Below are 57,671 nucleotides of genomic sequence, written 5' to 3'. Positions count from 1 at the left end.
GGTCACCACCATCCCCGTGGGTGATACCCCGGTCGACGTGGCCGTGGACGCGGGCCGTGCCCGCGCCTACGTGACCAATCGTGAGAGCGACTCGGTGTCGGTGATCAACACCAACACCAATGCCGTGGTCACCACCATCACCGTCGGCGATGCTCCGTGGGAAGTCGCGGTCGACCCGGGCCGCGCCCGCGCCTACGTGACCAACGCGGCCGACGACTCGGTGTCGGTGATCAACACCGACACCAACGCGGTGGTCGACACCATCACTGTGGGCGGCAGCCCGATCGGGGTGGCGGTAGACCCGAGCCGTGCCCGCGCCTATGTGGCAAACAGCCAGGACGACACGGTGTCGGTGATCAACACCGAGACCAACGCGGTGGTCGACACCATCACCGTCGGCGACAACCCGTTCGACGTGGCCGTCGACCCGGGCCGTGCCCGCGCCTACGTGACCAACCAGGACGGCGACTCGGTGTCGGTGATCAACACCGACACGAACGCGGTGGTCGCGACCGTCACCGTCGGCAACGGTCCGATCGGCGTAGCGGTGGACCCGGGCCGTGCCCGCGCCTACGTGACCAACTTCGAGGACGTCACGGTGACGGTGATCAACACCGAGACCAATGCGGTGGTCACCACCATCACGGTCGGCAGCGAACCGGCCCACTCGGCGGTGGACTCGGCCCGCGGTCTCGCCTACGTGACCGTCTCCGGTGACGACACGGTCGCGGTGGTCAACACCGACACCAACGCGGTGGTCGACACCATCGCCGTCGGCGACACGCCGAACGGGATTGCCCTCCTGAACGGGGCCGGCAAGGCGCCGTGAGGCATCCCTGCCGCTGACAGGCAGGACCGTTCGCAACGGAAGGGGAGTCCGGTCTGCCGGGCGCCCCTTCCGGCCGCGCCCTGAGCCCTGCGGATCAGGTGGCCAGCGGCTTGGCCATGCAGCGGCTGGAGTCGTACGCGCGGTAGTAGCCGAACTTGCGGCAGAACGCGTAGCCGGAGGAGAGGTAGAGGGCTATGGCCTCCGGCTGCTGGTCGCCGGTCTCCAGGACCATGCGGGTGCGGGCGGCCGCGCGGGCGTCGGCTTCCAGGGCCGCCAGCATGCGGCGGGCCAGGCCGAGGCCGCGGGCGCCGGGTATGACGTACATCCGCTTCAGTTCCGCGTCGCCGTCCGAGTAGCCCTCGTCGTTCTCGTCCTGGCTGCGCCAGCCGCCGCTGGCCAGCGGGGTGCCGTCGGCGTCGTAGGCGAGGAGGTAGAGGCCGTACGGCGGGGCGAACATGGCCGGGTCCAGCGGGGTCGCGTCGCCCTCGCCCTGGTACCGCTCCTGGTACTCGAGCTGTACCTGGTCGTTGAGTTTCACCGCGTCCGGATGGTCGTACGGCATGGCGCGGAGTTCGATCCCGTGAGACATCCGGACATCGTACGGAACCCTCCGGCTATGGTGCTGGGATGCTCACCGTGACCTCCGTGAACGTGAATGGGATCCGCGCTGCCGCCAAGAAGGGCTTCGTGCCGTGGCTGGCCGGGACCGATGCCGATGCGATCTGCCTGCAGGAGGTCAGGGCCGAGGAAGGTCAGATTCCGGACGAGGTGCGGGCGTCCGAGGGCTGGCACACCGTGTTCGCGCCGGCCGCCGCGAAGGGGCGGGCGGGTGTGGCGCTTTTCACCCGGCGGGAGCCGGAGCGGGTGCGGATCGGGTTCGGCAGTGACGAGTTCGACGCGAGCGGGCGGTACGTCGAGATCGACCTGCCCGGTGTGACCGTCGCCAGCCTGTACCTGCCGTCCGGTGAGGCCGGGACCGCGAGGCAGGACGAGAAGTACCGGTTCATGGCCGAGTTCCGCCTGTACCTGGAGGAGCTGAAGGCGAAGTCGGCGGCCGAGGGGCGGGAGGTGCTGGTGTGCGGTGACTGGAACATCTGCCACCGGGAGGCCGACCTCAAGAACTGGAAGACCAACCGGAAGAACGCCGGCTTCCTGCCCGAGGAGCGGGAGTGGCTCGGGAAGGTCTACGCCGAGGCCGGGTACGTGGACGTGATGCGGGAGCTGCACCCGGAGCAGGAGGGGCCGTACTCCTGGTGGTCCTACCGGGGGCGGGCCTTCGACAACGACGCCGGGTGGCGGATCGACCTCCAGGTCGCGACCCCGGGGCTGGCGGCCAAGGCCGTCAAGGGGTTCGTCGAGCGCGCCGAGACGCACCCGGAGCGGTGGTCCGACCACGCGCCCGTCACCGTGGTCTACGAGCTCGGCTGATCGGCGTTCTGCTGGCTGCGGGCCGCCAGCAGGCGGTCCAGCGCCATCGACAGCTCCGCCTCGACCACGCTCTTGGCGAGCGGGCGGAGCCGGCCCACGGCCTCCGGGTCGGCCACATGGGCCGAGATCAGGTCGGTGAAGAGCGCGGCCATCGCGTCCGCGTGGGCGCGGACTTGGCGGCCGGTCTCCAGTACGGCGGCCAGCGGGACGCCCTCGCGGACCAGCGCCGAGGAGACGTCCAGCAGCCGACGGCTGACGTGCACGATCTCGTCGCCGTCGGTGGCGAGGTAGCCGAGGTCCAAGGAGGCCGCCAGGTTCTCCGGGGTGACCTCGCCCTCGAAGTAGTCGGCCAGCGCCTCGGGGGTGAGGCGGACCGGGGTCTCCTCGGACCAGCCCATGCCGAGCAGCTCGCTGAGCTGGCCGACGTCGCGGCCGCTCTCGAAGGCCGCGGTCAGCTCGGCGATGCCGCCGAGGGTGTGGCCGCGCTCCAGCAGGGCGGCGATGGTCCGCAGCCGGGCCAGGTGGTGGTCGTCGTACCAGGCGATGCGGCCCTCGCGGCGAGGCGGCGGCAGCAGTCTGCGCTCGCGGTAGAAGCGCAGGGTGCGCACGGGGATGCCGGCCGCCTCGGCCAGCTCCTCGGTCCGGTATTCGCGTACCGTCTGTTCGTCCGCCACAGGCGCAGCCTATGGCGTACCGAGGGTAACTTTCCCCGCGCGACCCCTACCCATGAGTACGGGGAGGCTCTACTCTCCCAACCGTGCCAGTGATTGCTGGCAGAGTCTGTGAAGGGCGGCGGGCGTGGGCGAGCATGTGCGCGTGGCGGTGGTCGGGTCCGGATTCGGCGGACTGGGGGCGGCCGTCCGGCTGCGGCGCGAGGGCATCACCGACTTCGTGGTGCTGGAGCGGGCGGATTCGGTGGGCGGCACCTGGCGGGACAACAGCTATCCCGGCTGCGCCTGCGACGTCCCCTCCCATCTCTATTCGTTCTCGTTCGCGCCGAACCCGGACTGGCCGCGGACCTTCTCCGGGCAGCCGCACATCCGCGCCTACTTGGAACACGTCGCGGACACCTTCGGGCTGCGGCCGCACATCCGGCTGAACCACGAGGTCCGGATGATGCGCTGGGACGCGGAGGAACTGCGCTGGGAGATCGAGACCTCGGCGGGGGAGATCACCGCCGACGTGGTGGTGTCGGCCACCGGCCCGCTGTCCGATCCGAAGATGCCCGAGGTGCCGGGACTGGACGGGTTCCCCGGCAAGGTCTTCCACTCCGCCCGCTGGGACCACGACTACGAGCTGCGCGGCAAGCGGGTCGCGATGATCGGGACCGGCGCGTCGGCGATCCAGATCGTGCCGGCGATCGCGCCCGAGGTGGAGCGCCTCACCCTGTTCCAGCGCACTCCGCCGTGGGTGCTGCCGCGCACCGACCGGGCGATCAGCGGGGTGGAGCGCTGGCTGCACCGGCAGCTGCCGTTCACCCGGGCCGCCCGCCGCGGGCTGCTGTGGGGGATCCGGGAGCTCCAGGTCAGCGCCTTCACCAAGCGCCCGAACCAGCTGGGTCTCGTCGAGTCCATGGCGAAGGCCAACATGGCCCGGTCGATCAAGGACCCGGCGCTGCGGGCCAGGCTGACGCCCTCGTACCGGATCGGCTGCAAGCGGATCCTGCTGTCCAGCGAGTACTACCCGGCGCTGGCCCGGCCGAACGTGGACCTGGTGGCGAGCGGGCTGAAGGAGATCCGCGGCTCGGTGCTGGTGGCCGCGGACGGGACCGAGACCGAGGTCGACGCGATCGTCTTCGGCACCGGCTTCCACGTCACCGACATGCCGATCGCGGACCGGGTGGTGGGCGCCGAGGGGCAGTCCCTCGCGGACGTGTGGAAGGACGGCATGCAGTCGCTGCGCGGGGCGACCGCCGCGGGCTTCCCGAACTGGATGACGATCATCGGCCCGAACACCGGGCTGGGCAACAGCTCGATGATCCTGATGATCGAGTCCCAGCTGAACTACATGGCGGACTACCTGCGCCAGCTGAACGTGCTGGGCGGGCGGGCGGCGCTGGCCGCCCGGCCCTCCGCGGTGCACGCCTGGAGCCGGCGCGTACAGGACCGGATGAAGCGCACCGTGTGGAACACCGGCGGCTGCACCAGCTGGTACCTGGACGCGAACGGCCGCAACACCACCGTCTGGCCGGGGACGACGGGGGAGTTCCGCCGCGAGACGCGGACGGTCGACCTCTCCGAGTACGAGGTGCTGCGCGTCCGGGACCGGGAACCCGCCCGGACCGCGGCCCGGGCCGTCCCCGAGCCCGCCCCGGCTTCCGCGCCCGCGCCCGCTCCCGCTCCCGCTCCCGAGCCTGTGTCCGCGCCCGCCTCCGGGTCCGCCGACGCCGGCCGGCCCGCCACTGCCGCGGAGGGTGCCGCGTGAGCCGGCTGATGCACGTCACCAGCGGGCCGTACGCGCCGCCCGCCGCCCGCCGCGAACTGGTGGCGGTGTCCGCCGACGGGGCCCGGCTGCACGTCGAGGTGCACGGCGAGGAGGATGCGCCGCCCGTGGTGCTGACGCACGGCTGGACCTGCTCCACCGCTTTCTGGGCCGCCCAGATACGCGAGCTGGCCACCGGCCACCGGGTCATCGCCTACGACCAGCGCGGCCACGGCCGCAGCCCGGCGGCCGACGCGTACAGCACGACCGCGCTCGCCGACGACCTGGTCGCGGTCCTCAAGGCGAGCCTGGCCGAGGGCGAGCGGGCGGTCGTCGCCGGGCACTCCATGGGCGGGATGACGATCATGGCCGCGGCCGCCCGGCCCGAGTTCACCGAACGGGCCGCCGCCGCGCTGCTGTGCAGCACCGGCAGCTCGCGGCTGGTCGAGGAGGCCTTGGTGCTGCCGGTCCGGGCCGGGCGCACCAGGACGCGGATCACCCGCGCCGTACTCGGCTCCCGGGCACCGCTCGGGCCGGTCACCCCGGTGGCCCGGAAGGTCCTCAAGTACGCCACCATGGGCCCCGGCTCCGCCCCCGACCGGGTCGAGGCCTGCGCGCGCATCGTGCACGCCTGCCCGGCCCGGGTGCGGCACGGCTGGTCGCAGGTGCTGGCCGGACTGGACCTGGACCACGGGGTGGGGCGGCTGACCGCGCCGACCGCCGTGATCGGCGGGACCGCGGACCGGCTCACCCCGATCGTGCACGCCCGCGGCCTGGCCGCCGCCCTGCCCCACTGCGTGGGACTCACCGAGCTGACCGGGGTGGGCCACATGACCCCGATCGAGGCCCCCGAGGCCGTCACCCATGCGATACGCGAACTCGTCCGGCTGACCGACATGAAGGAGAAGGCCTCGTGAGCGCTCGCAGGAGTCTGGAAGGACAGGTCGCCGTCGTCACCGGCGCCGCCCGCGGCGTCGGCGAGCTGCTCGCCCGCAAACTCTCCGCGCGCGGCGCGCGGATCGCCCTGGTGGGCCTGGAGCCGGAGGCCCTCAAGGAGGTCTCGGAGCGGCTCCACACCGACAGCGACCACTGGTACGCGGACGTCACCGACCACGAGGCGATGGCCCGGGTCGCCGAGGAGGTCAAGCAGCGGTTCGGCAAGGTGGACATCGTCGTCGCCAACGCGGGCGTGGCCGCGGGCGGCCCGTTCGCCGACTCGGACCCCGGCGCCTGGCGCCGGGTGATCGAGGTCAACCTCATCGGCGGGGCCGTCACCGCCCGGGCCTTCCTGCCCGTACTGACGGAGAGCCGCGGCTACTTCCTCCAGATCGCCTCGCTCGCCGCGATCACTCCGGCGCCGATGATGACCGCGTACTGCGCCTCCAAGTCCGGCGTCGAGGCCTTCGCCCACTGCCTGCGCGCCGAGGTCGGCCACAAGGGCGTCAAGGTCGGTGTCGGCTACCTCTCGTGGACCGACACGGACATGGTGCGCGGCGCCGATCAGGACGAGGTCATGCGGGAGCTGCGGCAGCGGCTGCCGTGGCCGTCGAACCGGACGTACCCGCTGGGGCCGGCCGTGGACCGGATCGTGGCGGGCATCGAGCGGCGGTCGGCGCACGTGTACGCGCAGTGGTGGCTGCGCGGGATGCAGGGGGTCCGCGGCTACCTGCCGGGGATCATCGCGACCGTCGGACAGCGCGAGATGAAGCGGTTCGAACCGAGACTGGCCGGTGTTTCCAAGGGGCTCGTGGGAGCGGGCGGGGCGGCCGACGAAAAGGAGCGCACGCAGAGTAACTGACCGAAATGCGGGTTTTGTTCGCGCGTGCCAGTCTGGTCGAGGCCCAACCACCGACACCCCTCATGGAGTGAGAAGCATGGGTATCAAGGACCAGTTCCAGGACAAGGCGAACGAGCTCAAGGAACAGGCGCAGAAGGCCAAGCAGGCCAAGCAGGGTACGAAGGACGAAGTGTCCGAGCGAGCGAAGCAGACGAAGGGCAAGAAGTCCCAGAGCCCGCCGGAGTCGGACCCGGCACGCCAGTCGTGGGATGACGTGGACGACAACTTCTAGCGGCCCCGAGCTGCCCCGAGGGGCGCGACCGTTCCGTATTGGTCGCGCCCCTTCCGCGTGCCTGCTCCCCGGCCCGCGCGCCTGCTCCCGGGCCCGCGCGCCTATGCCCGCGGCGGCAGCTTCGGACGCCTCAGGTCCGGGACGTCCCCGTAGCCGGGCGGCACCGCCGCCGGCTCCTGTTCGAGCAGCTCCAGCGCCAGGTGCACGGCATCGTCGAGCTGCGCGTGCCGCCCCTCCGCCCAGTCCAGCGGGGTGCGCTGGATCTCCAGGTCCGGCTCGACGCCGTGGTTCTCCACCGACCAGCCGTACTCGGGGAACCAGGCGGCGTTCATCGGCACCGTGATCACCGTGCCGTCGCCCAGGGTGTGCCGGCCGGTCATGCCGACCACCCCGCCCCAGGTCCGCTGGCCCACCACCGGGCCCAGGCCCAGCAGCTTGAACGCCGCGGTGATCATGTCGCCGTCGGAGGAGGTCGCCTCGTCGGCCAGGGCCACGATCGGACCGCGCGGCGCGTTGGAGGCGTAGGACACCGGCTGGGCGTCGCGCGTGAGGTCCCAGCCCAGGATCGAGCGGGTCAGCTTCTCCACCACCAGCTCGCTGATGTGGCCGCCGGCGTTGCCGCGTACGTCCACGATCAGCGCGGGCCGGGACATCTCCATCCGCAGATCCCGGTTGAACTGCGCCCAGCCCGAGCCGCCCATGTCGGGGATGTGCAGGTAGCCGCACCTGCCGCCGCTGACCTCGCGGACCACCGCGCGCCGCTTGGACACCCAGTCCTGGTAGCGCAGCGGCCGCTCGTCGACCAGCGGCACGATCGCGACCCGGCGCGCCCGCCCCTCGCCCTCGGCGGGCTGGAACGTGAGCTCCACCGTGGTGCCGCCGGCCGCCGCCAGCAGCGGGTAGGGGCCGGTCACCGGGTCCACCGGCCGGCCGTCGACGTGGGTGAGGACCGCGCCCTCCCGGATGCCCGTACCGGCCAGCGGGGAGCGGGCCTTGGAGTCGGAGGACTCGCCGGGCAGGATGCGCGAGACCACCCAGGTGCCGTCCCTGGGCACCAGGTTGGCGCCGAGCAGCCCGATGGCCCGCTGGTAGTGCGGCGGTCCCTCGTTGCGGCGGGCGGGGGAGACGTACGCGTGCGAGGTGCCGAGCTCGCCGAGGACCTCGCGCATCAGATCGGCGAACTCGTCGGGGGAGGCGACCCGTTCGACCAGCGGGCGGTACTGGCGCAGCACCCCGTCCCAGTCGATTCCGCACATCTTCGGTTCCCAGAAGTAGGCGCGGATGAGCCGCCCGGCTTCCTCGAACGCCTGCCGCCACTCGGCCGGCGGGTGGACCTCGTGGAGGATGCGCCGCAGGTCGAGGTAGACGGTCGAGTCGCTGTCGCCGGACTCGGTGGCCGGTACGGCGCGCAGGTCCCCGTCCTCGTTGACGACCAGCCGGGTGCCGTCGCCGCTGACCGCGAACCAGTCCAGTCCGGAGGCGAGTTCCGTCTTGCGGGCCTTGGTGAGGTCGAAGTGTTCCAGCGTGGGCTTGCCGCTGATGTCGGCCGGGTTGGCGAAGGTCTCGCCGAGCGCCCCGGAGATCGGCCAGCGCAGCCACACCAGCCCGCCGCCGCTCACCGGGTGCAGGGCCGAGTACTTGGAGGCGGCCACCGGGAAGGGCGTCACCCGGCTCTCCAGTCCCTCCACTTCCACGGTCACCGTGGAGTCGCCCGAGTCTCCTTCCGCCGGGTCGAGTCCGCCCGCCGCCGGCCGGCCTTCTGCGGACAGCGCGAAGGGCGAGGGGGTGGCGGAGGACAGCGGCACCAGGTACGGCCGGCAGCCCAGCGGGAAGGACAGGTCCCCGGTGTGCACGTCGTAGACCGGGTCGAACCCGCGCCAGGAGAGGAAGGCGAGGTAGCGGCCGTCCCGGGTGAAGACCGGGTTCTCGTCCTCGAAGCGGCCGTTGGTGACGTCCACGACGGTGCGCCCGCCGGGACCGGCGATCTTGGCCATCTTGATCTGCCGCAGCGAGCGGCCGATGCCGGGGTGCGACCAGGTCAGCCAGTGGCCGTCGGGGGAGAAGGCCAGGTCGGTGACCGGCCCGTTGATGGACCGGATCAGCTCGGAGACCTCTCCGTTGGACTCCTCGCTCGCGTCGATCAGCAGCAGCCGCCCGTCGTGGGAGGCGATGGCGATCCGCTCGCCCTCCGGATCGGAGACCAGCTCCAGTACGCGCCCCAGTTCGCCGGAGGCGAGCCGGCGCGGCTCGCGGTCGCCGCTCGCCCGCGGCAGGTACGCGATCTCGATCGCGTCCTCGCCCTCGGCGTCGGTGACGTAGGCGACCTGGCCGCCGCTGCCCAGCATCTCCGGCAGCCGCACCCGGACGCCCGGGGTGTCGGCGATGGTCCGGGCGGGCCCGTCGCGGTGGGTCAGCCAGTACAGGCTGCCGCGCACCACCACGGCGCTGGCCCGGCCGGTGGTGTCGACGGAGAGGGAGTCGACGTGGTTGGCGGCCGGCACCTGGTAGGTACGGCGGCCGGCCCGCGGGCCGCCGAGGCGGACCTCCAGCTTGCGGGGGACGGCGTCCGGGGCGAGGGAGTCGACCAGCCAGAGGTCGCCCCCGCACTGGTAGACCACACGGGTTCCGTCGCCGGAGGCGTGCCGGGCGTAGAACTCGTCGTGGTCGGTGTGGCGGCGCAGATCGGTGCCGTCGGGCAGGCAGGAGTACAGGTTGCCGACGCCCTCGTGGTCGGAGAGGAAGGCGATCCGCCCCGAGACGAACATGGGGGATTCGAGGTGGCCGCCGATGTCCTCCAGCAGCCGTTCGCCGTGCAGCCAGAGCCGGCCCATGGCGCCGCCGCGGTACCGCTTCCAGGAGGCGGGTTCGTGCGGGGGCTTGCCGGTGAGCAGCAGGGTGCGGTGCTCGCCGTCGGTGTCGGCCACCTGGATGTCCGAGCAGGGCCCCCAGGGCAGGCGTCCGCCGGGACTGCCGTCCACGGGCACCTTGTAGCCCCAGGAGTAGTACGAGAACGGCTGTCCGTGCGAGGAGACGGCCAGGATGTTGCCGTCGGGGTCCCAGCCGCAGACCCGGGTGTCGGTGGAGCCCCAGTAACTGAGCCGGCGGGCCGGGCCGCCGTCCACCGGGGCGAGGTGGATCTCGGGATCGAGGCTGCGCCAGGTGGTGAAGGCGATGTGGCTGCCGTCCGGGGAGAAGCGCGGGTGGCCGACCCGGGTCCGGTCGACGGTGATCCGCCAGGCCCGGCCCGGCTTTTCGCCCTCGGCGGCGAGGGGGGCGACCCACAGGTCGTCCTCGGCGGCGAAGCACAGGAGGTCGTCGTGCAGGTGCGGGAACCGGAGATACGCGACTTGACTCACTCCCCAATGCTTTCCGTGCAAAGGGGGCGCGGCAACTCGTACTGTTGATCCAGTCGATTCGGTTGCCCCATTCGTGACGGACGCCACTCGCCACAGCGAAACGAAACGGTTTCGTTTCGGTAGGGGCGCGGGTATCGTCCTTGGTGTACGAATCAGTTTCCGAACGGCGGGAGGTGCGGAGAGTATGGCCAGCCGTATCACCCCCGAGCGGGAGGCCGAACTCCACGGCGCGGTCCTGGACCTGCTCCGCGAGGTCGGCTATGAGGCACTGACCATGGATGCGGTCGCCGCCCGCACCAAGTCCAGCAAGGCCACCCTCTACCGCCAGTGGGGGAGCAAGCCGGAGCTGGTCGCGCGGGCGCTACGGTGCACCCAGCCGGTCTCCCTCCGGGAGATCGACACGGGCACCCTGCGCGGGGACTTCGCGGTCATGGTCGAGCGTTCCGACGACGACCAGATGGCGAAGGACACGGCGCTGATGCGCGGTCTGGCCCATGCGGTCCACGAGAGCCCGGAGCTCCACAAGGCGCTGCGGGACCTGCTGGTCGACCCGGAGATCACCGGACTTCAGGTGATGCTCGGGCGGGCTGTGGACCGGGGCGAGATCGCCCCGGACTGTCCGGCCCTGGACTTCGTGCCGCACATGCTCATCGGCGCATTCATCGCGCTTCCGCTGATCGAGGACAGACCCGTGGACCGGGACTTCCTCGCCGACTTCCTCGAAGCCGTGGTCTTCCCCGCCCTCGGCATCTGACACCCGACCCGCAGTCCCCACTGCCCGCTGCTCCTGACACGCCGCTCTCGTCGTCGGGCCGGCTCATCACGCTCTGATCGCCTGATCCCATCCCACGACTCGAACGGGAGAACCACTGACGTGGCCACCTTCCTCTACCGCCTCGGCAAGGGCGCCTTCCGGCGCCGGCGCCTCGTCGCCCTGCTCTGGGTGGCGCTGCTGTTCCTCGCCGGTTTCGGCGCGGCCTCGGCATCCGCCCCCACCTCCGGCTCGTTCTCCATACCCGGCACGGAGGCCCAGAAGGCCTTCGACCTGCTCGAACAGCGCTTCCCCGGGGCCGCCGCCGACGGCGCCACCGCACGCGTGGTGATCAAGGCCCCGGCGGGCCAGAAGGTCACCGACCCGGCCGTCAAGGGCAAGGTCGAGAAGCTCGTCGGCGGCCTGAAGTCCGGCTCGGACCAGATCGCCTCGGTCGACGACCCGTACCAGGTCAACGCCGTCAGCCAGGACGGCAGCACCGCCTACATCACGGCCAAGTACAAGGTCAACGCAATGGAGTTGACCGACGACACCCGTGAGGCGCTGACGGACTCCGGGGAGGGCGCGCAGGAAGGCGGCCTCACCGTGGAGATCGGCGGTGATGCGCTCCAGGTGATGCCGGAGACCGGCTCCGGCGAGATCATCGGCATCATGGTCGCCGCCGTCGTCCTCGTCGTCACCTTCGGCTCGCTGGTGGCCGCCGGACTCCCGCTGCTGACCGCCCTGATCGGCGTCGGCATCGGCATCTCCTCCATCACCGCGCTCGCCAACGTGCTGGACCTCGGCACCACCACCGGCACCCTCGCGATGATGATCGGCCTCGCCGTCGGCATCGACTACGCCCTGTTCATCGTCTCCCGCTACCGCGCGGAGCTCGCGGAGGGCCGGGAGAAGGAGGAGGCCGCCGGCCGCGCCGTCGGAACCGCCGGCTCCGCCGTGGTCTTCGCCGGCCTGACCGTGGTCATCGCCCTGGTGGGCCTGGCCGTGGTGAACATCCCGATGCTCACCAAGATGGGTGCGGCGGCCGCCGGCACCGTGGTCATCGCCGTCTTCGTGGCGCTCACCCTGGTCCCGGCCATGATCGGCTTCGCGCAGAAGCGGGTCCTGCCGGCCGGTAAGAAGAGCCGGCTGTTCGGCGGCGGCAAGGCCAAGGCCGAGGCCGAGGGCGCCGAGCCCAAGCCCAACGGCGGCACCCGCTGGGCCCGCTTCGTGCTGCGCCGCCCGGTCGCGGTCCTGCTGGCCGGCGTCATCGGCCTCGGCGCCATCGCCCTGCCGGTGAGCCAGCTGGAGATGGGTCTGCCCGACGAGGGCTCCCAGCCCGTCTCCACCACCCAGCGCCGCGCCTACGACCTGCTGTCCGAGGGCTTCGGCCCCGGCTTCAACGGCCCGCTGATGCTGGTCGTGGACGGCGACAAGGCGGCCGCCGACAAGGCGTCCGAGCAGGTCAAGGCGCTCGGCCTGGCCGCCGCGGTGGTCCCGCCGGTGCCCAACAAGGAGAAGGACGCCGACACCTGGATCGTCACGGTGGTCCCGAAGGACCGCCCGTCCTCGGTCGAGACCGAGAACCTGGTCCACAAGATCCGTGACGTCACCGGCGACGAGGTGCTGGTCACCGGCGCGACCGCGATGAACATCGACTTCTCGCAGAAGATGGACGACGCGCTGCTGCCCTACCTGGCGCTCGTGGTCGGCCTCGCCTTCCTGCTCCTGATGGTGGTGTTCCGCTCGGTCCTGGTCCCGCTCAAGGCGGCCCTCGGCTTCCTGCTCTCGGTGGTCGCCGCCCTCGGCGCGGTCGTCGCGGTCTTCCAGTGGGGCTGGCTCGGCGGGCTCTTCGGAGTGGAGCAGCCCGGCCCGATCATGAGCATGATGCCGATCTTCATGGTGGGCGTGGTGTTCGGTCTGGCCATGGACTACGAGGTCTTCCTGGTCACCCGGATGCGCGAGGCGTACGTCCACGGCGAGCGCCCCGGCCAGGCCGTGGTCACCGGCTTCCAGCACGGTGCCCGGGTGGTCACCGCCGCCGCCGTGATCATGATCGCGGTGTTCTCCGGCTTCATCGGCTCCAGCGAGCAGATGATCAAGATGATCGGCTTCTCGCTGGCCATCGCGGTCCTCTTCGACGCCTTCATCGTCCGCATGGCGATCGTCCCGGCGGTGCTGGCGCTGCTCGGCCACCGCGCCTGGTGGCTGCCGAAGTGGCTGGACCGGATCCTGCCCAACGTCGACGTGGAGGGCGAGGCGCTGCGCAAGCACCTGGCCGACCCGGCCGGCGAAGAGGACTCGGACCAGGACCGCAGGCTCGTCAAGGCCTGACCGTCAGGCCTGACCGTCAGGCATGACAGGCAGGCATGACTAAGGCCCGGCCCCCGCACCTGAGCTCAGGTGCGGGGGCCGGGCCCTTTGTCCGTGCCGTTTTCGTCCGTGCCCGTTCCGTCTACCGGGTGACGGGCTCGTACGTACGGCGCAGGAAGCGGCGCAGGGCCGCGATGTCGAACTGCACCACCGCGACCCCTTCCGGCGAGTGGAACTCGACCACCGCCTGCACCCGCCCGCAGGGCCAGATCCGTACGTCGCCGCTGCCCGAGGGGGCCTGCAGGCCGGCCTCCAGCAGGGCGCGGGGGAAGACCCATTCGTTCTCGGTGCCCTCCGGGGACAGGCCCGCGGGGAAGACGATCCGTACGGCGAGGGGCTCGGTGGGGGTGAACCGCAGGGCCACGGGGATGGGCCGGTAGAGCGGGTCGTCGGTGATCACACGGGCGCGCACCCGCTCTTCGACGGCGGCGGTGGTGGCAGACATCGACCGGCTCCTCGCGTCATAAAGCGGAATAAATCAGTCCGTATTGCTCTCCAGCCTCGCACAATCCCACGAGACCGCGCTCCCGGTTTTGTGACCGGCCCGCTATTGCCAATCGTTTGCAGGTGGCTACATCCTGGGACAGTTAAAGACCGTGTGAAGTTGGAGAAGGCGGAGCGGACACCATGCATGTACCCGACGGATTCATCAATGCACCCGTCTCGGTAGCCGCAGGCGTCGCCGCAGTCGGTGCCGTGGCCGTCAGCCTCCGCGGCGCCCGCCGGGAACTCGACGAGCGCACCGCGCCGCTCGCCGGCCTGGTCGCCGCCTTCATCTTCGCCGTCCAGATGCTCAACTTCCCGGTCGCCGCCGGCACCAGCGGCCACCTCCTCGGCGGCGCACTCGCCGCCATGCTCGTCGGCCCCTACACCGGCGTGCTCTGCGTCTCCGTGGTCCTCCTCATGCAGGGCATCCTGTTCGCCGACGGCGGCCTGACCGCCCTCGGCGTGAACATCACCGTCATGGGCGTGGTCACCGTGGTCGTCGCCTACGCGATCTTCCGCGGCCTGCTCGCCGTGCTGCCCCGCACCCGCGCCACCGTCACCGCCGCCGCCTTCACCGGCGCACTGGTCTCCGTGCCCGCCTCCGCCGCGGCCTTCACCCTGCTCTACGCAGTCGGCGGCACCACCGAGGTGCCCGTCGGCAAGGTGCTCACCGCCATGGTCGGCGTGCACGTGCTGATCGGCCTCGGCGAAGCCGCGATCACCGCCGCGACCGTCGGCGCCGTGCTGGCCGTACGCCCGGACCTGGTGCACGGCGCGCGCGGCCTTGCCGCCCCGCTCAAGCTGCGCGTCGACGGCGAGCTGGTCGACGCCCCGGCGGCTCCGGCCCCGGCTGCCGCAGGCCCCGCCCGCTCCACCCGCAAGCTGTGGGCCACCGGCCTGGTCACCGCCCTCGTCCTGGCCGGCTTCGTCTCCTTCTACGCCTCCGCCAGCCCGGACGGCCTGGAGAAGGTCGCCGCCGACAAGGGCGTCGACGCCAAGGTGAAGGAGGACGAGGAGAAGCCCGAGGGAGAGCGCGAGTACGAGCACGCCACCGCCGACTCCCCGCTCGCCGACTACGGCGTCAAGAACGTCGACAACGAGCGGCTGTCCGGCGGCCTCGCAGGCGTCATCGGCGTCGGGTCCACCGTCGCCGTCGGCACCGGCATCTTCTGGGTGGCGCGCAACCGCCGCGCCGCGGCCGCCGCCGAGCAGCCGTCGGCCGGCGCAGAGCGCGCGGCGGTCTGACATGGCAGTGGGGCACGCCCACAAGCTCTACCGGCACGGGCACTCGCCCGTGCACGGGCTGCCGCCGCACTGCAAGCTCGCCGCCACCTTCGCCTTCGTCCTGGCCGTCGTGTCCACACCGCGCGAAGCGGTGTGGGCCTTCGGTGCGTACGCCGTCCTGCTCGCCGGCGTCGCCGCGGCCGCCCGCGTCCCGGCCGGCTTCCTGCTCCGTCGGCTGCTGATCGAGATCCCGTTCGTCGCGTTCGCCGTGCTGATGCCCTTCGTCGCCGAGGGCGAGCGGGTCGACGTACTCGGCCTGTCCCTGTCCGTCTCCGGGCTGTGGGGCGCCTGGAACGTGCTGGCCAAGGGCACGCTCGGGGTGGCCGCGTCGGTGCTGCTCGCCTCGACGACCGAACTGCGGGCCCTGCTGCTCGGACTGCAGAGGCTCAAACTGCCGCCCCTGCTGGTCCAGATCGCCTCCTTCATGATCCGCTACGGGGACGTCATCACCGGCGAACTGCGCCGGATGTCCATCGCCCGCCGCTCGCGAGGCTTCGAGGCGCGCGGGATCCGCCACTGGGGCGTGCTGGCCAAGACGGCCGGAGCCCTGTTCATCCGCTCGTACGAGCGCGGCGAGCGGGTCTACCTGGCGATGGTCAGCCGGGGGTACGCCGGTTCCATGCCGGTGATCGACGAGGTGGCGGCGACCCGCGCGCAGTGGGCGTACGCGGCCGTGCTTCCGGTGGCGGCGCTTGCCGTCTGTCTGATGGGTTGGATGCTGTGACCGCTGTACCCGATGTACCTGACGTACCCGCTGTGCCTGTTGTGCCCGCTGTGCCTGCCGTGCCCGCTGTGCCTGCCGTGCCTGCCGTGCCTGCCGTGCCTGATGCGCCGTCGCTGGAGGTCTCCGGCCTCGCCTTCGCATACCCCGACGGGCACCAGGCCCTCTTCGGGGTGAACCTGACCGTCGGACGCGGCGAGCGGGTCGCCCTGCTCGGCCCCAACGGCGCCGGCAAGACCACCCTCGTCCTGCACCTCAACGGCATCCTCGGCGGCGGCGTCGGCTCCGTGACGGTGGCCGGCCTGCCCGTCGAGAAGCGGAACTTCGCCGAGATCAGGCGGCGGGTCGGCATCGTCTTCCAGGACCCGGACGACCAGCTCTTCATGCCGACCGTCCGCGAGGACGTGGCCTTCGGCCCGGCCGCGGCCGGCCTGCGCGGCGCCGAACTGGAGACCCGGGTCCGCACCGCCCTCGAACAGGTCGGCATGGCCGCCTTCGCCGACCGGCCCCCGCACCACCTGTCCTTCGGCCAGCGCCGCCGGGTGGCCGTCGCGACCGTCCTGGCGATGGAGCCGGAGATCCTCGTCCTCGACGAGCCCTCGTCCAACCTCGACCCGGCCTCCCGGCGGGAGCTCGCCGAGATCCTGCGCTCCCTGGACGTGACCGTGCTCATGGTCACCCACGACCTGCCGTACGCGCTGGAGCTCTGCCCGCGCTCGGTGATCCTCAGCGAGGGCGTTATCGCCGCGGACGGCCGCACCCAGGACCTGCTGTGCGACGAGGACCTGATGCGGGCGCACCGCCTGGAACTGCCCTTCGGCTTCGACCCCCGCTCGGTGGCCGTGGCATAACCGAGGCCCGCCGCGTGTTGGACCGCCCGTGGACAACGTGAACATCCAGGGTGTGGTGGCGGAGGGCTTCGAGCCCGTGAGGGACGCGTTCGCGCGGAACTTCGAGGTGCTCGGGGACCGGGGTGCGGCGGTCGCCGTGTACCGGGACGGCCGCAAGGTCGTGGACCTGTGGGGCGGCACCGCGGACGCCGACGGCGGGGCCGGAACCGGGCCGTCCGCCGGAGCCGGGCCGTCCGCCGGAGCCGGGCCGTCCGCGCCCTGGGCCGAGGACACCGCGGTCGTCGTCCGCTCGGCCACCAAGGGGGTCGCCGCCGCCGTCCCGCTGCTCCTGCACCAGCGCGGTCTGCTCGACCTCGCCGCGCCCGTCGCCGCGTACTGGCCGGAATTCAAGGCCGGCGGCAAGGAGCGCACCCTGGTCCGGGACCTGCTCTCGCACCGCGCGGGCGTACCGGCCCTGGACCGGCCGCTGACCCCGGCGGAGGCCGTGGACGGCACGGCGGGGCCGCGCGCGGTCGCCGAACAGCAGGCCTCCTGGGAGCCCGGCACCGCGCACGGCTACCACGCCCAGACGTACAGCTGGCTGTTGTCCGAGCTGGTGCTGCGGGTGACCGGCCGCTCGCTCGGAACCTGGTTCGCCGAGGAGATCGCGGAGCCGCTCGGACTGGACTTCTGGATCGGCCTGCCGGAGGCGGAGGCGCACCGGGTGGGCCGGGTGGCGCCGGTGGAGCCGCCGGAGTCGGCGGGCACGCTGAAGGTCCGGCCGCGCAGGAACGTTTCGGAGGCTTACGCCGACCCCGACTCGCTGACCCGGCGGGCCTTCGCGGCGATCTCGCCGCTGCCCGACGAGAACGACCCGGCCTGGCGGGCGGCGGAACTGCCGGGCACGGCCGGGATCGGTACGGCGCGAGGGCTCGCCCGCTTCTACGCGGCGACGATCGGGGTGGTCGAGGACGGGGCGCGGATCTTCACTCCGGCGGTCACCGCGCAGGCCGGCACGGAACTGTCGGCCGGGCCCGACCGGGTCCTGGTCGTCAACACCCGCTTCGGGCCCGGCTACATGCTGCACGGGCCGGCCACCCCGCTGCTGTCCCCGGCCTCCTTCGGCCACCCGGGGCGGGGCGGATCACTGGCCTTCGCGGATCCGGAGGCCGGGGTGGGCTTCGGGTACGTCACCAACGCGTTGGCGAAGTCGGTGACGGCGGATCCGCGGGCCCAGGCGCTGGTCCGGGCGCTGCGCGCATCCCTCGCCACCTGATCGCGGCGCCGGGCCCGCCGGGTGCGACCCCGTTGCGGGGCTGCCCCCCGGGCCCCCGCGCCCCGGCAACTCGCCTGCCCGGCGAGCATCCAGCCCGTCCGGCGTTCGAGGACCGGGGTCTGGGGCGGAGCCCCAGTTCGGGAAGGGGCGGGTAGGGGAACAGCTCCGCGCAGCGGCCCCCACCCCCACCCCGGCTTCGCAATGGGTACGGGTCCGGGTGCGGCGCCGTTGCCGGGGGCCTGCCCCCGGACCCCCGCGCCTCAAACGCCGGCGGGGCTGGATTCGGCTCTGCCGGTGGTGCGGTGCGGCGCCGTTGCCGGGGGCCGGCCCCCGGACCCCCGCGCCTCAAACGCCGGCGAGGCTGGAACTGCCCGGCGGGGATGGAACTTCCCCAGCGGGAGCGGGAGTTCCTCCGGCGGGGCTGGAGGGGGCTGGAGGGGGCTGGAGGGGGCTGGAGGGGGCCGGCGGGGTGGAGTTGGCGGGGTCAGCCGGCGCGGAGGACCTGGGCTACCAGGGGGCCCGCCGCGTCGCCGCCGTGGCCGCCGGCTTCGACCATGGCCGCCGCCGCGACATCGCCGGAGTACCCGGTGAACCAGCTGTCCGGGCTGCCCGCCCCGTCGACCTCCGCCGAGCCGGTCTTCGCGCCCTTGTCGCCGCCGACCGAGGCCATCGTCTTCTGCGCGGTGCCGCTGGTCGCCGTCTGGCGGAGCATCTTGACCAGCTGCTGCTGCACCGCCGGCTTCATCCGGCGCTCCGACTTCGCGATCTCCCGGCCGTCCAGCTCGGCCGGCACGATCAGCGGCTGCCGGAAGACCCCGGTCTTCGCCGTCGCCGTGATCGACGCGATGTTCAGCGGGTTCATCCGGATCTGCCCCTGGCCGATGTACTGCGCGGCCGCCTCCGGCCCCGAGGCCTCCGGGACCATGCCGTCCCAGGACGCGATGCCCGTCTTCCAGTTGTCCAGGCCGATGCCGAAGACCTCCCGCACCTCCCGCGGCAGTGCCCCGTTGTCGTCCACGTCGTCGATCTGCCCGATGAAGGCGGTGTTGCAGGACTTCGCGAAGCTGGTGGCGAAGGTCTGGTTGTCCAGCTTGAAGCCGTCCAGGTTGCGGAAGGGCTTGCCCTCCCAGGTGGCGACCGGCGCGCACGGCGCCACCTTGTCCGCCGCGACCAGCCCCTTGTCCAGCAGCATCGCCGCCGTCGCGATCTTCATCGTCGAGCCGGGCGCCCGGGTCCCCTGCATGGCCGCGTTGAAGCCGTCCGTGCGGTTGTTCGCGACCGCCAGGATGTCGCCGGTGCTCGGCTTGATCGCGACCACCGAGGACTCCGGGTACTTCTTGACGGCCTGCTCGGCCGCGGCCTGCACGCCCGCGTCCAGCCGGGTCCGGATCGTCCCCGGCTTGCCCTCGACCAGGGTGAGCAGGGTCCGCCGGGGTGCATCCTGTTGCGCCGGCTCGATCCACAGTTCCGCGCCGGAGACGCCGCCGGCCTTCTCCCCGTACGTTTTGCGCAGCTGGTCCAGGACCGGTCGCAGCGAGGGGTACTTCTCCGGGCTGAGCTCCTTGCCGTTCCGGTCCGCCGCCGTGACCGGCGGGGCCGCGGGGGTGCCGGCGCGCAGCTTCTCGTCCTTCTGCAGCTGCGGGTGGAGCACCGAGGGCTGCCAGTCCACCAGCGCCTTCCCGGTGGTCACCCCGCGCACCACGGTCAGCTTGGACGCGTAGGCCAGGGGCTTGGTGGTGCCCTCGTAGGTGATCTCCGCGGCCACGGTGAACGGGACCGTGGCCCCGGTCGGCGGGCCGGGGGTGATGACCGCCTTGGACACGTACGCCTTGGCTTTGAACTCGGCCACGGCGGGCTGGGCCGCCTGCGCGTTGTTGGTGAGATCGGCCGCCGCCCGCTCGTCGCCGGCCGCCCAGGCGGCCAGGAAGTCCTTGGCGGTCCGCTCGACCTCCTTCGCGCTGGGCGGCCCGCTGCCGACCGCGGGCGGCCGGTCGCCGCCGCCTCCGCCCGTCCCGGACTCGTCCCCGATCAGCGCGTACGCGCCGTATCCGGCACCTCCCAGCATCGCCAGGAACACCCCGCCGACGATGGCCCCCTTGGCCGCCCCGTTCACAACAGTCCCCTCCCCAGGAGTCACCACAGTCTGAACATGTTCAACCAGTTGGGGCCGGGTGTCCAGACGAATCCGGTCCCAGACCCCGCTGAAGAGTCCTGGTGCCGGACTGCGCGAGGAGGCGCTGGAGCCAGCGGGTACGGGCGTTGCGCGCGTCCTGGCTGAGGGCCGCCCGCGGTGCCAGGCTGTCGAACCCGTGGTACGCACCGGGCCATACGTGCAGTTCGGCCTGGCCGCCGGCCTGCCAGATCGCGTTCGCGTAGGCCACGCCCTCGTCGCGCAGCATGTCGGCCGATCCGACGTCGACATAGGCCGGGGGGAGCCCGGAAAGGTCCGTGGCGCGGGCGGGGGCCGCGTAGGGCGGCAGATCCGCGGCCCCGTATCGGTCACCCAGCAGTGCCTGCCACGCGGTCGCGTGGGAGGTGAGGTCCCATACGTCGAGGCCCGACATCTGATGGCCGGAGAAGGTGCTGCCGCGGTCGTCGAGCATCGGGCACAGCAGCAGTTGCCCCAGGCCCTCCGGACCGCCGCGGTCACGGGCCAGCAGGGCGAGGGCCGCGGCGAGCCCGCCGCCGGCGCTCTTCCCCCCGATGACGATGCGGTCCGCGTCGATGTCCAGTTCGGCCGCGTGCGCGGCCGCCCAGACGAGTCCGGCGTAGCAGTCCTCCAGTGGTGCCGGGTACTGCGCCCGCGGCGCCAGCCGGTACTCGACCGAGATGACGGCCAGTTCCAGCGGGAGGGCCCACTCGCGAAGGATCCGCGGAAGCACGGACCAGGCGTTGCCCATGATCATTGCGCCGCCGTGCATGTAGTACAGCAGAGGCAGCGGACCGACGAGCCCGGCCGGCCGGGCGCTCACGAGCGTGACGTCCGGTCCGCCCGGCGGGCCCGGCACGCAGAACTCCGTCACCTCGAACCGGCCGTCGGCGCGCAGGTCCTCGGCCGTCGGCCGGGGCCGGGCCGCGGCATCCCGCTCCTGCCGGGCCTCGAGGTTGTCCGGGGTGACCGGCTCCCTCGGCCCCTTCCCCAAGGCCGCCAGCGCGACGTCGAGTTCGGGGTCGAAGGGCGGAACTGCCTTCGGTGTCCTGGCCATACGGCATAGCCAATCACGGCCGTCCCCGGCCGTGCAGGGACGGCCCGGGGCGGCCACCGGCGACCCACACCGACCCACACCGACCCACACCGACCAACACCGACCAACAGGCCCCGACGTCATCCGACGCCGGGGCCCGTGTGCGCGCTGCTAGACCCAGGTGTCCAGCCACATGCGGTTGCGCCAGGACTCCATCGGGAGGGACTGGCCGGTGTAGATCGGCCAGAAGTAGATGAAGTTCCAGATGATCAGCAGGACCAGGACCCCCGCCCCGATCGCGCCCAGCGCGCGCCGCCGCTCGCTCGACCCGGCCGGGCCCAGCAGGGCGCCCACCAGCATCGCCACCGCCAGGCAGAGGTAGGGGACGAACACCACCGCGTAGAAGTAGAAGATGGTCCGCTCCTGGTAGTTGAACCAGGGCAGGAAGCCGGCGGCCACCGCGCAGGCGATCGCGCCCGCGCGCCAGTCGCGGCGGAACGCCCACCGCCACAGCACGTAGAGCAGCGCGAAGCAGGCCGTCCACCACAGCAGCGGGGTGCCCAGGGCCAGCACTTCGCGGGCGCACTTGGCCGTCTCGGTGGCCGGGCAGCCGGCCGTGCCGGGGGCGGGGGACTCGTAGAAGTAGGAGACCGGGCGGCCCAGGACCAGCCAGCTCCACGGGTTCGACTCGTAGGTGTGGCCGTCCGTCAGGCCGACGTGGAACTTGTAGACCTCGGTCTCGTAGTGCCACAGGCTGGTCAGCCAGTCCGGCAGCCAGGACACCCCGCCCTGCTTGGCCGACCAGTCCCGGAAGTAGCCGCCCTTGCCGTTGTCCGGGCTGAGGATCCAGCCCGTCCAGGAGGCGATGTAGACGCCGATCGCGACGGGCACGGTGGACAGGAACGCGGGCAGGGCGTCGCGGCGCAGCATCGCCGTGTACGGGGTGCCGGCGCCCGCGACCCGGCGGGCCGAGGCGTCCCACAGCACGGTGAGGATGCCGAAGAAGGCGAGGACGACCAGGCCGTTCCACTTGGTGCCGAAGGCCAGGCCGAGGCTGATCCCGGCCACGATGCGCCAGGGGCGCCAGCCCAGCCGGAGGGTGTGGGCGATGTCGGCGTCCGGGCGGGTGCGGCCCTCCTCGTCCACCGGCAGCGCGGCCGCCAGCCGGGCCCGCGCCCGGTCCCGGTCGATCAGCAGCGCGCCGAAGGCGGCCAGCACGAAGAACATCAGCACCAGGTCGAGCAGCGCGGTGCGGCTCATCACCAGGTGCAGGCCGTCGACCGCGAGCAGGGCGCCCGCCAGGCAGCCCAGGAAGGTGGAGCGGAACAGCCGGCGCCCGATCCGGCACAGCATCAGCACCGACAGGGTGCCGAGCACGGCCGTCATGAACCGCCAGCCGAACGGAGTGAAGTCGAACAGCCATTCCCCGAGGCCGATCACCCACTTGCCGACCGGCGGGTGGACCACGTACCCCGGGTCCGGCGGCAGCGGCACCCCGTCCGGGTTGGCGATGATCGACTTGTCGATGTCCTTGGGCCAGCTCGCCTCGTAGCCCTGCCGGATCGTCGCCCAGGCGTCCTTGGCGTAGTACGTCTCGTCGAATATCACCGTCTTCGGGCTGCCCAGGTTCCAGAACCGGAGCACCCCCGCGACCAGCGCCAACAGCAGCGGGCCCACCCAGGCCAGCACCCGGCCCACCGCGCCGGCCGAGGCCGCCGGCACCCCCAGTGCCGTCCACAGCTGGGCGGACGGCTTGGCGTACGGCGGCACCAGGCGCGCGCGGACGTCGTCCCGGCGGGGCGGGCTGGGCGCGTGGGACTCGGGGAGCGTCGCGGTACTGGTCACCGGGTCATCGTAGGGAACGCTTCTGTGTGAACCCCAGCAGCGGGGAGGCTCGGGGCGCGGGCTGAGAGGATGGGTGGGTGACCGTGACACAGCCCAGCCAGACCGGTGCCCACACCGGTGCCCAGACCGGACCCCGGACCGGAGTCCTCGTCCTCGCCGGGACCCCCATCGGCGACCTCGCCGACGCGCCGCCCCGGCTCGCCGCCGAGCTGGCCAAGGCCGACGTGGTCGCCGCCGAGGACACCCGGCGGCTGCGCCGGCTGACCCAGGGCCTGGGCGTGCACACCACCGGCCGGGTGGTCTCCTACTTCGAGGGCAACGAAGCGGCCCGCACCCCCGAGCTCGTCGAGGCGCTGGCGGGCGGTGCCCGGGTGCTGCTGGTGACCGACGCCGGCATGCCCTCCGTGTCCGACCCCGGATACCGGCTGGTCGCGGCCGCGGTGGAGCGGGACATCAAGGTGACGGCGGTGCCCGGACCGTCCGCGGTGCTGACCGCGCTGGCCCTGTCCGGGCTTCCCGTGGACCGGTTCTGCTTCGAGGGCTTCCTGCCCCGCAAGGCCGGCGAGCGGCTCGGCCGGCTCCGCGAGGTCGCGGGCGAGCGCCGCACCCTCGTCTACTTCGAGGCCCCGCACCGGCTCGACGACACCCTGGCTGCCATGGCCGAGGTGTTCGGCGCGGACCGGCGGGCGGCCGTCTGCCGCGAGCTGACCAAGACGTACGAGGAGGTCCGGCGCGGCGGTCTCGGCGAGCTGGCCGAGTGGGCCGCCGAGGGCGTCCGCGGCGAGATCACCGTCGTGGTGGAGGGCGCCCCGGAGGCGGCGCCGGGCGAGGTGGACGCCGAGGAGCTGGTGCGCCGGGTCCGGGTCCGCGAGGAGGCGGGGGAGCGGCGCAAGGAGGCCATCGCGGCCGTCGCCGCCGAGGCCGGGCTGCCCAAGCGGGAGGTCTTCGATGCGGTGGTCGCGGCAAAGAATGCGGCACAAAAGGTGCCGTAAGTCGGTAAAGAGCTAACCTGAAAAGCAAAGCTCAGACCGCGTGCCGGGCGCTTTGGGAATGAATCGCCCAAAGACCGTCCAACAGTCGACAGGGCCTGATGCGCTCCCGGCCGGAGAGGCGTCCACTGGTGAGGGACACCAGCGGACAAGAGGAGCTGGCATGAGTGAGATCGCCGAACCCCCCGTCGCGGCAACGGCCCCCGCCCCGGCGGCCCCCCTGCCCGAGCACATCCACTCGGTGCGGACCGTGCACGAGGCGTATTCCTTCGCGTGCATGCGGTGCGCGTACAGCTGGGAGCAGTCGTACGAGATCGAGCACCACACCGACGGCCGGGGCGAGCCGTTCATCGTCTACACGGTCGACGGCGAACGCGTGCCGTCACCGCTGTCGAACCCCACCTGCCACAACTGCGGCGGACACGTGGTCCGGATCATGCGGGAGGGGCAGGTCTCCTCGGTGCTCGGCACGATCGACGAGCTCTACCACCACCGGATCGCCCCCGGGATCGCCGGACCGGTGCCCGCCGGGGCGAACGTGCCGCACGAGTCGAAGCGGCAACGGGCGGCCCGGATGCACGACGCGCCGGGGCCGGTGGCCGTCGACCAGGTGCGGACCGGCTGGTTCGCCCGCCTCATCGAACGCATGCGCCGGTCATAAGATCGGCCGTATGAGCCCCAGCAACACCCGCAACGGACGCGACGCCCGCGATGCCCGCGACGCCCGTGACGCCCGTGACGAGATGCCGCCGCTGCCCGAACCGCTCCGGGTCGCGGTGGCCGATTCCCACACCCACCTGGACATGCAGCGCGGAACCGTCGAGGAGGGCCTCGCGAGGGCCGCGTCGGTCGGCGTGACCACCGTGGTGCAGGTCGGCTGCGACGTGAAGGGCTCCCGCTGGGCGGCCGAGACCGCCGCCGCGTACGAGAACGTCCACGCGGCGGTCGCGCTTCACCCGAACGAAGCGCCCCGCATCGTCCACGGCGACCCCGACGGCTGGTCGCGGCAGGGCGCCCGGCCCGGCGGCGGGGACACGGCCCTCGACGACGCGCTCGCCGAGATCGAGAGCCTGGCCGCACTCCCGCACGTCAAGGCGGTGGGCGAGACCGGCCTGGACTACTTCCGGACCGGCCCGGAGGGCAAGGCCGCGCAGGAGCGTTCCTTCCGCGCCCACATCGAGATCGCCAAACGGCAGGGCAAGGCCCTGGTGATCCACGACCGGGAGGCCCACGCGGACGTCCTGCGCATCCTCCGCGAGGAGGGCGCTCCGGAGCGCACCGTCTTCCACTGCTACTCCGGGGACGCGGACATGGCCCGCGAGTGCGCGGCCGCCGGCTACTACCTGTCCTTCGCCGGGACCGTCACCTTCAAGAACGCCCAGCCGCTGCGCGACGCCCTCGCCGTGGCCCCGCTGGAGCTGGTGCTCGTCGAGACGGACGCCCCGTACCTCACCCCGGCCCCGTACCGCGGACGGCCCAACGCGCCGTACCTGATTCCGCTCACGGTCCGTGCCATGGCCGCGGTCCGCGGGATCGACGAGGACGCCATGGCCACGGCCCTGGCCGCCAACACCGCCCGCGCCTTCGACTACTGACCCGGCGAACCCGACACGCTGTGTAGCCACACGGTTTTCCTGAGTGACCGTTGCTCCGCTAGTCTCCCGTGCCCGAACCAGGCCCGGCCGGACCAGTGGAGCAAGCGTCGTGAGCGATACCCAGCCGTACGCGGACACGTACGCCGATCCGTACCCGGATACGGGCGGCCGGGGCCCGGACCCGTACCGGGGTCCCCACCCCGGCCCGGCCACCGGGCTGTACCCGGATCCGTACGCAGATCCGTATGCCGACCCGTACGCGGGCCCGTACGCAGACCCGTACGCGGATCCGTACGGAGCTCCGGGCCGGGCGCAGCACGGCGACCCGTACGCCGGGCCGGACGCCGGCCCGGTCAGCGGCCCGTACGCCGGCCCGGGCAGCGGCCCCGGGACGGCCGGCGGCCCGGGAACGACCGCCGGCGCCGGGACGGCCGGCAGCCCGGGGACAGCGGGCGCGGAGGACCCCGGCCCCCTCGACCCGGCCCCCGCCGTCCCCAGCCCGCGGACCGGCCGTCGCCGCAAGCCCGATGCGCCGACCGGCCGGCGCGGCCGCGGACGGGCCGCCGCCCCCGGGGCGCCCGTGCCCGCCCCCGCCGCGGTGCCGGCCGCCGCCGATCCCGCGGCCCCGGGCGGGCGGGCCGCGGCCCGGGCCCGTCGCGGGGCCACCGGCGGCGACAGCTGGCGGCGGATCGTCCCGCAGGCCCTGGTCGTCGCCTTCCTCGCCGGCGGCACCTCCGCCTTCGTCGCCGCCGACAAATCCGTCCGCCTCACCGTCGACGGGGTCCCCCGCACCCTCCACACCTTCGCCGACGACGTCGACGAACTGCTCCGCCGGGAAGGCGTAGGCGTCGGCGCCCACGACCTGGTGTCCCCGGCGCGCACCGCCGACCTCGACGACGGCGACGAGATCGTCGTCCGCTACGGCCGCCCCCTCCGCCTCACCCTCGACGGCGAGCACCGCCAGGTGTGGACCACCGCCGGGACCGTGGAAGCCGCCCTGCGCCAGCTCGGCGTACGCGTCGAAGGGGCCTACCTCTCCGCAGCCCGCACCGCCCCCGTGCCGCGCAGCGGACTCGCCCTCAACGTGCGCACCGAACGCAGCGTGACCTTCATGGCCGACGGCCGCGAGCGCACCATCCGCACCAACGCCGCCACCGTCCAGGAAGCCCTCGACCAGGCCGGCATCGGCCTCGGCGGCCAGGACACCACCTCGGTGCCGCCCGGCTCCTTCCCGCGCGACGGCCAGACCGTCACCGTGCTGCGGATCACCGGCACCCGCGAGGTCCGCGAGGAGCAGATCCCGTACGAGACGAAGAGGGTCAAGGACCCGGACCTGTTCGCCGGCACCGAGGTCGTCGAACGGGCCGGCCGCCCCGGCGCCCGCCGCGTCACCTTCGCGCTGCGGACCGTCAACGGGGTCCGGCAGAAGCCCCGCCGGATCGCCGAGGAGACCGTAAGGGAACCCGTCACCGCCCTGATCAAGGTCGGCACCCGGCCGCTGCCGAGCTCCGTCGACGGAGCGGACGGCCTCAACTGGGGCGCCCTCGCCCGCTGCGAGTCCGGCGGCCGGCCCGCCGCCACCGACCCGTCCGGCACCTACGGGGGGCTCTACCAGTTCGACGTCCGCACCTGGCAGGGCCTCGGCGGCAGCGGCCGACCGCAGGACGCGAGCGCCTCCGAGCAGACCTACCGGGCCAAGAAGCTCTACGTGCAGCGGGGGGCGAGTCCGTGGCCGCACTGCGGCCGTAGGCTTTACCGGTGAGCACCACTGAGCCCCCCGCGACGCCCGAAGCCAACGACGCCCTCCTCGGGCCCGCCGACATCCGCGAACTGGCCGCGGTGCTCGGCGTACGCCCGACGAAGCAGAAGGGCCAGAACTTCGTCATCGACGCCAACACCGTGCGCCGCATCGTGCGCACCGCCGGGGTCCGCCCCGACGACGTGGTCGTCGAGGTCGGGCCGGGCCTCGGCTCCCTGACGCTCGCGCTGCTGGAGGCCGCCGCGCACGTCACCGCCGTCGAGATCGACGACATCCTGGCGGCCGCCCTGCCCGCCACCATCGAAGCCCGGCTGCCGGAGAAGAAGGACAGCTTCGCGCTCGTCCACTCCGACGCCATGCACGTCCAGGAACTGCCCGGCCCGGCGCCCACCGCGCTGGTCGCCAACCTGCCGTACAACGTGGCGGTGCCGGTCCTGCTGCACATGCTCGACCGCTTCCCGACCATCGAGCGCACCCTGGTCATGGTCCAGGCGGAGGTCGCCGACCGGCTCGCCGCCCGGCCCGGCAACAAGGTGTACGGCGTCCCCTCGGTCAAGGCGAACTGGTACGCCGAGGTCAAGCGGGCCGGCGCGATCGGCCGCAACGTGTTCTGGCCGGCCCCCAACGTCGACTCGGGCCTGGTGTCCCTGGTCCGCCGCACCGAGCCGGTCAAGACCACCGCCTCCAAGGCCGAGGTCTTCGCGGTGGTCGACGCGGCCTTCGCGCAGCGCCGCAAGACCCTGCGGGCCGCCCTGGCCGGCTGGGCGGGCTCCCCGGCCGCCGCCGAGACCGCCCTGGTCGGCGCCGGGATCTCCCCGCAGGCCCGCGGAGAGGCACTCACGGTCGAGGAGTTCGCCCGGATCGCCGAGCACAAGCCGGTCGCGGAAAGGCCCGCCCTGTGAGCATCACCGTACGCGTCCCAGCCAAGGTCAACGTGCAGCTGGCGGTGGGTGCCGCCCGCCCCGACGGCTTCCACGACCTGGCCAACGTCTTCCTCGCCGTCTCCCTCTACGACGAGGTGACCGCCACCCCGGCCGACGGCCTGCGCATCACCTGCGAAGGGCCGGACGCCGACCAGGTCCCGCTGGACCGCACCAACCTGGCGGCCCGCGCCGCCGAGATCCTCGCCGCCCGGCACGGCATCGACCCCGCCGTCCACCTCCACATCGCCAAGAACATCCCGGTCGCCGGCGGCATGGCGGGCGGCAGCGCCGACGGCGCGGGCGCGCTGCTGGCCTGCGACACCCTGTGGGGCCTCGGCACTCCGCGCGCCGAGCTCCTCGACCTGTGCGCCGAACTCGGCAGCGACGTCCCCTTCAGCCTGGTGGGGTCCGCGGCCCTCGGCACCGGCCGCGGCGAGCACCTCACCCCGCTCGAGGCCGGGACCTTCCACTGGGTGTTCGCGGTCGCCGACGGCGGCCTGTCCACCCCCGCCGTGTTCCGCGAGTTCGACCGGCTCACCGCCGGCCGCGACATCCCGGCCCCCGAGGCCTCCCCGGCCCTGCCGGCGGCCCTGCGCTCCGGCGACCCGGACGCCCTCGCCGCCACCCTGGCCAACGACCTCCAGCCGGCCGCCCTGTCGCTGCGCCCGCAGCTCGCCGCCACCCTGGACGCGGGCGTCGGCGCGGGCGCCCTGGCCGCCCTGGTCTCCGGCTCCGGCCCCACCACGGCCTTTCTGGTCCGCGACCCGGAAGCCGCCCTGAAGGTCTCCGCCGCCCTCGAAGCCTCCGGCACCTGCCGCACCACCCGCACGGCCACTTCCCCGGCCCCGGGAGCGACCGTCATCGAGCGGTAGGTACTCAGGCCGCAGCTGAGTATCCGAGCGCTGCCGCCGGGCCCCGGCCGCGCGGCAGCGTGGGGGCATGGGATACAGCGCCTCCGAGATGGCCGCCGCGACACCGGCCGGCCGGGACCGGTACATCGATCTGCTGCGGGTCGCCTCGCTCGGCACCGTGGTGCTGGGGCACTGGCTGATGGCCGCGGTCAGCGCCGACGGGCGGATAGGGAACCTGCTCGCCCTGGTGCCCGAACTCCAGGTGCTCACCTGGGGGCTGCAGATCATGCCCGTCTTCTTCTTCGTCGGCGGGTTCTCACACGCCCTGTCCTACCGCTCACTGGTCCGGCGGCAGCCCGGCACCCCCGTGTACGCCGTCTTCCTGCGGGCCCGGCTGCAGCGGCTGCTGCGGCCCACCCTGGTGTTCGTCCTCGTCTGGGCCGTCCTCGCGCTCGGCATCCAGCTCGCCGGGGGCGGCAGCGGGCTCACCGGGGCCGCGCTGAGGCTGGTCACCCAGCCGCTGTGGTTCATCGGGATCTACCTCGCCATGGTCGCCTTCACCCCGCCGCTGCTGAAGCTGCACGAGCGGTACGGCTGGGGGGCCTTCGGCGCCCTGGTGGCAGCCGCCGGGGCCGTGGACCTGCTGCGGTTCGGTGCCGGGGTCCCGTACGCGGAATTCCTGAACTTCGCCTTCGTCTGGCTCGCCGTGCACCAGCTCGGCTTCCTGCGGGCCGACGGAAGGATCACCCGGCCGGGGGCGCTCGCCGCCGCCGGGCTCGCCGGGGCCGTGCTGCTCGTCGGGTTCGGGCCGTACCCGCTCTCCATGGTCGGCATGCCCGGCGAGAAGGTCTCCAACATGGCCCCGCCCACCTTCGCCCTGCTCTGCCACGGCCTGTGGCTCACCGGAGCCGTCGAGCTGCTCCGGCGGCCCGCCGCCGCCCGGCTGGCCCGCCCGCGGGTGTGGCGTACCGTCCTCGCCGCCAACGGCATCGCCATGACCGCCTTCCTCTGGCACCTCACCGCCATGCTCGCCGTGTACGCCGCCCAGCTCGCCGTCGGCCTCGCCCTGCCCGAGCCCGCCACCGCCGCCTGGTGGGCCCAGGCCCCCGTACGGCTCGTCCTCGCCGCCCTCGGCACCGCCGCCCTCGTCGCCCTGTTCCGCCGGTTCGAGGCACCCGCCGCCGGCCGCCCCTCCCCCGGCTCCGGGCCGCTGGCCGCGCTCGGGATCGTCCTGTGCCTGCTGGGCGTCCTCGGACTGTCCACGACCGGCCTCGGCGGGCTCCTCGAAGGCCGGACCGCCGTCCTGATCGCCGTGCCCGTCAGCGCCCCGGTGGCCATCGGGATGGTGCTCGGCGGCTGGCTGCTGGTCGAGCGCTCACGACCCGGCGGGAAGGTTAGGCTGAGGGGCTGATCCTTCCCTTTCCCTGGAGCGCGTCTGATGGCCGTCAATCTGGTCAATGTCGAGGCAGTCAGCAAGGTGTACGGCACCCGCACCCTGCTCGACGGCATCTCCCTCGGCGTGTCCGAGGGGGACCGGATCGGTGTCGTCGGCCGCAACGGCGACGGCAAGACCACCCTCATCCGCATGCTCGCCCGGCTGGAGGAGCCCGACACCGGCCGGGTCACCCACACCGGCGGAGCCCGGCTCGGGATCCTCACCCAGCACGACTCCCTCGACCCGGCAGCCACCATCCGGCACGAGATCATCGGCGACATGGCCGACCACGAGTGGGCCGGCAACGCCAAGATCCGCGACGTACTGACCGGCCTGTTCGGCGGCCTCGACCTGCCCGGCTTCGGACAGGGCCTCGACACCGTCATCGGCCCCCTCTCCGGCGGCGAGCGCCGCCGCATCGCGCTCGCCAAGCTGCTCATCGCCGAACAGGACCTCCTCGTCCTCGACGAGCCCACCAACCACCTCGACGTCGAGGGCATCTCCTGGCTGGCCAAGCACCTCCAGGAGCGCCGCTCCGCACTCGTCTGCGTCACCCACGACCGCTGGTTCCTGGACCAGGTCTGCACCCGCATGTGGGACGTCCAGCGCGGCGAGGTGCACGAGTACGAGGGCGGCTACAGCGACTACGTGTTCGCCCGCGCCGAGCGCGAGCGGATCGCCGCCACCGAAGAGGTCAAGCGGCAGAACCTGATGCGCAAGGAGCTCGCGTGGCTGCGCCGCGGCGCCCCCGCCCGTACCTCGAAGCCGCGCTTCCGCATCGAGGCCGCCAACGAGCTCATCGCCGACGTGCCGCCGCCCCGCGACACCTCCGAGCTGATGAAGTTCGCCAACGCCCGCCTCGGCAGGACCGTGTTCGACCTGGAGAACGTCTCCGTCCAGGCCGGACCCAAGCTGCTGCTCAAGCACCTCACCTGGCACCTCGGCCCCGGCGACCGGATCGGCCTGGTCGGCGTCAACGGTGCCGGCAAGACCTCCCTGCTGCGCGCCCTCGCCGAGGCCGCCCGCACCCAGGGCGAGACCCAGCCGGCCGCCGGCACCATCACCGTCGGCAAGACCGTGAAGCTCGCCTACCTCTCCCAGGAGGTCGGGGAACTCGACCCCTCCCTCCGCGTGTTGGAGGCCGTCCAGCGGGTCCGTGACCGGGTCGACCTCGGCAAGGGCCGCGAGATGACGGCGGGCCAGCTGTGCGAGCAGTTCGGCTTCACCAAGGAGAAGCAGTGGACGCCCGTCGGCGACCTGTCCGGCGGTGAGCGGCGCCGGCTGCAGATCCTGCGGCTGCTCATGGACGAGCCCAACGTGCTCTTCCTCGACGAGCCCACCAACGACCTCGACATCGAGACCCTCACCCAGCTGGAGGACCTCCTCGACGGCTGGCCCGGCTCGATGATCGTCATCTCCCACGACCGGTTCTTCATCGAGCGGACCACCGACACGGTGATGGCCCTGCTGGGCGACGCCACCCTGCGGATGCTGCCGCGCGGCCTGGACGAATACCTGGAACGCCGGCAGCGGATGATCGAGGCGGCCTCCCCGGCGCCCGCCCCGGCCGCCGACAAGGAGAAGACCTCCGCCTCCGGGGACGCGCGCGCCGCGAAGAAGGAACTGCAGAAGATCGAGCGGCAGCTCAACAAGCTGTCCGACCGCGAGAACAACCTGCACGCCCAGATCGCCGAGCACGCCACCGACTACGACAAGGTCGCCAAGCTCGACGCCGAGCTCCGCGAACTCCTCGCCGACCGCGACGACTTGGAGATGCGCTGGCTGGAGCTCGCCGAGGACGCGTAAGCGCCCGCGGCCGCGTCGGCCGGATAACGACGGCGTCACGGGCCGGTCCTCCCTTGGGAACAGGGGTGCGACCGGCCCGTCCCCTGTCGGCGCCGGGTGGTAGAAAGGTCATCCCCCCACGCCGCCCACGCCGAAGGTATGCGCTGATGACGAACCCGCCGCCCGTTCCCGAGGGTTACGGGCACCTGCCCGGTCCGCCGCAGCAGGGATACGGCCAACCGCAGCAGGGCAACCCGTACGCCCAGCAGCCCCAGCAGGCCCAGCAGCCTCCGTACCCTCAGCAGCAGCCCCAGCAGCCGGCGTACCCGCAGCAGCCGCCCCAGCAGCCGCCCGGTTACGGCTACCCGCCGCCGGTGCCGCCCGGCCCCCCGCAGGGCCCCGGCAACCCGGCCAAGCGGAAGCTCACCATCCTGATCGCTGCCGCGGTGGCCGGCGTCCTCGTCATCGGCACGGGCTCGTACTTCGCCTTCTTCGCCGGCGACGACGAGAAGAAGACCGCCCAGACCCCGTCGGCGAGCCCGAGCGGCGACGCCAAGCCCGGCGACCCCTCCCCGTCCGCCTCCGTGGACGACGGCGACGGCAGCGGGAACGGCGCCAAGGAGGAGACGGACCTCAACGCCGGCCGCAAGCCCGGCGAGGACAAGGTCCTCTGGCTCAAGACCAACGAGGTCGAACTGCCGGGCAACGGCGCCGAAGCCCCGGCCCAGTGGATCGTCGGCGACACAGTCGTCAAGGCCGTGTACAAGTCCGTCACCGCGTACGGGGTCACCGACGGCAAGCAGCGCTGGAGCATCCCCTTCACCGGCGTCATCTGCTCCGCCATCAACCAGAGCACGCAGGACGGCAAGACCGTCGTCGCCTTCAAGAACGGCGACACCAGCAGCTCCGACTGCAACCAGCTGAAGCAGATCGACCTCAAGGCCGGCAAGGAGGGCTGGACGAAGGAGGTGCCCGAGGAGGGTCTCTTCGACATCATGACCTCGGTCAGCCTGGCCATCACCGGAGACACCCTCACCGTCAGCCGGATGGGCACGGCCAGCGCCTTCAAGGTCAGCACCGGCGACAAGCTCTTCGGCCGGCCCGCCGGCGGCTGCAAGCCCAGCGCCTATGCGGGCGGCGGCACCAAGCTCATCGCCGTCGCCGGCTGCGGCGACGAGACCGAGGAACTCCAGGGCGTCGACCCGGCCACCGGAAAGCCCGCCTGGAGCTTCAAGTTCGACAAGGGCTGGGCCGTCAACAAGGTGTACTCCACCGACCCGGTGGTGGTCGTGGACGTCAACAAGCGGTCGACCAAGGAGCGCGCCATCGCGGTCTTCGGACCCGACGGCAAGAAGCGCACCCACCTCACCGGCGAGGGCAAGTTCTCGGCCCGCTGCGGGATGTCCATCTTCTCCGGACCCCAGAGCTGCCAGGGCGTGGTCGTGGACGCTTCCACCAACACGATGTACATGCCCACCGAGGGCACCGGCAACGAGATCGTCGCCTTCGACCTGGGCACCGGCAAGGTGAAGTGGCGGGTCCCGGCCGGCGAGCGCCGCAGCGCGATGCCGCTGAAGGCGGAGAACGGCCGGCTGATCGCCTACCTCGAACCCGGCTACGAGCAGGGCGGCGAAGTGGTGTCCTACGCGGCGGGCGGCGGCCAGCCCACCACCCTGCTGCGCAACCCCGCGGGCGCATCGGCGGTCGAGCGCACCTTCTTCAGCCCGCGGGTCGACTACGCGGACGGCCGGCTCTTCCTCTCCGCCACCCGCCTGAGCGGCAGGAGCGAGGGCCCGGAGAAGTTCCTGATGGTCTTCGGCAAGTGAACGACGAGAGGCAGTAGAACCCGATGAGTACCCCGCCCCCACCCATGCCGAACCAGCCCCCGCCGCCGCCGAACCAGCCGCCGGCGGGCGGCTTCGGCGCCCCGCAGCCGCCGCAGGCCCCGCCGCCGGCGCAGACTCCGCCGCCGGCCGGCTACGGCACGCCCCCGGCGCCCCCGCAGCAGACCCCGCCCCCGGCGCCCGGCTACGGCCAGCCCCAGGCCGGCTACGGCTACCCGCAGACGCCCCCGCCGGGCCAGCCCGGCTACGGCTTCCCGCAGACCCCGCCGGGCCAGCCCGGCTACGGCTTCCCGCAGACCCCGCCGCCCGCTCCGGTGCCCCCGGCCGGCGGCGGCAACGCCAAGCGCAACCAGCTGATGATCATCGGCGCGGCCGTCGTGGCCATCGCCGTGATCGTGGCCGGCGGCTTCTGGCTGACCTCCGGCGACGACAGCGACGAAGGCGGCGACCAGACGACCGCCAACGGCCAGCAGTCCCCGTCCGGCGGCGGCAACGACAAGCCTTCCGGCCCCGGCGGCAGCGAGAAGGCCCAGGGCAACACCGCCTCCAAGACCCTCGTCAACGTCGAGCAGCCCAAGGTCCCCGCCGGGGACTTCAACACCATCGGCACCCACGGCTCCTGGGTGACCGACAAGGTGTACGCCAAGTCGAACGTGGCCAAGGTCGTCGGCTACGACCTGGACAAGGGCACCGAGAAGTGGTCGGTCCCGCTGCCCGGACACGTCTGCGGCGCGAGCCGGCACGTCTCCGGCAACAAGACGGCGATCCTCTTCGAGCCCACGCTGCCGGGCGCGAACGGGGCCATCGTCTGCAGCAAGGTCGGCGTCATCGACCTCGACGCGGGCAAGCTGCTCTGGTCGACCGAGGCCAAGTCCAGCACCAGCGGCGACAAGGCCGTCAGGTTCGACGAGGTCACGGTCAGCGGCCAGACCGTCGCGGCCGGCGGCACCTCCGGCGGCGGCGCCTGGAACCTGACCGACGGCAAGGTCCTGTGGGAGCCCAAGACCGACGGCCAGGGCTGCTACGACATGGGCTACGCCGGCGGCGAAGCCCTCGCCGTCATGCGCAAGTGCGGCCGCATCGGCAACCAGACCCTGCACGCCCAGGTCCTGGACCCGGTCTCGGGCGCGCCGAAGTACTCGTACAAGATGTCCCAGGGCATCGAGTGGGCCCAGATCATCTCCACCAAGCCGCTGGTCGTCACGGCCAACGTCAACCGGACCGCCAAGAACGCCACCGGTGTGAGCGACATCTTCGTGGTCGACGAGTCCGGCCAGCTGAAGACCAGCATCCCGCTGACCTCCGGCAACTACGACCCCAAGTGCAACAGCACCGAGGTCGAGGTGTGCACCAAGATCGTGGTCGGCAACGGCAAGGTCTACCTGCCGTCCATCGAGCACCAGGGCAGCAGCAACTCGGGCGGGCCGCGGACGAACGAGATCCTCTCCTTCGACCTCAACACCGGCAAGCAGACCACCGACCGGGCCGACGCCGGTGAGCGGTACACGATGTTCCCGCTGCGCATGGACGGGTCGAACATCATCGCGTACAAGCGCCCGCCCTACGACAAGGGCGGCCAGGTCGTCAGCATCGACGGCAAGACGATGAAGGAGACCGTGCTCATGGTCAACCCGGAGGACAAGGAGACCCGCCGCGCGGAGACCCAGTTCGTCCCGGAGGCCGAGTTCCGGTACGCCGACGGCCGGCTGTTCATCGCCGACAACATCATCAGCAACTCGAGCATCTCGGAGATCGAGAAGCAGTACCTCTTCGTCTCCTTCACCACGCACCGCTGATGCACCGCTGATGCACAGCTGACGCACCGTCATCCCGCAGAAGCCCCCGGAAGGTCCTTCCTTCCGGGGGCTTCTGCGCAGTAACCCGGACGCGCCCTCGAACAAGCGTGTAGCTTGCCGGGTCATGGGCGTACGGGTGATGGTGGTCGACGAGCACCGGCTGCTGGCCGAGGCGCTCGCCTCCGCGCTGAAACTGCGCGGGCACCGGGTGCTGGCCGCGGCCGCCCCGGCCGCGGGCGCGGCCGAGCTGGTGATCAGCCGGTCCCCCGAGGTCTGCCTCCTCGGCACCGCCACCCCCGCCGAGCCCGGCGTGTTCGAACCGGTGGTGCGGATCAAACGGGAGCGCCCGCAGATCGCCGTGGTGGTCCTGGGCCCGGTGCCCAGCCCGCGCGGGATCGCCGCCGCCTTCGCCGCCGGCGCCTCCGGGTACGTACGCCAGGACGAGCGCATCGAGGGCGTGGAGCGGGCCCTGGCCAAGGCCCGGGCCGGGGAGGCCGCCGTGGCCCCGCAACTCCTCCAGGGGGCCTTCGCGGAACTGCTGAACCCCGCCGCGCAGCCCGACGACGAGGGCAGCCGGCTGCTGCGGCTGCTCACCCCGCGCGAGGTGGAGGTGCTGGTGCGGGTCGCCGAGGGCGAGGACACCCGGCTGATCGCGGCCGGCATGGCCATCGCCCCGAGCACCGCCCGCACCCACGTGCAGCGGGTCCTGATGAAGCTGGGCGTGGGCTCCCGCCTGGAGGCGGCCGCGCTGGCCGCCCGTACCGGGCTGCTCGACCGGGCCGGACCGCCGCCCGCGTAAGGCGGCGCCCCCGTAGGCGCCCCGTGGGGCGCTCGTGTGAGGCGCTCGTGTGAGGTCCCCGGGCAGGGCGCCCGCGCGCGGGACGGCCCGCCCCGATTTCCCCGCAGCCGCGGAATCGGGTAAGCCAGAGGCGGACAGGCTGCGCGTGGTGCGCGGCGGTGCGACTGCGAGAGTGAGCTACGCGAGTGAGCAAGTATCTGGTCACCGGCGGCGCCGGATACGTGGGCAGCGTGGTGGCCGCCCATCTTCTGGAGGCCGGCCACGAGGTCACGGTCCTCGACAACCTCTCCACCGGCTTCCGCGCGGGCGTCCCCGCCGGTGCCGCCTTCATCGAGGGCGACATCAGGGACGCCGCGCAGCACCTGGACTCCTCCTACGAGGCGGTGCTGCACTTCGCCGCCTTCTCGCAGGTCGGCGAGTCCGTGGTGAACCCGGGCAAGTACTGGGAGAACAACGTCGGCGGCACCATGGCGCTGCTGGCCGCCATGCGCGGGGCCGGGGTCCGCAAGCTGGTCTTCTCCTCCACCGCCGCCACCTACGGCGAGCCCGAGGCCACGCCCATCACCGAGTCCATGCCGACCGCGCCGACCAACCCGTACGGCGCGTCCAAGCTGGCCGTGGACCACATGATCACCGGCGAGTGCGCCGCGCACGGCCTGGCCGCGGTCTCGCTGCGCTACTTCAACGTGGCGGGCGCGTACGGGGAGTACGGCGAGCGGCACGACCCGGAGAGCCACCTCATCCCGCTGGTCCTCCAGGTGGCCCTCGGGCAGCGCGAGGCCATCTCGGTGTTCGGCGACGACTACCCGACCCCGGACGGCACCTGCATCCGCGACTACATCCACGTCGCCGACCTCGCCGAGGCCCACCTGCTGGCCCTGGACGGCGCCGCCGAGGGCACGCACCTGATCTGCAACCTGGGCAACGGCAACGGGTTCTCCGTGCGCGAGGTCATCGAGACCGTCCGCAAGGTCACCGGCCACGAGATCCCCGAGGTGGTCTCGGCCCGGCGGGCCGGCGACCCGGCCGTGCTGGTCGCCTCCGCCCGCGCCGCGCACGAGAAGCTCGGCTGGACGCCCCGCCGCCCGGACCTCGCGGCGATCGTCTCGGACGCGTGGGAGTTCACCCGGCGCCGCCGCGCCGAGCAGGACTGAGCAGGGTCGAAGGAGGCCCGGGCAGGGGCTGAACTCAGGGCGTACGGCCCCGGCGCGCGCGACAGCGTGTGCGCCGGGGCCTTGCCATGTGCGCGGGCGCCCGGCGCGTACACGCTGCGTGAAATGCCCCGCGTGCAACTGCCCGTGGCACGCGCCTGGCCCCAAACCGGGTTCAGGCCCGCCGAGATGGGCAGATTTCGGCCATCCGAAAGCCCGCCTGAGGCCGCCGCACCGGAAAACGGCAAGGAAAACTTCTGCTATTCGGCCAACCGTGGGCCGCCCACCCCCCTACGCTGATGCGTGACACCGGTGGGGGCCGGTGTTGATTCAGGGGTCGAGACAAGTCGGGTACGACGTCCGGTCCGGGGTAGTGCAGTGATGTTGCGGCGGCGGCCGCGGCGACTGCGGATCACCGGATCCCGGGCGTCGTACCCGCCGTCGTCCGTTCCCCGACCCTTGGGGGTGTCTGTGGTGCGTATCCGGGTTCTCGTAGTGGACGATCACCGAATTTTTGCCGAGTCTCTCGCCGCCGCGCTCGCGGCCGAGCCGGACGTGGACGTGTCCGCGGCCGGCAGCGGCCCTGCGGCGCTGCGCTGTCTGGAACGGGGCGCGGCCGAGGGCCGCCGCTTCGACGTCCTGCTGGTCGACGCCGACCTCGGCGCCGTCGCCGGGGCGGGCACCGGGGCCGGTACCGTACCGGCCCAGCGCGAGTCGGGCTCCGGCCCGCCCGCCCAGCCGGGCCCGCCCGGCGCCACCGGAGACGGGATCGCGCTCGTCGCGGGCGTCCGTACTGCCTATCCGGCCGTCCGTACGGTCGTCCTGGCCGAACGCGACGAGCCGCGCCGGGCCGCGCTGGCCCTGCAGGCCGGGGCCACCGGCTGGGTGGCCAAGGACTGCTCGCTGTCCCGGCTGCTCGCGGTGATCCGGGGCGTGCTCCGCGAGGAGACGCACCTGCCGCCCGCGCTGCTCACCGGGGTGCTGCGGGAGCTGACGGCGGCGCGCAAGCACCGCACCGACAGCGAGCGGCTGGTCGAGTCGCTGACCCCGCGCGAGCACGAGGTGCTGCGCTGCATGGTGGCCGGGCTGGGCCGGAAGGACGTGGCCGCGCGGCTGTTCCTGTCCCCGCACACCGTCCGCACCCACATGCAGAACGTGCTGGGCAAACTCGGCGTGCACTCCACCCTGGCGGCCGTGGCACTGGCCCGCCGGGCGGGCGTACGGCCGGCCGACCTGGTGCCGGGACCGGCGTCGGGGCTAGCCGGGGACGTTGTCGAACGGAGCGGTCAACTGGCGTAGCAGCGCGGCCAGATCGCCGCGCTGCGCCCGGGACAGCTGGGCCAGGATCGCCCGCTCCTGGGCGAGCAGTCCGGCCAGGGCCTGGTCGGCCGCCTCGCGCCCCTCGGGGGTCAGGCGGACCAGGACCCCCCGCCGGTCGCTGGGGTCGGGCAGCCGTTCGACGAGGCCCTTCTTGGCGAGCCGGTCGATGCGGTTGGTCATGGTGCCGGAGGTGACCAGCGTCTGGGTCAGGAGCTGGCCGGGGGAGAGCTGGTAGGGCGCGCCGGCGCGGCGCAGCGAGGTCAGGACGTCGAACTCCCAGGGCTCCAGTCCGTGCTCGGAGAAGGCGATCCGGCGGGCCCGGTCGAGGTGGCGCGCGAGCCGCGAGACCCGGCTGAGCACTTCGAGCGGTTCCACGTCGAGGTCAGGGCGCTCCCGCCGCCATGCCGCGACCAGTCGGTCGACCTCGTCCTCCATGCCGATCATTGTAAGGGGTCTGTCGACATGAAGTCTCTTGACGTCAAGATATATTTTGCGCCACCCTGGGCATGGAGGGGGCCGGAGAAGCTTCCGTTTCCACCCGGCTCCGCCAGTAGGGAGGCTCGAACATGCATTCCGATATCGCGCCTGGCCCATGCCCCACGGCCACCGTCGAAGAGCAGACCCCCACAGCTCACCCCACCGCTCACCCCACCACTCCCGCCGCCGTCCCCTCCGCGGCCGCCCCGCCCGCACCGCCGACCTGGGACCCCCAGCAATACCTTCGGCACGCGGGCCATCGCACCCGGCCCTTCCTGGACCTCCTCGCCCGGATACCCGATCTTCCCGCCCGGCCCGCCCGCATCGCCGACCTCGGCTGCGGACCCGGCAACGTCACCGCCCTGCTCGCCGACCGCTGGCCCGAAGCCCGCATCACCGGCTACGACCTCTCCCCGGAGATGCTCCACCGCGCCGACCGCGAGCACGCCGGCCCCACCTCCGGCGGCGGCACCCTCGACTTCCGCCGCGCCGACCTGGCCACCTGGGTACCCGAGGAGACCTACGACCTGATCGTCTCCAACGCCGCCCTCCAATGGGTCCCCGGCCACCCCGGCTCCTTCGCCGCCTGGATCAACGGCCTGCGCCCCGGCGGCACCTTCGCCTTCCAGATCCCCGGCAACTTCACCGCCCCCAGCCACGCGCTGCTCGCCACCCTCTGCGACGCCCCGCGCTGGCGCAGCCGGCTGGCCGGCCACGGCGCCCGATACATCCACCTGCTCGAACCCGGCGAATACCTGGCCCGCTTCACCGAACTCGGCTGCGTCGCCGACATCTGGGAGACCACTTACCACCAGTTGCTGTCCGGCCCCGACCCGGTCCTGGAATGGGTCAAGGGCACCGCCCTGCGGCCCGTCCTCACCGCCCTCGGCGACGACCACGAGGCCGTGGACGAATTCCTGCTCCAGTACCGGGACATGCTCCGCGGCGCCTACCCGCAAGGCCCCCGCGGCACCGTCTTCCCGTTCCGGCGCATCTTCGCCGTCGCCCGCAAGGAGGCCTGACCCGTGCTGAGTTCCGTCGACCACGTCCAATTGGCCGCACCACCCGGCTCCGAGGACCTGCTGCGCACGTACTACACCGGGGTACTGGGCATGACCGAGGTCCCCAAACCGCCGGTCCTGGCGGCCCGCGGCGGCTGCTGGTTCGCGGCCGGACCCGTGCAGCTCCACCTGGGCGTGGAGGAGGACTTCCGCCCCGCCCGCAAAGCCCACCCCGGCCTGCGGGTGACCGGCATCGAGGTGTACGCACGACGGCTGGAGGAGCGCGGCGCGAAGGTGGTCTGGGACGACAACCTGCCGGGCCACCGCCGCTTCTACTCCGAGGACCCGGTCGGCAACCGGCTGGAGTTCCTGGAGCCGGTCGGGGAGCCGACGGGATGAGCGCGCACCGGTTATGACGCGGCGGCGCCCCGCCACCGGAAGAACCGGTGACGGGGCGCCGCCATTTGCTGCCGTACCAGCCGTACCAGCCGTACTGGACCTGCTCGGCCCACCGGCCGGGCTAGTTGAACTGGGTGTACGTGTTCCAGCCCTGCGCCAGCCACTCGCGGCCCGCGAAGGTGTGGGCACCGCCCCAGCCCTGGGCGCGGTAGAGCCACATCGTGCCGCTGGAGTCCCGCGCGATCAGGTCCGCGCGGCCGTCGCCGTTGAGGTCACCGGGGACCGCGATCCCGCTGTAGCCGTTCCAGCCGTGGCTGTACCACTCGCGCGCACCGAAGGGCGCGGAGGCCTTGCCGGTGCCCTTGTAGACGTACAGGTGCCCGTCGTGGGCCGCGGCCACGATGTCCGGGCGGCCGTCGCCGGAGATGTCCCCGCCACCGACGATGGTCTTGTACGTGTTCCAGCCCGCGCCGATCTTGACCGGGGTGCCGAAGGAGATCCCGTCGCCCCAGCCCGGGCGCAGCCACAGGTTGCCCCAGGTGTCGCGGCTGAGCAGGTCGCCCTTGCCGTCGCCGTTGAGGTCGCCGGGGCCGACCACCAGGTTGGTGTGGGCGAAGTCGCCCTTGACCTTGACGTCCTTGAGGAGGTTGGTCAGGGTGCCGGTGGCCGGGTCCCAGCTGAGCATGTGGGCCCAGTTGATCTTGTCGAGGCCGGCGGCGTTGACCACCGCGGTGCCGGCCGGCCACGGAGCCTGGTCGAAGCGCTCGTCGCCGAACCGGCCGTTGGTCTTGTTGGAGTGCTGGTAGTGCGTGTTCGTGCCGTCCACCGCGAACACGCCGTGCTTGCCGTAGACCGGGGTGACGCCGGAGTTGACGACCAGATCCGAATTGGTCCAGCCGGAGCCCGAGTGCTGCCGCCCGGCGAACTTGCCGTTGCCCTGGGAGGCGTAGAAGTACAGCGTGCCGCCCGGGGTGACGGCGTACAGGTCGGCCTTGCCGTCGCCGGTCTGGTCGTCGGCGGCGACGATCTTGCCGTAGACGTTCCAGCCGCCGCCGACCCAGGTGCGGGCCTTGAAGGGGGCGGTGGTGCTGCCGGTCCCCTTGTAGTAGTACAGGTGGCCGTCGGGGCTCTTGGCGAGCAGGTCGGCGATGCCGTCGGCGTCGACGTCGTTGGCGCCGACGATCTGGTCGTAGATGCCCCAGCCGCTGCCGACCTTGACCCGGCCCGCGAAGGGCTCGCCGGTGGACGCGCCGGTGGCGCGGTACAGGTACAGGTCGCCGCCGGGCGTGCGGGCCAGCAGGTCGCCGCGGCCGTCCTTGGTCAGGTCGCCGGCCGCGATGAGCTTGTTGTAGACCTGCCAGCCGTAGCCGGTCCAGGTGGGAGCCTGGGAGGCGGTGCCGTACGCCTGGTGCATCGACAGCTTGCCGTCGTAGGACCACTGCAGGAACTCGGTGCCCCAGCCGCCGCGGATGTTGCCGACCGCGACGATGTCGCGGACCGTCTCCTGCGCGTCGCCGGAGACCGTGTACTTGCTGCTGCTGCCGTCACCGCTGGTCAGGTTGGCGGAGCTCCAGCCGTGGTGGCCGCGCGAGAGGATGTCGGTCCAGCCGTCCCCGTCCAGGTCCAGGCGCGGCTTGGCGGCCTTGAACGCGTACGTGGACGCGCCCGGGGCGGAGCCCAGGCTCTGCGGCCGGGCCGGGCGGTCGAGCTTGGCGACCGGGGCCTCGGAAGGCTTGATCACCGGCTTGTCCGAGCCCTGGGGCGCGGCCATGGCCGGACCGGCCGAGAGGAGCGTGCCCGCGGCGACGGCGAGGGCGGTGCAGGCCGCGATGCGGCCGAGGCGCTGGGAGCGCGAAGAAGACAAAGGTTCCCCCTGGAGCGTGAGGTGGAACCGGGTGGAAGTCGACACCCACGGGCGCGCGTCAAAAGGACGCAAGGCGGCGCGGCGAATTCGAAATTCCCCCCCGGGAAAGTGATCGAAGACTATCCGCGGGCCTGATGAGGCAGAAGAGGTTTTCCGTACAACCTTTGGCTGACCCCGGCTGTCGGCGCCGGCCGTCTTCCGGAACGGGCTGCGCCCCGCCACCGGAGGACCGGTGGCGGGGCGCAGTGAGGCGCCGATCGGGCAGGCGCGAACCGCTAGTTGAAGCTCTTGTAGATGTTCCAGTTCGCGTCGATCCAGTGGCGGCTGTTGAAGGTGTGGGTGCCGCCCCAGCCGGTCGCGGTGTAGCCGTACAGGTTGCCCTTGCCGTCGCGGGCGACCAGGTCGGCGCGGCCGTCACCGTTGATGTCACCCGGCGCGGCGATGGCGTTGTAGCCGTTCCAGCCGCTGCCGATCCACTGGCGCTCGCCGAACGGCGCCTTGGCGTTGCCGGTGCCCGGGTGGATGTAGAGGTTGCCGTTCCAGTCGTGGCCGACGATGTCGGTGCGGCCGTCGCCGTTGATGTCGCCGGCGCCGACGATCGCCTTGTAGGTGTTCCAGTAGGGGCCGATCCAGGTGGGCGCCGAGAAGTCGACGCCGTTGTTCTTGCCGGCCTTCAGGTAGAGGTTGCCCCAGATGTCGCGGGTCAGCAGGTCGCCCTTGCCGTCGCCGGTGAGGTCGCCGGGGCCCACCACCAGGTCGGTGTTGGTGTAGTCGCCCGACACGTCCAGCCCGCGGGTCACGTTCGTCAGGACGGAGCCGTTCAGGCTGAGCTTGTGGCCCCAGTTCAGCGGGTCCAGGCCCGCGGCGTTGGCCAGCTTGCCCGTCGCCGGGAAGGCGTTCCAGCCGCCGCTGGTGTAGCGCCCCGGCGCGAACTTGCCGTTGGTCTGGTTGAGGTGGCCGTACGCGGTGTTCGACTCGTCGACGCCGTACACGCCGTGCTTGCCGTACACCGGGGTGATGCCCTGGCCGACCATGATCTCGTCGTTGACCGCGCCGCTGCCGATCAGGTAGCGGGGGTGGAACTTGCCGACGCCCTTGCCGACGTACAGGTACACGTCACCGGAGTGCGTGATCGCGACCAGCTCGGCGCGGCCGTCGCCGTCGACGTCGTCGATCGCGACGATCTTGTTGTACGCGTTCCAGCCGCCGCCGACCCAGGCGCGGGCCTTGAACGGGGCGGAGGCGGAGCCGGTCCCCTTGTAGTAGTACAGGTTGCCGTCGGGCTTCTTGGCGATCAGGTCGGCGATGCCGTCGGCGTCGAGGTCGTTGGTGCCGACGATCTGGTCGTAGGCGCCCCAGCCGCTGCCGACCTTGACCCGGCCCGCGAACGGCTCGCCGGTCGCGTTGCCGGTGCCCTTGTACAGGTAGAGGTCGCCGGCGGGGGTGCGGGCGAGCAGGTCCGGACGGCCGTCCTTGTTCAGGTCGCCGGCGCCGATGACGCGGTTGTAGATCTGCCAGCCGTACCCGGTCCAGGTCGGAGCCGCGGTGCCGGTCTTGTTGGCCTGGTGCAGCGAGAGGCGTCCGTCCGCGGCCAGCTGGAGGACCTCGGGCGCCCGGGTGCCACGGACGTTGCCGACGGCGATGATGTCCTTGACGGTCTCGCGGTCGTCGTTCCAGAACGTGTACGCGCCGTCGCTGCCGGTGGACAGGGAGACCGCGCCGTAGCCGCCGACGTTGCGGAACAGCCAGTCGCTCTGGCCGTCGGCGTCGATGTCGAGGCGGACCTTGCCGCCCGAACCGACGAACGTGGACGCGCCCGGCGCGGCCTCGCCCTTGGCGGCGGCCACGCCCTCGCGCAGCTTCGCCTGCGAGGGCGTCGTGGAGTCGGCGGCCGCAGCCGGCTTGTCGGCCGCGGCGGCGGGCGCGGCGGCGAGCAGCGTGCCCGCGGACAGGGCGAGCGCGGTGCAGGCCGCGATGCGGCCCAGACGCTGGGAGCGCGAAGAAGACAAAGGGGTTCCCCCTGGATCGTGCAGGTGAAACCGGGTGGAAGTCGACACTCGTGGGCCCGCGGAACCATGGGCAGCGCGACGAATGGATCATTCCCCCCCGGGAAAGTACTCGAAGGCTATCCGCGCGTTTCCCGAGGTAGAAGAGGTTTTCCGTACAACCTTTCGCCGACTCCGCAGTCGGCGCGGCGCTCCGGCAGGACCGGACGGCCCGCCGGTGCCGCTGCACCCGCATCAGCTCTTGCGGTGCCCCACCAGACGGGGCTTCGCCTCCAGCCCGTCCAGCCCGTGCCAGGCCAGATTGACCAGGTGGGCCGCGACTTCGGCCTTCTTCGGGCGGCGGGTCTCCAGCCACCACTGGCCGGTCAGCGCCACCATGCCCACCAGCGCCTGTGCGTACAGCGGGGCCAGCTTCGGGTCGAAGCCGCGGGCTTTGAACTCCAGCCCGAGGATGTCCTCCACCTGGGTGGCGATATCGCTGATCAGCGAGGCGAACGTACCCGTCGACTGGGCCACCGGGGAGTCCCGGACGAGGATCCGGAAGCCGTCCGTATAGCTCTCGATGTAGTCCAGCAGGGCGAAGGCCGCCTGCTCCAGCAGCTCACGCGGATGCCCGGCGGTCAGCGCCCCGGTCACCCCTTCCAGCAGCTGCCGCATCTCCCGGTCCACGACGACCGCGTACAGGCCTTCCTTGCCGCCGAAGTGCTCGTACACCACCGGCTTGGAAACGCCGGCCTTCGCCGCGATCTCCTCGACCGAGGTGCCCTCGAAACCCTTCTCCGCGAACAGCGCGCGACCGATGTCCAGCAGTTGCTGGCGCCGCTCGGCGCCCGTCATCCGGACCCGGCGGCCACGCCGGGGCTTGTCGCTGCTGGAGGTGCTGCCGTCGATCGCCACGTCACCCATCATGCCGGGTTCGCGCTCTTTTCCCGGCGCCGGGAGTCGATCCTGGCCCCGGTCGGCCAGCGGACGTCCGTCGCCCACCCGAACACCTCGAACCAGCGGATCAGCCGGGCACTGGAATCCACCTGGCCGCGCAGCACCCCGTGCCGGGCCGAGGTCGGGTCCGCGTGGTGCAGGTTGTGCCAGGACTCCCCGCACGACAGCACCGCCAGCCACCACACGTTGCCGGACCGGTCCCGGGACTTGAAGGGCCGCTTGCCCACCGCGTGGCAGATCGAGTTGATGGACCAGGTCACGTGGTGCAGCAGCGCCACCCGCACCAGGGAGCCCCAGAAGAACGCGGTGAACGCGCCCCACCAGGACATCGTCACCAGACCGCCCACCAGCGGCGGGATGGCCAGCGACAGCATCGTCCACCAGATGAAGTCGCGCGAGATCCGCCGGATCGCCGGATCCTTGATCAGATCGGGCGCGTACTTCTGCTGATCGGTCTGCTCCTCGTCGAACAGCCAGCCGATGTGCGCCCACCACAGGCCCTTCATCAGCGCCGGCAGCGTCTCGCCGAACCGCCACGGGGAATGCGGGTCGCCCTCGTGGTCCGAGTACTTGTGGTGCTTGCGGTGGTCCGCCACCCAGCGCACCAGCGGCCCCTCCACCGCCATCGAACCCGCGACGGCCAGGGCGATCCGCAGCGGCCGCTTCGCCTTGAAGGAGCCGTGCGTGAAGTAGCGGTGGAAACCGATGGTGATCCCGTGGCAGGCCAGGAAGTACATGAAGACCATCAGGCCGAGGTCCAGCCAGCTCACCCCCCACCCCCAGGCCAGCGGAACCGCCGCGAGCAGCGCCACGAAGGGGACGGTGATGAAGAACAGCAGCGCGAGCTGTTCGATCGAACGCTTGTTCTCGCCGCCTAGGGTGGCGGACACCGGCGGACCGCCGGCCCCCTCCGGGGTCTCTTCGATCAGGTCGGGACTGAGGGTCATGGGGCGTCCCCTGGGGGTGAGGAGTCGGCGGGCGCCAGGGCTACGGATCCGTAACCTACGGCAACGTAAGTATGGCAAACACCAGGCACGCGGCAAGAGCACCCCAACGCCGGAACCCACCACCCTGCCGGCGGCACGCCAGCGTGCTGCCACCAGCCTTTGACCAGGCACCTCGCCCGGCCACCTATCCTTGTGTCGTCGGACAGCGCGGTCCGCACGGGCAGCCCGAGCTGCGCAACAGGAGCGGCACCGCCGCGCGCACCCGGGAGACCCACTCCCAGTAGCGCTCGACACACTGCAAGGAGCCGCACCTGTGAGCAGTGCCGACCAGTCCACCCCGAACGCAGAGCTGCGCGCGGACATCCGCCGCCTCGGCGACCTCCTCGGCGAGACCCTCGTCCGCCAGGAAGGCCACGAACTCCTCGACCTCGTCGAACAGGTCCGGGCACTCACCCGCACCAACGGCGAAGCCGCCGCCGAGCTGCTCGGCAACACCGACCTCGAGACCGCCGCCAAGCTGGTCCGGGCCTTCTCCACCTACTTCCACCTCGCCAACGTCACCGAACAGGTACACCGCGGCAAGGAACTCCGCGCCCACCGCGCGGCCGAAGGCGGCCTGCTCGCCCGCACCGCCGACATGCTCAAGTACGCCGACCCCGACCACCTGCGCGAAACGGTCAAGAACCTCAACGTCCGCCCCGTCTTCACCGCACACCCCACCGAGGCCGCCCGCCGCAGCGTCCTCAACAAGCTGCGCCGCATCGCCGCCCTCCTCGAAGAGCCGGTCACCGGCCCCGGCGACCGCCGCCGCCACGACCTCCGCCTCGCCGAGAACATCGACCTCGTCTGGCAGACCGACGAACTCCGCGTCGTCCGCCCCGAACCCGCCGACGAGGCCCGCAACGCCATCTACTACCTCGACGAGCTGCACGCCGGCGCCGTCGGCGACGTACTCGAAGACCTCGCCGCCGAACTCCAGCGCGTCGGCATCGAGATCCCCGCCGGCACCCGCCCCCTCACCTTCGGCACCTGGATCGGCGGCGACCGCGACGGCAACCCCAACGTCACCCCCGAGGTCACCCGCGACGTGCTGATCCTCCAGCACGAGCACGGCATCACCGACGCCCTCGAACTCATCGACTTCCTCCGCGGACTCCTCTCCAACTCCATCCGCTACACCGGAGCCACCGAGGAACTCCTCGCCTCCCTCCAGGCCGACCTGGAACGCCTCCCCGAGATCAGCCCCCGCTACAAGCGGCTGAACGCCGAGGAGCCCTACCGCCTCAAGGCCACCTGCATCCGGCAGAAGCTCGTCAACACCCGCGAGCGCCTCGCCAAGGGCACCCCCCACGAGGAAGGCCGCGACTACCTCGGCACCGCCGAGCTCCTCACCGACCTCACCCTCATCCAGACCTCCCTGCGCGAACACCGCGGCGCCCTCTTCGCCGACGGCCGCATGGACCGCACCATCCGCACCCTCGCCGCCTTCGGCCTCCAGCTCGCCACCATGGACGTACGCGAACACGCCGACGCCCACCACCACGCCCTCGGCCAGCTCTTCGACCGGCTCGGCGAGGAATCCTGGCGCTACGCCGACATGCCCCGCGACTACCGCGGCAAGCTCCTCGCCAAGGAACTCCGCTCGCGCCGCCCCCTGGCCCCCACCCCGGCCCCCCTCGACGCCGCCGGCCAGAAGACCCTCGGCGTCTTCCTCGCCATCAAGGACGCCTTCGAGAAGTTCGGCCCCGAGGTCATCGAGTCCTACATCATCTCGATGTGCCAGGGCGCCGACGACGTCTTCGCCGCCGCCGTCCTCGCCCGCGAAGCCGGCCTCATCGACCTCCACGGCGGCTGGGCCAAGATCGGCATCGTCCCGCTCCTGGAAACCACCGACGAGCTCCGCGCCGCCGACGTCATCCTCGACGAGATGCTCGCCGACCCCTCCTACCGGCGCCTGGTCTCCCTCCGCGGCGACGTCCAGGAAGTCATGCTCGGCTACTCCGACTCCTCCAAGTTCGGCGGCATCACCACCAGCCAGTGGGAGATCCACCGCGCCCAGCGGCGCCTGCGCGACGTCGCCCACCGCTACGGCGTCCGCCTCCGCCTCTTCCACGGCCGCGGCGGCACCGTCGGCCGCGGCGGCGGCCCCTCCCACGACGCGATCCTCGCCCAGCCCTGGGGCACCCTCGAAGGCGAGATCAAGGTCACCGAACAGGGCGAGGTCATCTCCGACAAGTACCTGGTGCCCTCGCTGGCCCGCGAGAACCTCGAACTGACCGTCGCCGCCACCCTGCAGGCCTCCGCCCTGCACACCGCGCCCCGCCAGTCCGACGAAGCCCTCGCCCGCTGGGACGCGGCCATGGACACCGTCTCCGACGCCGCCCACGCCGCCTACCGCCGCCTCGTCGAGGACCCCGACCTGCCCGCGTACTTCTTCGCGGCCACGCCGGTGGACCAGCTCGCCGACCTCCACCTCGGCTCCCGGCCCTCCCGCCGACCCGACTCCGGCGCCGGCCTCGACGGCCTCCGCGCCATCCCCTGGGTCTTCGGCTGGACCCAGTCCCGGCAGATCGTCCCCGGCTGGTACGGCGTCGGATCCGGCCTCAAGGCCCTCCGCGAAGCCGGCCAGGACGACGTACTCGCCGAAATGGGCGAACGCTGGCACTTCTTCCGCAACTTCCTGTCCAACGTCGAAATGACCCTGGCCAAGACCGACCTGCGGATCGCCCGCCACTACGTCGACACCCTCGTCCCCGAGCACCTCAAGCACGTCTTCGCGACCATCGAGGCCGAACACGCCCTCACCGTCAGCGAAGTACTCCGCATCACCGGCGGCGAAAAGCTCCTGGACTCCAACCCCGTCCTCCAGCAGACCTTCGCCGTCCGCGACGCCTACCTCGACCCCATCTCCTACCTCCAGGTCTCCCTGCTGGCCCGTCAGCGCGCCGCCGCGGCCGCCGGAGAAGAACCCGACCCGCTGCTCGCCCGAGCCCTGCTCCTCACCGTCAACGGCGTCGCCGCCGGCCTGCGCAACACCGGCTGACCCACGCCGCACCACCATGCGGAAGGCCCCCGCACCAACTCGGTGCGGGGGCCTTCCGTTCGTCGTTCCGCTCCGGCCTACTGGGCCCGGCGGCGGCGCACCATCAGCAGCGCACCCGCGCCGACCAGGGCCGCAGCCAGCGCCGCGATCAGCCCGACCGGCGTGTCGGAACCCGTCTCCGCCAGGTCACCGTCCACCGGAGCCGCGGAGGACGAGCCCGACGGCGCCGGAGCCGCCGAGGACGGGGCGCCGCTCGGCGACTGCGAGACGCCCGCACCCGGCTTGCCCGGCACGGTCGCCGGTGCACCGGCGGACGGGCTGCCCGACGCCGGGGCCGACACCGTGGGCGAAGCCGTGACGGACGGAGAACCGCTCGGGGTGACCGACGGCGTGCCCGACGGGGCCTTGCCCGGGCAGGTGTGGGACAGGTTGAACCACTTCACGGGGTCACCCTCGACCTCGGCAGTGGCCGACACCAGCTTCGCCCCGGGCACGGAGGCCGCGTACGCGTGCTTGTCGGACGGCGGACCGAAGTCCGTGATCACCTGCTGCCCGCCGGGCTCGAAGGTGACCGTCAGCTTGGTGAAGACCGTCGTGTTGCCCGGCAGCACGAAGTGCCAGCCGTCCTTGGTCGCGGGTATGTCCGCGCACTTCGCCTCGTTGCTCACGCCCTTCGAGGTGGCGGTGAGGGGCAGCGGCTGGTGGATGCCGACGGTGGAACCGTCGGCCGCGAACGCCGGACCGGCACTCACGGCGAGGACGAGCGAGGCCGCGGCGGCGGCCCAACGCAGGGGGGAAGAAGGCATGGTGGTACCTCTGACACGGGTGAGCGGGAATGAGCCGTGGGGGGTGGCGGCTCAGCATCGTGAGATCCGGCCACCCCGGTCAAGAGGCATCCGATGAGATTCGTGCGCAGTTGGAGCCCTGCGTTCCGATTGTCCCGGGTAACGATCAGGCGTTGTACGCAGACTGCGCCCGCTCCAGCCCCTCCAGAACCAGACACTCCACCGCATCCGCCGACCGGTCCACGAACCAGTCCAGCTCCTTGCGCTCCGACGAAGAGAAGTCCTTCAGCACGAAATCCGCCACCTGCATCCGGCCCGGCGGACGCCCGATCCCACACCGCACCCGGTGATAGTCCGGCCCCAGCGACTTCGTCATCGACTTCAGACCGTTGTGCCCGTTGTCCCCGCCGCCCAGCTTCAGCCGCAGCGTCGCATAGTCGATGTCCAGCTCGTCATGGACGGCGACGATCCGGTCCACCGGCACCTTGTAGAAGTCCCGCAGAGCCGTCACCGGCCCACCCGACAGATTCATGAACGACATCGGCTTCGCCAGCACCACCCGCCGGTTCGCCGGCCCCGGCGGACCGATCCGGCCCTCCACCACCTGCGCCCGCGCCTTGTGCGCCTTGAACCGGCCACCGATCCGCTCCGCCAGCAGATCCGCCACCATGAAACCGATGTTGTGGCGATTGCCCGCGTACTCGCCGCCCGGATTGCCCAGGCCCACGATCAGCCAGGGAGTCGTCGCATCGTCGTCAGCCATCGAAAGCTCCTCGAAAACAGGGACGACCGCCGTCCCGCTCCAGTGGAGCAGGACGGCGGTCGGTCGGCAAAACCCGGAAGAGGGAGAGGCTCAGGCCTCGGTGCCCTCGGCCTCGGTCTCGGCAGCCGGCTCCTCGGCCTGCGGGGCGACGATCTGCAGAACGGGGGTCTCACCGTCGACGGCCAGGGTCGCACCGGCCGGCAGGACCAGGTCCTTGGCGTGCACGGTGGCGCCGGCCTCGAGGCCCGCGATGGAGACGGTCACGGCCTCCGGAAGGTGCGTGGCCTCGGCCTCGATGGAGATCGTGGTCAGCAGGGTCTCCAGCATGTTGCTGCCGGCGGCCAGCTCGCCCTCGGTGTGAACCGGAACCTCGACGGTGACCTTCTCGCCCTTCTTGACGATCAGGAAGTCGACGTGGGTGATGACCGGCTTCAGCGGGTGACGCTGCACGGCCTTCGGGATGACCAGCTCGGTGCCGTCGCCCGCGATGTCCAGGGAGATCAGGACGTTCGGGGTCTTCAGCGCCATCATCAGACCGTGGGCCTCGACGTTGACGTGCTTCGGGTCCTGGCCGTGGCCGTAGATGACCGCGGGGGTCTGGGCGGCGCGACGGGCCTGGCGGGCGGAGCCCTTGCCGAAGGTGGTGCGGGTCTCGGCGGAAAGCTTGACCTCGGACATGCTCACTCCTCGTGGGGTGACGAACGAACGGACACAGTCACCCGGCCAGAAAACGGCCTGCTACGAAGAGCGCGTCGATAACGGAGCACCGGCACCCGAAACAGGTGCGGCCTCCCTCGCCGAGCAACTCGAAGAGTCTACCCGGCCGGAAGGCCGCACCCCAAAAGGATCTACCCGAGCGCCGGACCGCCGGACTACCGGACGCGCCCGACTACCGGACCTACTGCTGTTCCTCGAACAGCGAGGTCACGGAACCGTCCTCGAACACCTCACGCACCGCACGGGCGATCATCGGGGCGATCGACAGCACCGTGATCTTGTCGAGCTCCAGGTCCGACGGATCCGGCAGGGTGTTCGTGAACACGAACTCACTGACCTTCGAGTTCTTCAGACGATCGGCCGCCGGGCCGGACAGGATGCCGTGCGTGGCCGTCACGATGACGTCCTCCGCGCCGTGCGCGAACAGCGCATCGGCCGCGGCGCAGATCGTGCCACCGGTGTCGATCATGTCGTCCACCAGCACACAGACGCGGCCCTTGACCTCACCGACGACCTCGTGGACGGTCACCTGATTGGCGACGTCCTTGTCACGGCGCTTGTGCACGATCGCCAGCGGCGCGTCCAGCCGGTCGCACCACCGGTCCGCCACCCGCACACGACCGGCGTCCGGAGAGACGATCGTCAGCTTCGAGCGGTCCACCTTGGCGCCCATGTAGTCCGCCAGCACGTTCAGCGCCGACAGGTGATCCACCGGACCGTCGAAGAAGCCCTGGATCTGGTCCGTGTGCAGGTCGACCGTCAGGATCCGGTCCGCACCCGCCGTCTTCAGCAGATCGGCGACCAGACGGGCCGAGATCGGCTCCCGCCCCTTGTGCTTCTTGTCCTGACGGGCATACCCGTAGGACGGCACGATCACCGTGATGGAGCGCGCCGACGCGCGCTTCAGCGCGTCGATCATGATCAGCTGCTCCATGACCCACTTGTTGATCGGAGCCGTGTGGCTCTGGATCACGAAGCAGTCGGCGCCGCGCGCGGACTCCTCGAAACGAACGTAGATCTCACCGTTCGCGAAGTCGAAAGCCTTGGTCGGCACGAGGTCGACACCAAGCTGGTGCGCGACCTCCTCGGCCAGCTCGGGGTGGGCGCGGCCGGAGAAGAGCATCAGCTTCTTCTCGCCGGTCGTCTTGATCCCGGTCACAGCACAGTCTCCTCAGACGTGTTGAAAGCTGCTCGCCCCCACGTGCGTCCGTCCCGCACATGGTGAGCCAGCCGAATTGCGTGCACCTACCACGGTACGCCGTCTCCGACGCACCTGTTTCCGGTCAGTTGTCGCCCGAGTCCGAATCGTCGGCCGACTGAGCCGCCTGCGCAGCCGCACTTCCCGGACGCTTGCGAGCCACCCAGCCCTCGATATTCCGCTGCTGGCCACGGGCCACAGCCAGCGCACCGGGCGGCACATCCTTGGTGATCACCGAGCCGGCAGCGGTGTACGCGCCGTCCCCGATGGTGACAGGCGCCACAAACATGTTGTCCGAGCCCGTCTTGCAATGCGAGCCGACGGTCGTGTGGTGCTTGTGCTCACCGTCGTAGTTCACGAACACACTGGCCGCACCGATGTTCGTGTACTCGCCAATGGTCGCGTCACCGACATAGGAAAGGTGCGGAACCTTCGTCCCCTCGCCGATGGTCGCGTTCTTCATCTCCACGTACGTGCCGGCCTTGGCCTTCGTACCGAGCCGCGTACCCGGCCGCAGATACGCGAACGGACCCACGCTCGCCGAATCCCCGACCACCGCACCGTCCGCCACCGTGTTGTCCACCCGCGCCGACACACCCACCACGGTGTCCTTCAGCCGCGTGTTCGGACCCACCTCGGCACCCTCGCCGATCCGGGTCTCACCCAGCAGCTGGGTCCCCGGATGCACCACGGCGTCCTGCCCGAAGCTGACCGTCACATCAACGAACGTACTGCCCGGGTCGACCACCGTCACGCCCGCCAGCATCGCCCGCTCCAGCAGCCGCGCGTTCAGCAGCGCGCGCGCCTCCGCCAGCTGCACCCGGTTGTTGATCCCCAGGATTTCCCGGTGATCCCCGCCGACGGCCGCCCCCACCCGGTGCCCGGCCTCCCGCAGGATCCCCAGCACATCCGTGAGGTACTCCTCGCCCTGGCTGTTGTCCGTACGGACCTTGCCGAGCGCATCGGCCAGCAGAGCGCCGTCGAAGGCGAACACCCCGGAGTTGATCTCCTTGATCGCCCGCTGGGCGTCGGTGGCGTCCTTGTGCTCGACGATGGCCTTCACGGCCCCCGACTCGCTGTCCCGCACGATCCGGCCGTACCCGGTCGAGTCCGGCACCTCGGCGGTCAGCACGGTGACGGCATTGCCGTCGGCGCCGTGCGTGCCGACCAGCTGGGCCAGGGTGTCCCCGGTCAGCAGCGGAGTGTCCCCGCAGACCACGACCACGGTCCCGCTGATCTGCCCGCCGAGCTCCTCCAGGGCCATCCGGACGGCGTGCCCGGTCCCGTTCTGCTCGTGCTGGACGGCGGTCCGTACGCCGGCGTCGATCGCACCGAGGTGCGCGACGACCTGCTCCCGGGCGTGCCCGACGACCACGACGAGGTTTTCGGGGTCCAGCTCACGGGAGGCGGCGACGACGTGACCGACGAGCGATCGCCCGCAGATCTCGTGCAGAACCTTGGGGGTGGCCGACTTCATGCGGGTGCCCTCACCCGCTGCGAGTACGACGACGGCTGCCGGGCGGTTGGCGCTCACGGGGATGCCCTTCGGCTTTGGGGGTGGACGCACGAAGGATACCGGGGCATTAAGGGGGGTAAACGAGCGCGGGTCCCGACTGTTAAGTCAGGACCCGAAACTGAGCTTCCACGCTCACCGCTCCCGGAGAAGGATTCGAACCCTCATTCAATGGACCAAAACCATTTGTCCTGCCCTTAGACGATCCGGGATGGCTCGTCCCCTATGTCCGATTCCAGTGATCGGCTTCGGGTGCAGCCCCTACTATGCCGCACCACCACCCTTCAATGCGACGGTACAGTTCGGCGCTTTGCCGTACGCGGATCACCAGGCATCCGCGATAGCCCTCACCCGTGTTCTTCCGCGTCGTCTTGGGGTTGTGGCGCTTCAGTGTCGTCTTGAACAGTTGATCGATTTCGATGCCGATGTGATCCGCCCAGTACCGCTCCGCGCTGCCGACGTCAGCGCTCTCGTGGATCATCACGCTGAAGCACAGCAGGTCGGGGTCGACCTCCAGCAGGCGCAGCCAGGCGAGGAAGGTCGTCACCATTCCCGGATCGCTGTTGACGAACTGGACTTTCTCGCGTCGGTCGTACGGCTTGTCCTTGCCGCCCTCGGCCCAGTAGAGCCCGACCCCGACAAGGAAGAGCTCCCGCGCCGTCATCGATCCGATCTCCGCGCGTGCGGTCTGTTTCGTCTCCTGGCGCTCGATGTCGCGCACGGCGAGTTCGTGCTCCCAGCGCTTCCGGCCGGCGAGTCTGGCCTGCTCTGAGGGCGGGCGGCGCTGGGGCGCGGGCAAGTCCCGGACCCAGAGGGAGATCGAGCTCTTCGAGCAGCCCAGCTCGACCTGGATCTGGTCGTAGGTCATGCCCTGCAGGCGGAGCTCGCGGGCGCGGGCGCGGAGGTCGTCCTTCGCGTTGGGGCGCTTCGTCCACTCGGGGGGAGTTTCACCTTCCAGCAGACGGTTGAGGATGTCGTTGTTGTGCACGTGCAGCCGGTCGCGGATCTGCCGGCGGCTGAGGCCCTCCCGGCGGAGGGTGACCGCCTGGGCGCGGAGGCCTTCGAAGTCGGTGTATTTGCTCATGGCGCCAGAGTCATCCCGGAATGCGGGATTCAGATCTCGCACATCGGGCAATTCATCCGCGCGTGCGATTACCAGCGGTTTGCAGGAATTCCGCGCGCGTGTGTGCTGGGGCCCGCCCGTAGGCTGAGCGGTATGACCATGACGGGGGAACGACAAGGCGTCGAAGGGCGCGCGGGGCCTATGTGGTGGGGGCGGCCGAGGGACGCCGCCTTCGATGTGGGGCTCGGGGTGGTGTCCGCCGCCGAGTGCGGGCTCGAGGGGATCGCGTTCGCGCACGACGCACATCTGCCGACCGCGGTCGGGGTGCTGTTCGGGGTCGTGGTGGGGGCCACGATCGTGCTGCGCCGGCGGTGGCCGATCGCCGTGGTGCTGCTCTCGCTGGCGGTGACGCCGGCCGCGATGGGCTACGTACTGGGGGTGGTGGCCCTCTACACGCTGGCCGCCTCCGAGGTGCCGCGCCGGATCACGGGGCTGCTCGCCACGCTGTCCCTGGCCGCGACCTTCGCCGTCACGTACGTGCGTACGGAGGGGGACGTCGAGGCAGACGGAACGTTCCTCGTCGTGCTGTCGGCGTTCATGGCGATCGCGCTGACCGCCCCGCCGGTGCTGTTCGGCCTGTACGTGGGGGCCCGGCGGCGCCTCATGGAGAGTTTGGAGGAGCGCGCGGATTCGCTGGAGCGGGAGCTGGGGCTGCTCGCGGACCGGGCCGAGGAGCGGGCCGAGTGGGCCCGGCAGGAGGAGCGGACCCGGATCGCGCGGGAGATGCACGACGTGGTGGCACACCGGGTGTCGCTGATGGTGGTGCATGCGGCCGCGGTGCAGGCGGTGGCGCGGAAGGACCCGGAGAAGGCGGCGAAGAACGCGGCGCTGGTCGGTGACATGGGCCGGCAGGCGCTGACGGAGCTGCGGGAGATGCTCGGGGTGCTGCGGGCCGCGGAACAGCCGGTACGGCCTGCCGCGGCGGCGGCCGCGGCCGCCGCCGCGGTGCCGGTGGCGCTGGTGGCTTCGGTGGAGGAGGGGCCGACGCTCGGGGAGCTGGAGGCGCTGGTCGGGCAGTCGCGGGCGGCCGGGATGGTCGTGGAGCTGCTGGTGCAGGGGGAGACCGGCGGGTACGCGGCGGAGGTGGAGCAGACGGCGTACCGGGTGGTGCAGGAGGCGTTGACGAACTGCCACAAGCACGCGCCGGGCGCGAAGGTCACCGTACGGCTGGCCCATCGGGGCGACGAGGTGGCGATGCAGGTGGAGAACGGCCCGTGCGACGGCGAGGCGAAGGACGCCGGGCTGCCGAGCGGGGGGAACGGGCTGGTCGGCATGCGGGAGCGGGTACTGGGCCTCGGCGGGGTCTTCGTGTCGGGCCCGACGGAGGCAGGGGGATTCCGCGTCTCGGCGGTCTTGCCGGGGCGCTCGTCCTGACGGGGGCGGTACGAGGGGTAGGGCGCGGGCGGGCTTTTGCCTGCCCCTGGGGCGGGGCGGGGGCTTGGGGGCTTCGGTTGGACGGAAGCCAGGCGTTGGCGGGGTACGGGGCGCGCGGTGCGGGCCTGCTTCTTTGCCCCCTGCTCGGGGCGGGGGTGGGGCGGGGGTGTGCCGCTCACCCTTGGGGGCTTCGGCCGGACGGAAGCCAGAGGCTGGGCGGGGGGTGCGGGGCGCACGGCGCAGGCCTGCTCCTTTGCCCCCTGTTCGGGGCCGGGCCGGGGCGGGGGTGTGCCACCCACCCCTGGGGGCTTCGCCCGGACGGAAGCCAGAGGCTGGGTGGGGTTGGTGGGTTGCGGGGTTTTGCTTGGGCGGGGTCGGAGGGTGCCCGGGGGCTGCCCGTCAGTCCAGTGTCCGAGCGTGC

The 57,671-nt window shown here is 71.9% G+C and carries 47 protein-coding genes and 1 tRNA gene (1 of these 48 running past the window's edge); 29 read left to right on the top strand and 19 right to left on the bottom strand.

Going from position 1 to position 57,671, the window contains the following annotated elements; translation table 11 throughout:
* Window positions 1-829: the 3' portion of a YncE family protein gene (locus AB0447_RS12820; RefSeq protein ID WP_366476633.1), read on the top strand. It extends 173 nt beyond the left edge of the window; the window shows 829 of its 1,002 coding nt (coding positions 174-1,002); the start codon falls outside the window, past its left edge; its stop codon occupies window positions 827-829.
* Between the two features lie 94 nt (window positions 830-923).
* Here the strand turns inward: AB0447_RS12820 and AB0447_RS12815 are convergent, their stop codons facing one another.
* The gene (locus AB0447_RS12815) at window positions 924-1,418 is read right to left on the bottom strand and encodes a GNAT family N-acetyltransferase (protein ID WP_366476632.1); all 495 of its coding nucleotides are present in this window, start codon (window positions 1,416-1,418) and stop codon (window positions 924-926) included.
* 38 nt (window positions 1,419-1,456) lie between these two features.
* Between AB0447_RS12815 and AB0447_RS12810 the strand changes: the two genes are divergently transcribed.
* Window positions 1,457-2,257 (top strand): exodeoxyribonuclease III, encoded by an 801-nt coding sequence (locus AB0447_RS12810; RefSeq protein WP_366476631.1) that lies wholly within the window; start codon window positions 1,457-1,459, stop codon window positions 2,255-2,257.
* Here AB0447_RS12810 and AB0447_RS12805 read toward each other — a convergent pair.
* Window positions 2,242-2,931 (bottom strand): MerR family transcriptional regulator, encoded by a 690-nt coding sequence (locus AB0447_RS12805; RefSeq protein WP_366476630.1) that lies wholly within the window; start codon window positions 2,929-2,931, stop codon window positions 2,242-2,244. The two genes, AB0447_RS12810 and AB0447_RS12805, sit on opposite strands and share 16 nt — an antisense overlap.
* Window positions 2,932-3,055: 124 nt before the next feature.
* On the opposite strand from AB0447_RS12805, the gene AB0447_RS12800 reads away from it, so the two are divergent.
* The 4 genes from AB0447_RS12800 (at window position 3,056) to AB0447_RS12785 (ending at window position 6,747) form a co-directional block, all read left to right on the top strand.
* On the top strand, window positions 3,056-4,681 hold the full coding sequence (locus AB0447_RS12800; protein WP_366476629.1) for an NAD(P)/FAD-dependent oxidoreductase: 1,626 nt from the start codon (window positions 3,056-3,058) through the stop codon (window positions 4,679-4,681).
* Window positions 4,678-5,595, top strand: coding sequence for an alpha/beta hydrolase (locus AB0447_RS12795; RefSeq protein WP_366476628.1), 918 nt, complete (start codon window positions 4,678-4,680; stop codon window positions 5,593-5,595). Before AB0447_RS12800 ends, AB0447_RS12795 begins: the two co-directional genes overlap by 4 nt.
* Window positions 5,592-6,476: an SDR family oxidoreductase gene (locus AB0447_RS12790; RefSeq protein WP_366476627.1), complete on the top strand. Its 885-nt coding sequence runs from the start codon at window positions 5,592-5,594 to the stop codon at window positions 6,474-6,476. The genes AB0447_RS12795 and AB0447_RS12790 overlap by 4 nt, the downstream gene beginning before the upstream one ends.
* Before the next feature lie 76 nt (window positions 6,477-6,552).
* On the top strand, window positions 6,553-6,747 hold the full coding sequence (locus tag AB0447_RS12785; RefSeq protein WP_366476626.1) for a hypothetical protein: 195 nt from the start codon (window positions 6,553-6,555) through the stop codon (window positions 6,745-6,747).
* Window positions 6,748-6,848: 101 nt separating this feature from the next.
* Here the strand turns inward: AB0447_RS12785 and AB0447_RS12780 are convergent, their stop codons facing one another.
* Complete coding sequence (locus tag AB0447_RS12780) at window positions 6,849-10,124, bottom strand: S41 family peptidase (RefSeq protein WP_366476625.1); 3,276 nt, start codon at window positions 10,122-10,124, stop codon at window positions 6,849-6,851.
* A gap of 163 nt (window positions 10,125-10,287) precedes the next feature.
* Between AB0447_RS12780 and AB0447_RS12775 the strand changes: the two genes are divergently transcribed.
* Window positions 10,288-10,857, top strand: coding sequence for a TetR/AcrR family transcriptional regulator (locus AB0447_RS12775; protein WP_366476624.1), 570 nt, complete (start codon window positions 10,288-10,290; stop codon window positions 10,855-10,857).
* A gap of 120 nt (window positions 10,858-10,977) precedes the next feature.
* Window positions 10,978-13,188, top strand: coding sequence for an MMPL family transporter (locus tag AB0447_RS12770; protein ID WP_366476623.1), 2,211 nt, complete (start codon window positions 10,978-10,980; stop codon window positions 13,186-13,188).
* A 121-nt stretch (window positions 13,189-13,309) separates the two neighbouring features.
* Here AB0447_RS12770 and AB0447_RS12765 read toward each other — a convergent pair whose 3' ends face one another.
* Entirely contained in the window at window positions 13,310-13,672 is a 363-nt protein-coding gene (locus tag AB0447_RS12765; protein ID WP_366476622.1) for an SsgA family sporulation/cell division regulator, read from the bottom strand.
* A gap of 182 nt (window positions 13,673-13,854) precedes the next feature.
* On the opposite strand from AB0447_RS12765, the gene AB0447_RS12760 reads away from it, so the two are divergent.
* From AB0447_RS12760 to AB0447_RS12745, 4 genes are all read left to right on the top strand, one after another.
* The gene (locus AB0447_RS12760) at window positions 13,855-14,958 is read left to right on the top strand and encodes an energy-coupling factor ABC transporter permease (RefSeq protein ID WP_366476621.1); all 1,104 of its coding nucleotides are present in this window, start codon (window positions 13,855-13,857) and stop codon (window positions 14,956-14,958) included.
* Between the two features lies 1 nt (window position 14,959).
* Window positions 14,960-15,721 carry a cobalt ECF transporter T component CbiQ gene (cbiQ, locus tag AB0447_RS12755; RefSeq protein WP_366476620.1) on the top strand — a complete coding sequence of 254 codons (762 nt, stop codon included), beginning with the start codon at window positions 14,960-14,962 and terminating at the stop codon, window positions 15,719-15,721.
* A 95-nt stretch (window positions 15,722-15,816) separates the two neighbouring features.
* On the top strand, window positions 15,817-16,569 hold the full coding sequence (locus tag AB0447_RS12750) for an ABC transporter ATP-binding protein (protein ID WP_366476619.1): 753 nt from the start codon (window positions 15,817-15,819) through the stop codon (window positions 16,567-16,569).
* 37 nt (window positions 16,570-16,606) lie between these two features.
* Entirely contained in the window at window positions 16,607-17,824 is a 1,218-nt protein-coding gene (locus tag AB0447_RS12745; protein ID WP_366476764.1) for a serine hydrolase domain-containing protein, read from the top strand.
* A 484-nt stretch (window positions 17,825-18,308) separates the two neighbouring features.
* Here AB0447_RS12745 and AB0447_RS12740 read toward each other — a convergent pair whose 3' ends face one another.
* The 3 genes from AB0447_RS12740 to AB0447_RS12730 form a co-directional block, all read right to left on the bottom strand.
* Window positions 18,309-19,937 (bottom strand): penicillin-binding transpeptidase domain-containing protein, encoded by a 1,629-nt coding sequence (locus tag AB0447_RS12740; RefSeq protein ID WP_366476618.1) that lies wholly within the window; start codon window positions 19,935-19,937, stop codon window positions 18,309-18,311.
* Between the two features lie 40 nt (window positions 19,938-19,977).
* Window positions 19,978-21,030 carry an alpha/beta hydrolase gene (locus tag AB0447_RS12735; RefSeq protein ID WP_366476617.1) on the bottom strand — a complete coding sequence of 351 codons (1,053 nt, stop codon included), beginning with the start codon at window positions 21,028-21,030 and terminating at the stop codon, window positions 19,978-19,980.
* Between the two features lie 150 nt (window positions 21,031-21,180).
* Window positions 21,181-22,854 (bottom strand): phospholipid carrier-dependent glycosyltransferase, encoded by a 1,674-nt coding sequence (locus AB0447_RS12730; protein ID WP_366476616.1) that lies wholly within the window; start codon window positions 22,852-22,854, stop codon window positions 21,181-21,183.
* 83 nt (window positions 22,855-22,937) lie between these two features.
* Between AB0447_RS12730 and rsmI the strand changes: the two genes are divergently transcribed.
* From rsmI to AB0447_RS12665, 13 genes are all read left to right on the top strand, one after another.
* On the top strand, window positions 22,938-23,846 hold the full coding sequence (rsmI, locus tag AB0447_RS12725) for a 16S rRNA (cytidine(1402)-2'-O)-methyltransferase (RefSeq protein WP_366476763.1): 909 nt from the start codon (window positions 22,938-22,940) through the stop codon (window positions 23,844-23,846).
* Window positions 23,847-24,120: 274 nt separating this feature from the next.
* Entirely contained in the window at window positions 24,121-24,504 is a 384-nt protein-coding gene (locus AB0447_RS12720; RefSeq protein ID WP_366476762.1) for a hypothetical protein, read from the top strand.
* 82 nt (window positions 24,505-24,586) lie between these two features.
* Complete coding sequence (locus tag AB0447_RS12715) at window positions 24,587-25,438, top strand: TatD family hydrolase (RefSeq protein WP_366476761.1); 852 nt, start codon at window positions 24,587-24,589, stop codon at window positions 25,436-25,438.
* 109 nt (window positions 25,439-25,547) lie between these two features.
* The gene (locus tag AB0447_RS12710) at window positions 25,548-27,200 is read left to right on the top strand and encodes a ubiquitin-like domain-containing protein (RefSeq protein WP_366476615.1); all 1,653 of its coding nucleotides are present in this window, start codon (window positions 25,548-25,550) and stop codon (window positions 27,198-27,200) included.
* Entirely contained in the window at window positions 27,197-28,099 is a 903-nt protein-coding gene (gene rsmA / locus AB0447_RS12705) for a 16S rRNA (adenine(1518)-N(6)/adenine(1519)-N(6))-dimethyltransferase RsmA (protein ID WP_366476614.1), read from the top strand. The genes AB0447_RS12710 and rsmA overlap by 4 nt, the downstream gene beginning before the upstream one ends.
* Window positions 28,096-28,992, top strand: a complete 897-nt coding sequence (locus tag AB0447_RS12700; RefSeq protein ID WP_366476613.1) for a 4-(cytidine 5'-diphospho)-2-C-methyl-D-erythritol kinase — start codon at window positions 28,096-28,098, stop codon at window positions 28,990-28,992. The genes rsmA and AB0447_RS12700 overlap by 4 nt, the downstream gene beginning before the upstream one ends.
* Window positions 28,993-29,059: 67 nt before the next feature.
* Window positions 29,060-30,382 (top strand): acyltransferase family protein, encoded by a 1,323-nt coding sequence (locus AB0447_RS12695; RefSeq protein WP_366476612.1) that lies wholly within the window; start codon window positions 29,060-29,062, stop codon window positions 30,380-30,382.
* Between the two features lie 27 nt (window positions 30,383-30,409).
* Window positions 30,410-32,212, top strand: coding sequence for an ABC-F family ATP-binding cassette domain-containing protein (locus tag AB0447_RS12690; protein WP_366476611.1), 1,803 nt, complete (start codon window positions 30,410-30,412; stop codon window positions 32,210-32,212).
* A gap of 146 nt (window positions 32,213-32,358) precedes the next feature.
* Window positions 32,359-34,017, top strand: a complete 1,659-nt coding sequence (locus AB0447_RS12685; protein ID WP_366476610.1) for a PQQ-binding-like beta-propeller repeat protein — start codon at window positions 32,359-32,361, stop codon at window positions 34,015-34,017.
* Between the two features lie 44 nt (window positions 34,018-34,061).
* Window positions 34,062-35,831 (top strand): PQQ-binding-like beta-propeller repeat protein, encoded by a 1,770-nt coding sequence (locus AB0447_RS12680; protein WP_366476609.1) that lies wholly within the window; start codon window positions 34,062-34,064, stop codon window positions 35,829-35,831.
* A gap of 124 nt (window positions 35,832-35,955) precedes the next feature.
* Window positions 35,956-36,630, top strand: coding sequence for a LuxR C-terminal-related transcriptional regulator (locus AB0447_RS12675; RefSeq protein ID WP_366476608.1), 675 nt, complete (start codon window positions 35,956-35,958; stop codon window positions 36,628-36,630).
* A 185-nt stretch (window positions 36,631-36,815) separates the two neighbouring features.
* Entirely contained in the window at window positions 36,816-37,784 is a 969-nt protein-coding gene (galE, locus tag AB0447_RS12670; protein WP_366476607.1) for a UDP-glucose 4-epimerase GalE, read from the top strand.
* Between the two features lie 456 nt (window positions 37,785-38,240).
* The gene (locus AB0447_RS12665) at window positions 38,241-39,080 is read left to right on the top strand and encodes a response regulator transcription factor (RefSeq protein WP_366476606.1); all 840 of its coding nucleotides are present in this window, start codon (window positions 38,241-38,243) and stop codon (window positions 39,078-39,080) included.
* On the opposite strand, the gene AB0447_RS12660 is transcribed toward AB0447_RS12665, so the two are convergent.
* Entirely contained in the window at window positions 39,039-39,536 is a 498-nt protein-coding gene (locus tag AB0447_RS12660) for a MarR family transcriptional regulator (protein WP_366476605.1), read from the bottom strand. The genes AB0447_RS12665 and AB0447_RS12660 overlap by 42 nt on opposite strands.
* Before the next feature lie 131 nt (window positions 39,537-39,667).
* On the opposite strand from AB0447_RS12660, the gene AB0447_RS12655 reads away from it, so the two are divergent.
* Both AB0447_RS12655 and AB0447_RS12650 read left to right on the top strand, forming a co-directional pair.
* Window positions 39,668-40,600, top strand: a complete 933-nt coding sequence (locus AB0447_RS12655; RefSeq protein ID WP_366476604.1) for a trans-aconitate 2-methyltransferase — start codon at window positions 39,668-39,670, stop codon at window positions 40,598-40,600.
* A gap of 3 nt (window positions 40,601-40,603) precedes the next feature.
* Window positions 40,604-40,978, top strand: coding sequence for a VOC family protein (locus AB0447_RS12650; RefSeq protein WP_366476603.1), 375 nt, complete (start codon window positions 40,604-40,606; stop codon window positions 40,976-40,978).
* A gap of 121 nt (window positions 40,979-41,099) precedes the next feature.
* On the opposite strand, the gene AB0447_RS12645 is transcribed toward AB0447_RS12650, so the two are convergent.
* From AB0447_RS12645 to AB0447_RS12630, 4 genes are all read right to left on the bottom strand, one after another.
* Window positions 41,100-42,842, bottom strand: coding sequence for a VCBS repeat-containing protein (locus AB0447_RS12645; protein WP_366476602.1), 1,743 nt, complete (start codon window positions 42,840-42,842; stop codon window positions 41,100-41,102).
* 275 nt (window positions 42,843-43,117) lie between these two features.
* Window positions 43,118-44,851, bottom strand: coding sequence for a VCBS repeat-containing protein (locus AB0447_RS12640; protein ID WP_366476601.1), 1,734 nt, complete (start codon window positions 44,849-44,851; stop codon window positions 43,118-43,120).
* Window positions 44,852-45,082: 231 nt separating this feature from the next.
* A complete protein-coding gene (locus AB0447_RS12635) occupies window positions 45,083-45,757 on the bottom strand; it encodes a TetR/AcrR family transcriptional regulator (protein ID WP_366476600.1) in 675 nt (224 codons plus the stop codon).
* Window positions 45,754-46,734, bottom strand: coding sequence for a fatty acid desaturase (locus AB0447_RS12630; RefSeq protein WP_366476599.1), 981 nt, complete (start codon window positions 46,732-46,734; stop codon window positions 45,754-45,756). The genes AB0447_RS12635 and AB0447_RS12630 overlap by 4 nt, the downstream gene beginning before the upstream one ends.
* Before the next feature lie 313 nt (window positions 46,735-47,047).
* On the opposite strand from AB0447_RS12630, the gene ppc reads away from it, so the two are divergent.
* Window positions 47,048-49,777: a phosphoenolpyruvate carboxylase gene (gene ppc / locus AB0447_RS12625; protein ID WP_366476598.1), complete on the top strand. Its 2,730-nt coding sequence runs from the start codon at window positions 47,048-47,050 to the stop codon at window positions 49,775-49,777.
* A 77-nt stretch (window positions 49,778-49,854) separates the two neighbouring features.
* On the opposite strand, the gene AB0447_RS12620 is transcribed toward ppc, so the two are convergent.
* The 7 genes from AB0447_RS12620 to AB0447_RS12590 all read right to left on the bottom strand — a co-directional run bounded on the left by AB0447_RS12620 (window position 49,855) and on the right by AB0447_RS12590 (window position 55,837).
* Window positions 49,855-50,583 carry an LPXTG cell wall anchor domain-containing protein gene (locus AB0447_RS12620; protein WP_366476597.1) on the bottom strand — a complete coding sequence of 243 codons (729 nt, stop codon included), beginning with the start codon at window positions 50,581-50,583 and terminating at the stop codon, window positions 49,855-49,857.
* Window positions 50,584-50,728: 145 nt separating this feature from the next.
* A complete protein-coding gene (pth, locus tag AB0447_RS12615; RefSeq protein ID WP_366476596.1) occupies window positions 50,729-51,325 on the bottom strand; it encodes an aminoacyl-tRNA hydrolase in 597 nt (198 codons plus the stop codon).
* A gap of 90 nt (window positions 51,326-51,415) precedes the next feature.
* Entirely contained in the window at window positions 51,416-52,003 is a 588-nt protein-coding gene (locus tag AB0447_RS12610) for a 50S ribosomal protein L25/general stress protein Ctc (RefSeq protein ID WP_366476595.1), read from the bottom strand.
* 220 nt (window positions 52,004-52,223) lie between these two features.
* Window positions 52,224-53,201 carry a ribose-phosphate diphosphokinase gene (locus AB0447_RS12605; protein ID WP_366476594.1) on the bottom strand — a complete coding sequence of 326 codons (978 nt, stop codon included), beginning with the start codon at window positions 53,199-53,201 and terminating at the stop codon, window positions 52,224-52,226.
* Between the two features lie 124 nt (window positions 53,202-53,325).
* Window positions 53,326-54,774 carry a bifunctional UDP-N-acetylglucosamine diphosphorylase/glucosamine-1-phosphate N-acetyltransferase GlmU gene (gene glmU / locus AB0447_RS12600; RefSeq protein WP_366476593.1) on the bottom strand — a complete coding sequence of 483 codons (1,449 nt, stop codon included), beginning with the start codon at window positions 54,772-54,774 and terminating at the stop codon, window positions 53,326-53,328.
* A gap of 120 nt (window positions 54,775-54,894) precedes the next feature.
* A tRNA-Gln gene (locus AB0447_RS12595) sits at window positions 54,895-54,965 on the bottom strand.
* A gap of 11 nt (window positions 54,966-54,976) precedes the next feature.
* Window positions 54,977-55,837, bottom strand: a complete 861-nt coding sequence (locus tag AB0447_RS12590; protein ID WP_366476592.1) for a hypothetical protein — start codon at window positions 55,835-55,837, stop codon at window positions 54,977-54,979.
* A gap of 132 nt (window positions 55,838-55,969) precedes the next feature.
* On the opposite strand from AB0447_RS12590, the gene AB0447_RS12585 reads away from it, so the two are divergent.
* Window positions 55,970-57,250 carry a histidine kinase gene (locus AB0447_RS12585; protein WP_366476591.1) on the top strand — a complete coding sequence of 427 codons (1,281 nt, stop codon included), beginning with the start codon at window positions 55,970-55,972 and terminating at the stop codon, window positions 57,248-57,250.
* The last annotated feature ends 421 nt before the right edge of the window (window positions 57,251-57,671 follow it).

This window comes from Streptomyces sp. NPDC051211 (assembly GCF_040689505.1).
Lineage (GTDB): Bacteria > Actinomycetota > Actinomycetes > Streptomycetales > Streptomycetaceae > Streptomyces.
This window is presented reverse-complemented; position numbering and strand designations above follow the sequence as displayed.

Excerpts from the sequence above, each read along its gene's own strand:
- AB0447_RS12815 (WP_366476632.1), bottom strand. The coding sequence starts at position 1,418 with ATGTCTCACGGGATCGAACTCCGCGCCATGCCGTACGACCATCCGGAC.
- AB0447_RS12810 (WP_366476631.1), top strand. The coding sequence starts at position 1,457 with ATGCTCACCGTGACCTCCGTGAACGTGAATGGGATCCGCGCTGCCGCC.
- AB0447_RS12785 (WP_366476626.1), top strand. The coding sequence starts at position 6,553 with ATGGGTATCAAGGACCAGTTCCAGGACAAGGCGAACGAGCTCAAGGAA.
- AB0447_RS12775 (WP_366476624.1), top strand. The coding sequence starts at position 10,288 with ATGGCCAGCCGTATCACCCCCGAGCGGGAGGCCGAACTCCACGGCGCG.
- AB0447_RS12765 (WP_366476622.1), bottom strand. The coding sequence starts at position 13,672 with ATGTCTGCCACCACCGCCGCCGTCGAAGAGCGGGTGCGCGCCCGTGTG.
- AB0447_RS12760 (WP_366476621.1), top strand. The coding sequence starts at position 13,855 with ATGCATGTACCCGACGGATTCATCAATGCACCCGTCTCGGTAGCCGCA.
- cbiQ (WP_366476620.1), top strand. The coding sequence starts at position 14,960 with ATGGCAGTGGGGCACGCCCACAAGCTCTACCGGCACGGGCACTCGCCC.
- AB0447_RS12735 (WP_366476617.1), bottom strand. The coding sequence starts at position 21,030 with ATGGCCAGGACACCGAAGGCAGTTCCGCCCTTCGACCCCGAACTCGAC.
- AB0447_RS12720 (WP_366476762.1), top strand. The coding sequence starts at position 24,121 with ATGCGGTGCGCGTACAGCTGGGAGCAGTCGTACGAGATCGAGCACCAC.
- AB0447_RS12715 (WP_366476761.1), top strand. The coding sequence starts at position 24,587 with ATGCCGCCGCTGCCCGAACCGCTCCGGGTCGCGGTGGCCGATTCCCAC.
- AB0447_RS12695 (WP_366476612.1), top strand. The coding sequence starts at position 29,060 with ATGGGATACAGCGCCTCCGAGATGGCCGCCGCGACACCGGCCGGCCGG.
- AB0447_RS12690 (WP_366476611.1), top strand. The coding sequence starts at position 30,410 with ATGGCCGTCAATCTGGTCAATGTCGAGGCAGTCAGCAAGGTGTACGGC.
- AB0447_RS12685 (WP_366476610.1), top strand. The coding sequence starts at position 32,359 with ATGACGAACCCGCCGCCCGTTCCCGAGGGTTACGGGCACCTGCCCGGT.
- AB0447_RS12680 (WP_366476609.1), top strand. The coding sequence starts at position 34,062 with ATGCCGAACCAGCCCCCGCCGCCGCCGAACCAGCCGCCGGCGGGCGGC.
- AB0447_RS12675 (WP_366476608.1), top strand. The coding sequence starts at position 35,956 with ATGGGCGTACGGGTGATGGTGGTCGACGAGCACCGGCTGCTGGCCGAG.
- AB0447_RS12660 (WP_366476605.1), bottom strand. The coding sequence starts at position 39,536 with ATGGAGGACGAGGTCGACCGACTGGTCGCGGCATGGCGGCGGGAGCGC.
- AB0447_RS12655 (WP_366476604.1), top strand. The coding sequence starts at position 39,668 with ATGCATTCCGATATCGCGCCTGGCCCATGCCCCACGGCCACCGTCGAA.
- AB0447_RS12635 (WP_366476600.1), bottom strand. The coding sequence starts at position 45,757 with ATGATGGGTGACGTGGCGATCGACGGCAGCACCTCCAGCAGCGACAAG.
- AB0447_RS12630 (WP_366476599.1), bottom strand. The coding sequence starts at position 46,734 with ATGACCCTCAGTCCCGACCTGATCGAAGAGACCCCGGAGGGGGCCGGC.
- AB0447_RS12620 (WP_366476597.1), bottom strand. The coding sequence starts at position 50,583 with ATGCCTTCTTCCCCCCTGCGTTGGGCCGCCGCCGCGGCCTCGCTCGTC.
- pth (WP_366476596.1), bottom strand. The coding sequence starts at position 51,325 with ATGGCTGACGACGATGCGACGACTCCCTGGCTGATCGTGGGCCTGGGC.
- AB0447_RS12610 (WP_366476595.1), bottom strand. The coding sequence starts at position 52,003 with ATGTCCGAGGTCAAGCTTTCCGCCGAGACCCGCACCACCTTCGGCAAG.
- AB0447_RS12590 (WP_366476592.1), bottom strand. The coding sequence starts at position 55,837 with ATGAGCAAATACACCGACTTCGAAGGCCTCCGCGCCCAGGCGGTCACC.
- AB0447_RS12585 (WP_366476591.1), top strand. The coding sequence starts at position 55,970 with ATGACCATGACGGGGGAACGACAAGGCGTCGAAGGGCGCGCGGGGCCT.